Source organism: Ectothiorhodospiraceae bacterium BW-2, from assembly GCA_008375315.1.
GTDB lineage: Bacteria > Pseudomonadota > Gammaproteobacteria > Thiohalomonadales > Thiohalomonadaceae > BW-2.
The window spans coordinates 3,335,416-3,393,086 of record CP032507.1; the positions used below are offsets into that span (position 1 = coordinate 3,335,416).

Here is a 57,671-nt window from a genome sequence, read left to right on the forward strand (position 1 = left end):
GTGCATAAACGGAGTCGCCGCGCTAATAATCAGTTTCGTAATCTCCATCTCGATAGCCTCAAGCGGGCACGAGAGCGCGATCTGGCGCTACGACAGCAGTGGCGCGAACGAGGTATGATGCTACAGCTACCAGACGCTAGCTGGCAGCGGCTCTTTTATGCGCTAAAAAACCATCTACCGGTCTTCGATGATGGCAGCCACTTCTCCCCCGGTACCTTCTTCTACCATAGCCACTGGTTTCGCGATAGCAGCTTTATCGCCACCGCCTTCGACTGCCTAGGTTTAGGTGAGGTGGTAGAACCCAAATTTACCGACTACCTGCGCCGCCAGACCCCCTCCGGCTTCTTTCGCAGCCAAAATGGGGAGTGGGATAGTAATGGTCAGGCGATGGTGGCGATGGTAAACCACTGCCGCCGCTACGGAAAAACAGCCCTATTAACCCGACTACTGCCCGCGCTCCTAAAGGGTGCCCGCTGGATAGAGAGGATGCGCCTACCGCTACAGGAGGGGAGCGCTAAACCGCCCCACGCCGGACTGCTGCCGGCCGGCTTTTCGGCGGAGCACTTCGGCCCGAACGATCACTACTATTGGGATAACTTCTGGTCGCTCGCCGGATTAGAGGCAGTCGTCTGGGCGACCACAACGCTTAACCACCCGAAACGCCGCCACTATGAGCAGCTACTGAGTGAGTACCGCAGCGTGGTCGAGGCCTCCATGCAGCTCTCTCTTCAGCGAACGATGGGGGGGGTACTCCCCTGCTCCCCCTATCGGCGTATCGACTCTGCCGCCATCGGTAACCTAGTCGCCATCTCACCCTTAGGGCTCTTTCCTCCCGATAGCGATTGGGTCGGTGCCACGACCGACTATCTGTGGCAAAACAACCTCAGTCAGGGGCTGTTTTACCAAAAAATTATCCATACCGGCCTCAATGTCTATCTCTCGGTACAGCTAGCTAGAGTGATGCTGCTACGACAGGATTGGCGTTGGTTGGAGATAATGGCCGCCATTCAGAGCCACGCCTCGCCACTCTACACTTGGCCTGAAGCGATCCACCCGGCCACTGGCGGAGGCTGCATGGGCGATGGTGACCACGGCTGGGCCACGGCCGATGTGCTAATGCTGCTGCGAACGGCGCTAGTGACAGAGGAGCAGCAGCAGTTGTGGCTGGCGATCGGCGTTCCCATCGGTTGGTATGGGGAGGGGATGAGGCTCTCGCTAAACCACGCCCCGACCCAAGCCGGCTGGCTCGATTTTGCCATTGAGCAGCACGAAAAAGAGCGCGTTAAAGTGAGTTGGAAGCTAACCCCCCACCCCCTAGCCACCCCCATGCCGCTGCTCCTCCATCTACCACGATACCTTAGCGCCACCGAAGGGCTCACCCTAGGTGAGAGCTTCGATCCTAACTATCAGCGACTGCAACTGCCCTCTCCTGAAGGGAGTCTCTATTTACAGGCCGATGAGGACAAAAAGAGCCATTAACAGGCTTCACACAATATTCAATCCCATTTAATAGAGTTGTCACTCTCTGACAGCACAATAGCGCTCATCTATTTAACCCGTAGTAGTACCATGCCCCCCAGCCCCTTCTACCGACAGCTGCGTCTCGGTTACGATCAATTTCTGCTAGAGCAGTCTAACCGTTTCCCATCAGCAGAGACAGTTCGTATCGATCTCCACTGCCACGATCACAATAGCGATCGCCCCGATGAGCTCTATGGCCGCATTCTCAATCTGCCAGAGACTTGGTTAAAGACCAAAACCTTGATAAAGCGGCTCGCTAACCAGCGTTGCGATCTCTTTACCATTACCAACCACAATAACGCCCGCTCCTGCTGGAAGCTGCTCGATAAGGGGATTGATGTTCTGCCAGGGGCCGAATTTACCTGCCACTTTCCCGATCGACAGACCAGTATCCATGTTTTGACCTACGGCTTCACGCCAGAGCAGGAGAGCCACCTAAATCGGCTACGACACAATATCTACCACTTTGCCGCCTACGCCAATGAGCACTACCTGCCGACAGTCTTGCCACACCCCCTCTACTTCTACAGCCTTAAGCACCAACCGACACTTGAGCTACTAGAGCTGTTCGCCTGCCTATTTGAGCGCTTTGAGGTGTTAAATGGCCAACGAGGCTATTGGCAAAATGGTCTCACCCGCCACTGGATTGAGAGCCTGACCGAGGAGACGATTGACGCCTACGGCAAAAAGCACGGCTTAAATCCGTTCGATTTTTGTCGTCGCCCCTACCAGAAGCGGTTAACGGGGGGGTCGGATGACCATAATGGCATCTTTGCCGGTAGTTGCGGCACCTTAGTGAGAATCCCCGATCTAGAGCGGCGGTTACGACAGCAGAAGCTCTCTACGCTGGTTTTAGAGGGGTTAAGAGAGGGGGAGTTAGCCCCCTTCGGTAGCGTGGGTGAAGATGAAAAGCTTAGCGTCACCTTTCTCGACTACTTCGCCCAGGTAACGATGACGATGGATGATCCCGGGCTAATGCGGCTACTGCTATTTAATGCCCCCACAGAAGATAAGCTCTGGTGCCTAGCCATTGGTAACGCCATTTTTGAGCTGCGTCGGCATAAATATACGATGCAGTTTCTGCGAGCGTTTCACCACGCCCTGCACGGAAAAAAGCCGGGCAAATGGCTCAAGTGGAGCGTTAGTCGCGACTATAAGCCGGTTCTACTGCAGCTAGAGCAGCTAGCGAAGGCCGAACGCCAGCAACCCGAGCAGTTTCAGCTCCAGCTTCGCCAAACCCTGTTCCAAGTTCATAACGATATTTTGCAACTCATGCTGCACCGTATCGATAAAGGGGCCGCTACCCCTATCGACTTTAGCCATCTGCTCTCCCTCTCAACCGAAGAGCTAGGGGAGAGTCTGGAGCTACCGGCCCATCTGCGCCAACTCTTTACCCCCACTAAAAGCAAAAGAGGGAGTGCCGGCGAATCACAACAGCCGATGGCTAATTTCAACCCCGCAGAGCTAGTTGATCAACTCTCTTTCCCGACGCTCGCGCTGTCGCTACTACTCGGTGCCTTTTTTACCAGTAGTCGGGTAGTACACGCTAACCGCCCCTTTTTAAACTCTCTTGCAGAGCATCTACAGCAGCTACAACATCCCCAACGAATCTTATGGCTAACCGACACCTTTGACGATAAAAATGGGGTCTCTAACAGTATGCAGAGTCTGCTCAAGGCGATTCAACACCAAAACTACCCTATCGACATTTTGGTCTGCCACCCAACCCTACAGCCACAAGCGCATCTGTTAGTGGTGCGGCCGCTGACCTCAGTCACCGCGAGTCAACTCTCAGAGCAGCAGCTCCACCTGCCCAATCTGCTAGAGATTCAAAAACTATTTGAACAGCAAAACTATGATCGCCTACTCTGCTCGACCGAGCTCTTTATGGGGCCGGTAGCGCTCTATCTGCAACGCGCCTTTTCGGTACCGGCTTGGTTCTATATGCACACCGATTGGCTCGACTATCTTAAGTATAGTACTCGCCTAACACACGAGCTTAGAGATCGGTTTCGGCGCATATTGCGGCTATTCTACCGTCAGTTTGATGGCATTTTTGTACTCAACAGCGACCATAAAGCGTGGTTAGCTAGTCAAGATATGGGCCTCAAAGAGAGTCAACTCCATCTAACCGCCCACTGGCTCCACCCAAACTTTCGACAGCAGGTTGCAGCAACCCCGCTGCCGACACCCTATCGGCATGATCCACAAAGTGATCACACCCCAATCCTTATCTTTGTCGGTCGTTTGAGTGAAGAGAAGGGGGTGCTAAAAATTCCCTCAATGATGAAGCATATTTGCCGAGAGCTGCCCCAGGCTCAGATCTGGTTTGCCGGTACCGGTCCGGCCGAGGCCGCCCTACAACAGCTACTACCCGAGCCGCAGGCCCGTTTTTTTGGCTGGGTCGATAAGAGCAGGCTCATTGAGCTGCTACTTAGCGCTGATATGATGGTGATGCCCTCCAAATTTGACACCTTCGGTAATGTCATCTTAGAGGCGTTCCACTGTCACCTGCCGGTTGCCGCCTTTAACCTTAAAGGGCCGAAAGAGATTATCGGCCAAAGTGGTGGCGGAATTTTAGCCGATAGCAGCAAAGAGCTTGCCCAGCAGATCGTTGCAGTCCTACAGGATCACGACCAGCTACAGCAAATGCGCCAAGCGGCTTATCGGCGCAGCCTCGACTATAGTGAAGCACCGATTATGCAGCAGATGTTAACCGCAATGGGGGTATCCCCCCCTTTTTCTAAATCCAATCTAGTGGAGATATCATCAACATGACTCACAACACGCTCGATGAGACCGATTTTGCCAAACTGACCGAGCTCGCGCTATCGCGACGCAGCTTTCTAAAAGGGGGGCTCTATTTGGGGGCTGCCTCTTTTGTCACCGCTTCAGGGGCCTCTCTATTCGCCCCCGAAGTTCAGGCCACCACCACTCGCTGGCTCCCCTTTTCCCCCGTTGAAGCCAACAGCCATGACACCGTTACCGTGCCCAAAGGGTTTAAGTGGCAGAGTGTTGTTAGCTGGGGCGATCCGATGTGGTCAACCGGCGTCCCCTTCGACCATGCCAGCCGAGGCGATGCCGCCTCGCAAGCGCTCGCCTTTGGTGATAACTGCGATGGCATGACGCTATTCAACCACAACGGCCGCTCAATACTCGCCTGCAATAACGAATATGCTAACAACGAGATCATCTTCGGCAATCGAGCCTCTAACCGGCCAGAGAGTGTCGATGATGCCAAAAAGGGGATGCTGGCGCACGGAGTCTCTATCGTTGAGCTAAAAAATGAGGGGGGCCACTGGAAAGTAGTTAAAGATAGCTACTATAACCGCAAGATCACCCCTGAGACCCCGATGGAGATCACCGGTCCGGCGCGTGGTCATCTGCTAATGCAGACCGCCGCCGATCCAAAGGGTGAACTGACACTAGGCACTTGGAATAACTGCGGTAACGGCGAAACCCCTTGGGGCACCTATCTAACCTGTGAGGAGAATTTTCATGACTACTTCTCCAGTAGTGAGGCTGAGTTGGAGATCTCCGCTGAACTGAAGCGTTACGGAGTTAATACCAAAGATAGGGGCTACTCATGGGCGATGGTCGATGAGCGCTTTGATATCGCCAAACACCCTAACGAGCCGAATCGAGTCGGTTATGTGGTTGAAATCGACCCGTTAGATCCCTCCTCAACGCCAAAGAAACGCACCGCCTTAGGTCGCTTTAAACACGAAAATGCCGAGTTAGTTATCGCCCAGGATGGCCGTGTCGTCGTCTATATGGGAGATGATGAGCGCGGGGAGTATCTCTATAAATTTGTCTCTGCCAAACAATATAGCGAGATGGGAGATAACCGCGATCTACTCGAAGAGGGAGATCTATTTGCCGCCAAATTTAACCCCGATGGCTCTGGCGAATGGTTAGCCTTAACCCCTGAAACCACTGCTATGGCCTCACAGGCGGAGATCGCTATCTATACTCGTCAGGCCGCCTCTGCCGTTAAAGCGACCACCATGGATCGCCCCGAGTGGGTCGCCGCCCACCCTGTTAAAGCCGAGGCCTACTGCTGCCTTACCAATAACAAAAATCGTGGTATCAAACCGAATGCAGGTGGCGATCCTACCCCGGTTGGCGGCCCTAATCCGCGCCAAGATAACCGCTACGGCCAAATTGTCCGCTGGCAGGCTGCCAATGGTGATCACACCGCTGCCAAATTTAGCTGGGATCTGTTTGTGATGGCGGGCAATCCGACCGTTCACAGTGATAGCCGCAAGGGCTCGGACAATATCAATGCAGAGAATATGTTTAACTCCCCTGATGGCCTAAAGTTCGACTCCAGAGGGGGGATGTGGATTCAAACTGATGGCAACTACAGCAATCAAGAGGGGTTTGCCGGCATGGGTAATAACCAGATGCTGCTAGCGAATACTGACACTGGCGAAATTAGCCGTTTTATGGTCGGCCCTAAAGAGTGTGAAGTCACCGGTATCACTTGGAGTGCTGATCGTAAAACTCTCTTTGTCGGTATTCAGCACCCGGGGGAGAAGGGGGAGAGCCACTTCCCTGCCGGAGGAGATTCGGTACCCCGCTCAACAGTCATCGCCATTAGCCGAGAGGATGGGGGTGTGATCGGCTAGCCGCCCTCTCAAGTAGGGGCGGGTTTCAAACCCGCCCCTGGTTATGGTAGCGATATAACTACCGCTTCTGTTCGATAAACGCCACAATCGCATTGACCGACTTGAAGTTTTCGTAGTCAAGATCTTCGTTGGCGACCACAATGCCGTACTCTTTTTCAACAAATAGTACTAGCTGCATTGCAAATAACGAGTTGACCATGCCGGAAGCAAATAGATCGTGTTCGCCATCTACATCCGGATCACTCACAAACTGCCCTAAAAAATCACGAACATTGCTCTCTACTGCACCACTCACTTCTTCATCCCTCCCTGATATTGATAGAACCCTTCGCCACTTTTACGCCCTAACAGTCCCGCATCGACCATCTTCTTCAATAGCGGACAGGGGCGATATTTACTGTCGTTGTAGCTCTCCCACAACACCTCAACTGAATAGAGGATGGTATCGAGACCAATCAGATCGGCGGTCTCTAGCGGCCCCATCTTGTGGCCAAAACATTTACGGAAAATCTCATCGACCTGTTGGGCGCTCGCCACACCCTCATGGAGTAGATAGATCGCTTCGTTTACCGTTAACATTAATACCCGATTGGAGACAAAACCGGGCAGATCATTGACTACAATCCCCTCTTTACCAAAAGAGGCCAGAAAATCGAGGCCGATTTTAATCGTCTCTTCGCTGGTATGGTACCCCTTAATCACCTCAACCGTCGGCTTCATCGGGACTGGATTCATAAAGTGCATCCCGATAATTTTATCGGCTCGTTGAGTGAGTGAGGCTAACCGAGTAATCGAAAAGCAGGAGGTATCGGCTGCAACTCTCGCCTCAGCTGGGGCATATTGATCAATCAGCGGATAGACCGCCTGTTTGACCTCCCACTTCTCTGAGGCGTTTTCGACTACAAAGTAAACATCCTTTAATTGGCTGTAATCGGTGGTAAAGTCGATTCTCGCTAGGACAGTCTCGACCGGCTCCACTTTCGACTTATCTTTGGCGTAGAAGGCCGAAAAGCGGACATTATTGCTAATCTCTTGTCGAGTTTTACTCAACACCTCTTCACTAATGTCGATTAACACCACCTCATAGCCACTTTGGGCCAGATTTTGGGCAACTCCGCTACCCATGACTCCAGCGCCGACAACGCCAACTCTGTTTTGGTTCATTGATACTCCTTAAGGGTTTCATGGTTCATGGCAATTCACAGATACAACGCCGCGCATTGTACCGAACCACCGGCCACTGCGGTAGCTGTTTACGGCGATTGACTGAGGGAAGCGGCTGCGCTGCCAAAAGGATCCGTTTCAGTGGCGAATCTTAGAACTGTGCTATGATCGCCCCTTTCGGCTGTTTCACAGGGTAGGCTAACTCATGCCCCATAGTACAATTCTTAACGATATTCTCATCCTACTTAGCTGCGCTGTGGTGGCGGTGGCGCTGTTTCGGCGGCTGCAACTACCGCCCATTCTCGGCTATCTGGTGGTCGGCATCGCGACCGGCACCCATGCCCTCGGCTGGGTACCCCATGGCGAAGCGATAGAGCTTTTGGCCGAAATTGGGGTGGTGTTTCTGCTGTTTATGATTGGGCTGGAGATTTCGATCCCCCACCTAATTGCCATGCGTACAGCGGTATTGGGGCTCGGCACGGCCCAAGTCTTCATAACGATGAGTGTGGTGGCGCTTATCGCCATCGCCTTTGGCGTACCGACAGCGGCAGCTTGGATCATCGGCGGCATTATCGCCCTCTCCTCTACCGCTATTGTCGCGAAACAGCTTGTAGAGCAGCTAGAGATGCAGTCGCGCCACGGCCGTACCGTTCTCGGCATCCTGCTGTTTCAGGATCTAGCGGTGGTGCCGTTTTTGGTCACTATTCCGATCTTAGCCCAAAGCGGCGAGCAGTCGATGCTACAGCCGATGTTGTGGGCACTCCTAAAGGCGGCCATCGCCTTTGCGATCCTCTTTGCCGCCGGCCACTGGCTGCTGCGCCCCCTGTTTCACGCTGTGACCGCCGCCCGCTCAATTGAGCTCTTTACCCTCACCATTTTATTAGTGACGCTCACCGCCGCCGCCTTTACCTTTGAGTTAGGGCTGTCGCTGGCGCTAGGGGCCTTTTTAGCCGGTATGATGCTGGGCGAAACCGAATATCGTCACCAAATCGAGGCTGAAGTGCGCCCCTTTCGAGATGTACTGATGGGGCTCTTTTTTATTACCGTCGGCACTCGGCTCGATATCTCACTGGTCATCGAGGCTTGGGGGACGATTCTGTTATTAACAGTGGGGTTAATCGCCCTAAAAAGCTCGATTATTATCGCCATCGTTCGGCTCTCGGGACAGGAGCTGGGGGTAGCGGTGCGCAGCGGCGTCATTTTGGCTCAAGGGGGTGAGTTCGGCTTTGCTCTGTTAACTTTGGGGTTAAGTCAGGGACTCTTTGCCGATCAGATCACCCAGCCGATTTTGGCGGCGCTTATCTTTAGCATGATTATCGCCCCACTCATGATTCGTTTTAACGGTGCCATCGCCTACCGCCTCTGCCACGACTACCGCCACCACACTCTGACCGAAGCTCGCAATCTGGAGCAGGCGAGTGAGGAGTTACAGCAGCATGTGATCATTTGCGGCTTTGGCCGTATTGGGCAAAATCTAGCCAGTTTCCTACGCAGCGAAGGGTTTACCTATGTGGCGCTCGATCTCGATCCGAATCTGATTCGAGAGGCGTGGGAGGCGGGAGAGCAGGTCTTTTATGGCGATAGCCGTAGCCGCGATATCCTCCACGCTGCGGGTATCGATCGTGCTAGTGCGCTGGTGGTCACCTTCCACGACTACCATCTCGCCCACCATATTACGGCCACCGCCCGCCAGAGCGCCCCCCACCTAATGATTGTCGCCCGCACCTATGATGATCACCACTTTGACGAACTCATCGCCGCGGGTGCAAACGATGTCGTCCCTGAGTCACTTGAAGCGAGCCTCATGCTCGCGACCCACACCCTGCACCACTTAGGGGTAGAGCGGGAGGAAATCGACACCCTCATTGAGAGCACCCGTGACGAACAGTATCAGCGTTTAAGAACGGTCTTTCATGGTAACGAGATCGAAGATGAGATCGGTGGTGAGGAGCCACGCCTCCACTCCCTTGTCTTTCATAGCGATAGCCGCCTGTTAGGCACCGCACTTGCTGATCTTCATGCTAGCCACTACGGCGTGGAACTCATCGCACTACGGCGCCACGGGATTCATGGTGAAAACCCCTCCCCTAGCCTCACCCTTGAGGCCGACGATACGCTAGTGATTCGGGGACAACCGGCGGCGATTAACGCTTTTGAAAATAGCACACTGTAAGAGAGTCAAGCGCCATGGCAGACAAACCATTTCAGTTACAGACCGATTTTACCCCCGCAGGTGATCAACCCGAGGCGATAAACGCCCTCGTAGAGGGGTTGAGAAACGGTGAGGCGGCTAAAACCCTACTCGGCGTCACCGGCTCTGGCAAGACCTTTACCATCGCCAATGTGATTGCCGAACTCAACCGGCCGACGATGATTATGGCGCACAACAAGACCCTCGCAGCACAGCTCTATGGCGAGATGAAGGGCTTCTTCCCCCACAATGCCGTCGAATATTTTGTCTCCTACTACGACTACTACCAGCCCGAGGCCTATGTCCCCGCCAGCGATACCTTTATCGAGAAAGATGCCTCGATTAACGACCATATCGAGCAGATGCGCCTCTCGGCCACCAAAGCGCTCATGGAGCGGCGCGATGTCGTCATTGTCGCCACCGTCTCGGCCATCTACGGTCTCGGTGATCCCGACAGCTACCTAAAGATGATGCTCCACCTAGTTAAGGGCGATATTATCGACCAGCGGCAGATTTTACGCCGCCTAGCCGAGCTCCAATATAGCCGTAACGATACCGCCTTTGAACGGGCTACCTATCGGGTACGGGGGGAGGTGATCGATATCTTCCCCGCCGAAGCCGAAGCGGAAGCGATTCGCATCGAGCTATTCGATGATGAGGTCGAATCTCTCGCTTGGTTTGATCCGCTGACCGGCGAGCTGTTACGACGAGTGCCACGAGTGACTATCTACCCCAAAACCCACTATGTCACCCCGCGCGAGACAATGCTTGCAGCCGCCGAGGCGATTAAAGCGGAGCTAAAAGAGCGGCTAGAGCAGCTACGAGCGCAAGATAGACTGGTTGAGGCGCAGCGACTGGAACAGCGCACCCGCTACGATTTAGAGATGATCTATGAGTTAGGCTACTGCTCCGGTATCGAGAACTACTCCCGCCACCTCTCCGGTCGTAACCCCGGCGAGCCCCCACCGACCCTATTTGACTATCTACCCGCCGAGGCACTGCTGGTGATCGATGAGAGCCATGTCACTATCCCCCAAATTGGGGCAATGTATAAGGGAGATCGCTCTCGCAAAGAGAATTTGGTCAACTACGGCTTTCGCCTCCCCTCCGCGCTCGATAACCGCCCGCTTAAATTTGAGGAGTTTGAGCGGCTAGCGCCACAGTCGATCTATCTCTCGGCCACCCCCTCTCGCTACGAAAAGGCACACGGCGGCGAGCCGGTAGAGCAGGTAGTGCGTCCGACCGGACTTATCGATCCTGATGTGGAGATCCGACCCGCTACCACTCAAGTCGATGATCTACTCTCCGAAATCGCCCTCTCGGTCGCAAAAAAGGAGCGAGTTCTAGTCACCACCCTCACCAAAAAGATGGCGGAAGATTTGAGCGACTATCTGGCCGAACACGGTGTTAAAGTGCGCTATATGCACGCCGATATCGACACCGTCGAGCGCATGGAGATTATTCGCGATCTCCGTTTAGGCGAATTTGATGTACTCGTCGGCATCAATCTACTGCGAGAGGGGCTCGATATGCCCGAAGTGGCGCTAGTGGCGATTCTCGATGCCGATAAAGAGGGCTTTTTACGCTCCGAGACCTCACTCATTCAGACCATAGGGCGTGCGGCAAGACATCTGCGTGGCCGGGCGATTCTCTATGCCGATAAGATCACAGGCTCAATGCAACGGGCGCTGGAGGAGACTGAACGGCGTCGCCAAAAACAGCTCACCTATAATGCCGCCCACCAGATTACCCCCAAGGGGATCGAGAAGGCGGTAAAAGATATTCTCGAAAGCGGCCACTACCCCGCCGGCCACAAACCGACCAGAGAGCTTGCACAGGCGGCAGATCAGAGGGCTAGCTATACGCTAAAGAGTGAAAAAGAGCTCGAATCGGAGCTAAAACAGCTAGAGAGAGAGATGCTCGCCTGCGCTGACAATCTTGAGTTTGAAAAGGCCGCCAAGCTGCGCGATACCATTCGGGCGTTGGAGAGGGGGGCTCTGGGGTTATAAATCGTCAAAAGGCATGTATCTGGCCAAAAAACCAGCTAAAATAGCCCTCTTGAACCACTGAGGAGCCATCCATAGATGATGCGTTACGCTCTACTACCCCTTCTGCTGCTCAGCGGTTGCGCATCACTTCCGCCGCCGCAAGAGGGGATCCGTTTTATTGGCGCAGAGCACACAGAGGCGACCCTCTGTTACCACTATAGTCTGGAACAGGGACGACAGTTTGCCCGTAACGAAGTACGAAAAATGGCGCTAAAAGAGGCGATCGCAGCCTATCAGGTGACGATTCGCTCCAACTTCGTCAGCCGTACCCACTGTTTAGATAGCCAGTGTGAGCAGCAGATTGAAAACTACCTACAACAGGTGAGCGAACACGCCATTCAGAGGATGGAGACCCACTACTTTGAACCCTCTCATCGGCAGATGTGCATTGTCGCTACCATTAACTTTGCCGAATCGATGGATTCGGCCGCACGCGCGCTCGGTTTTGACGAGCCCGCCCCCTCCCCTACCTCTCCGCCGCCGAGAGAGTCGATTCGCTCCTGTGAACTTTTAGGTGCCTGCCATGATTAAACAACTACTTCCGCTACTACTCGGTTTACTTAACCTACCCACAGTCAGTGCCGATATCACTCGCCACTTTCCCGACTGCCCCGCCTTTCCGAACTACTGCATTGTGACCGGCTCCCCAGAGTACACCTACCACAAAATTGGCCAGTCACTCGCACAGATCGTCGCCGCAGATGCCGATCTTACCCTCACGGTCATGCCCGGTGGCTCGATCGAGAATATACAACGAATGCGCTACCAAAACGGGGTTAAACTAGCCATCGTCCAGTCTGATGTGATTTTGCACTATAAAAAATTGGCGCAACACAATCGCGAAGTAAACCAACTGCTAGCGCCACTACGGGTGATGTTACCGCTCTATCCGGAGGAGATCCATCTACTGGTTCGTGCCGATGCTAAGTTAGACTCCCTACGAGATATCGAACATAGCCGTATCGCCGTCGGCCCGAAAGAGAGTGGCTCAGGCTTAACCGCTGTCTCCATCTATGAGCTACTCTTTGGCCGTGCACCAGATAATATCCACTTCTTTGATAGCCACGATGAGGCCCTACGCGCAGTCACCATCGATGAAACGGCCGATGTCTGGGTGATGACGGTCGGTCAGGGAACCTCTCGGTTACAGTTCCCCGCCGAGGCGGCAGCGAGAATTAAGCTATTGCGATTTAATGCCGATGATCCTATCGAGAGTCGGGTACTGGATGGCCCCTATTTTAGGGAGACGCTCCACCAAAGCAGCTACCCTTGGTTAAGAGAGGATACTCCGGTGGTGGCAGTGAAGGCTTTTCTTATCACCCAAGCGTACCATCGCAATGAGACCCGCAATAACATTAATGCCTTAACTCGGTCGTTGTGCCGCAACTTTGCGCGGTTACAGCGCGAGATAGGATCGATTTGGCGTGACAAGCGCGGTAACCCAGTCCCGATCAAATGGCGCGATGTCCCGCTAACCGTCTCCCCGCTTCCCGGCGGATGGCAATACTCCGAGGATGTCTTAGCCGCCTTCGCAACAGCAGAGTGTGGCCTATTACCCCCCCCCGTCACAACCGACTCTAAAGCGAAGGCGGTGCGACCGGCTGCGACTCAGGGGGAAGGATGCAGTTCGGAGGAGATGCTGCTCGGTTTTTGTCCTTAGTCTGGCATCAGCCGCAGTACCGCTACAATCAGACCGCCTAAAATAGCGAAGGTATTGTTATTAGGAAAGGTGTTTCATGTTTTGGCTACCGTTTTAGAGTGTACAAAAGTATTAGGAGCATGGGCTGATTGCCCGACATTTAGCGCTGTTAATTCAATCTGACCATGCGGCTAGTTCAGTATGTTCTGATGATCGCAATATTGATGCCACATGCGCAATAGCCCCCGCTCAAAATCACGGGTAAACTGCCGAGCATCACAGAGTGGTGAATCGAGCAGCCGCTGGCGCAAATCCCGTCTTAGTTCAGATAACTGTTCCAGATGCCCACTGTACCACACTACTTTTTCGACATACGCAGCCTCCGAGTCAACCACCCAGTCCCCTAATCCCGCATTGACCAAGTGGCTGGCCGCATGACGACCAGCAAAGGTTGGTCTGGGCAGGGTCACGGTGGGCACCCCCATCCAGAGGGCTTCAATGGTTGTCAAACCACCGGAGTAGGGCCACGGATCAAGTGCAAGATCAATTTTGCCATAGGTATTCAATAGCTCTGCATGCGGTGAAAAGGTCTCAAAGATAATCCGTTCACTCGCCACCCCCTGTAGTTGAAACCACTGCCGCAGGCGCGTTTTAACAACAGAGCTACAATAAGCCTTGCCTTTAAGTAAAAGGCGGCTCTGTGGCAGTTGACGCAGAATCTTCGCCCACCATATCACCAGTTTTTGATTAATTTTGGCAGGATTATTAAAACAGCCCAAAGTCAACTGTCCGGTTTTCAGCGCCGGTAGTTCGGTCACCGGCGGCGAGATTTGTGGCGGTGAATAGCAGATATAGCTGTGTGGCATACGGTAAATCTGCTCTGTAAAACCGGCATCGCACCCCTCTGGCGTCTCAACTTCATCACTAATCAGCCAGTCCATCTGTTTAATGCCGGTGGTATTAAACAACCCGCCGACCCACTTCACCTGCACCGGTGCCGCCCGCATTACCGCTACCAGCGGTCGCCCCTGCATATGGCCTGCCATGTCAATTAAGATATCAATCTCATCACGACGAATCTGCGCGGTAATCGCCGCATCGCTTTGGTTTGATAACTCACGCCAAAGGACACAACATTGGCGCAGCCGGGCAGTCATGCGATCCGGTTTAGTGCCGAAGCTGTAGCCATAGAGCGCAAACTGTTCACGATTAAGCTGTTCAAACGCCGCTATCGATAGCCACAGTGCCGGATGGGTATGCAAAGCACCGGATAACAGACCCATCTTTAATGGCCGCTGGTCGGCTGTGGCTGTTTTAGTGATTGGTGGGTAATTGATAAAGTTATTTTCCCGCCACTGGCGAAATTGAACGGCTAGATCTGTTGCAGTGATATCCGGATGATAATGCATAGCACAGAGCAGATTACTGTGAGCCAGGGTGTAGTTACGCCTTAACTGTAATGTCTGCTGCAGCGTGGCGATAGCGGCATCAATATCCCCCCGATCAATCAGCACACTGCCCAGATTATTTCGGGCAGCCGTGTGATTGGGGTTTAACTGCAACACCCGCTCAAAGGCGGTTATCGCACCATCCATGTCACCGCTCAGTGCCAGTATATTGCCTCTGTTATAGTGAGCATCGGCATAATCGCTCTGCCCTGCAATAGCGCGGTCGTAGCAACTTAAAGCGGTCTTCATATCTCCGATCCGCTGATAGTAGTTGCCCCAGCTTAGCAGTAGTGGCGGATAGTCAGGACGCAGTGCATCGGCTCGCTCAAAAGCATCCAGCGAACTGGCGTAATCGCCTGATTCCAGCGAGAGAAGGGCATGCAGGTGGAACAGGTCAAACTGAATGACCTGCTTTTCGACCATCTCCCGGGTGATGGCCAGTGCCTGTTGCAATTCACCCTGACGGTAGTGATTTACCGCTCGGGTAAACTGCGCTGTATCAAACATTATAATAGGGGAGCAGTTAAGCGTTCAGGCTATACCAGCCCCTGTGAGGTTAAAATACCGTTGGGCATAGTTGTGAGAACAAAATCGTTGAATTTACCAGTGCTATAGGTAGTAGGTCTTAGATCTCCAACACTTATATTACCATCCCATAATTTTTCACTACTAGCATAGTTATTTCTGGCAATAGACCCAACACCCAGATATATATATAGCTGAACCGTTCGACTGTTCAAAGAATAATTAAGCTCCAATAAACCTGCACTTTTATAATAAAAAGTTACTTCTTGAGCCGGATTGGAATTATTTTTGATTACCGACCCGCTGCCAACAAATATAACTTTGTCATCAGTTCCCAAATTATTCGCACTGCTCCATGTCCCCCAGGTACCGGGTCCACTGCCTGCTGTTGAGAGTGTTGAAGAATCACTATCCATCCGGATATAGATGGTATAACTGGTATTAGCATCAAAAGTGCGGCTCGAATGGCTCGATGAGACTCCCTGAATCAGATCAAACACCACAATACTGGTATCAGGATTGACATAGCCATCACCTGTGGCAGCATTACCGTTCGAATCCCGGCTAAAGCCGGCAGTTACTGTTAGTTTATGCCCATCGCTAAATGGAGCATAATTAGGATTTGAAGTATCAAAGCCGTTAAAAAAAGATTCCAGTCCTGAGCCACAGGCATTCGCTGCGTCATCGGTAAAAGTAATTTCCAAACTGGTATCACTAACCGCCTTAACACTTAAAATATCATCGCCTGTATTATTTCCTAGATCGCCAGAACCAAAGTCGTAGCTGGTATTATTATTAAATGTCCAAACCAGCTTACTCCAGTCGAGCCGATCTTTAATATCGGTCGTTGCATCTTCACCGCTCTCCAGCATGGAGTTTATTCCGGTGCCGGTCAGGGTGAGGGTGTTGCTGGCCATATCGTAACTGACTCCGCTGTAGGTGGTTGTGGGTGGAGTCGTATCTATCGTGACACTGTTGGTCGATACAGTGCTCAGGTTGCCCGCACTGTCAGTCGTATATACCTTATAATCACCATCAACTAAACCGGCGGCAGCCAGATTGGTATCACTACTGGCGGTGCTAATAGTCACCCAATTCCAGTTATTGTCTGAGGCACCGGTAATATCGCTCAGGCTGTTGACCGTGATCGAGTCTTTAACCAAAAAGGCTGTGCCAGCTTCCGTGCTCTGAACCACCGCATTGCCGCTGCTACCGATGGTAGCCGCAGTGACGCTGGCGGTGGGTGCTGTATTATCAATAGTCAACCCATCGGTTGTAATACCTAAATTACCGGCAGCATCAACAAGATAGAGTTTGTAATCACCTGCTTCGAGTCCACTTAATGTCAAATCAGTAAATGTGTTGGCGCTGGTAATGCTGACGCTATTGATCTGGCTGTCGGTGACACCAGAAAAATCTGCTGCACTATTAATGGTGACGCTGTCTTTGATCAGATAAGCCATACCTGGGCCGTCGCTTTGTACTTGAACTGTTTTACTGTTGTTAAATACCGTCGAGGCGTCAAATTGTCTGACATAAACACTGTCATCACCGCCGCTATCATCACCACGCGAGGTGATTGCAAACTGACTGCCTATCCCTACTGCAGCAATTTCAGGATATCCTTTTGATGCAATCTCATTGTTTCCAACCTCGACTAATGTAACACTGCCGGATTTGGAACCATCAGCATTAAATTGCTGCAGATAGACCTGATCATCATTATTCGCATCATCGCCGAGCCAGGTGACGACATAGCCGCTGTTTGCCAGTGCTGTAATCTGTGGGTTTTCATCTCTGTCATCTGTCACTCCTATCGCTTCAAGTTGAACGATTGAATGATTCGTAGTACTGCCATCCGCATTGAAGTGCTGGACAAAGATACTATCATCACCATCACTGTCCTTTCCAGGCCAGGTCACCACAAATTCTCCGCTACTACCTATTGCGGCTATTTTTGCTTGCATATCAGATTGATCTGTTACACCTGTTGCTTCCAACAATACCTCTGTACCATTTTTTGTACCATCGGCATTAAAACGCTGTACAAAGACACTCCTGTCACCATCAGCATCAACACCATCCCAAACCACGACATATTCACCATTGCTACCTACAGCACTCACCTGCGGGCGTAAGTCATCTCCAGATAGTTGTCCTGTCGGCTCCAGCTTGACCTGATCTTTGCCCGTAATAGTTCCGTCGGCATTAAAATGCTGTACATAGATGCTTTCATCAGAACCATCATTACCCACCCAGGTCACCACATACTCACCGCTAATTCCGACACTGGTCACTTGAGGATCTTTGTCACCTCTATCTGTAACGCCAGTCGGTTCAAGTTTAACTTGAGCTTTGCCCGTGATTGTACCGTCAGCATTAAAATGCTGCACATAGATACTGTCATCATAATCACCAGGACCATCATTACCCACCCAGGTCACCACATACTCACCGCTAATTCCGACACTGGTCACTTGAGGAGCTTCGTCACCTCTATCTGTAACGCCAGTCGATTCAAGTTTAACTTGAGCTTTACCCGTGATTGTACCGTCAGCATTAAAATGCTGCACATAGATACTGTCATCATAATCATCAGGACCATCATTGCCCACCCAGGTCACCACATACTCACCGCTAATTCCGACACTGGTCACTTGAGGTGCACTGTCACCTCCATCTGTAACGCCAGTCGATTCAAGTTTAACTTGAGCTTTACCCGTGATTGTACCGTCAGTATTAAAATGCTGCACATAGATACTGTCATCATAATCATCAGGACCATCACCGCCTGTCCAGGTCACCACATACTCACCATTGCTGCCAATTGCAGATATTTGAGGATTTCTATCATCCATGTTTGTAACACCGCTCGCTTCCAGCGTCACAAAGGCTGTCGTCGATACAACATTGCCGTCGGGGGCGGTTGTATCAATGGTGACATCGGCGGCACCATCGGTAGAAAACTCACCAATATTGCCAAAAGCGTCGGTAATATTGGCGCGGAAGTTATAGCTGGTGCCTGCGGTCAGAGTCGGTGTGTCGATATCGACATAGCCGTTGCTGATATCGGTGCTGGTCAGGGTTACTGCCGTACCCAGTGCTGAGAAACCGTCATAGAGCTGTACTGAATCGCCACTGAGGGCGTTGGTACTATCCAGACTGACCCGGACGGTGAGTATGGTATCGTCAGAGATACCGTCATCAGCAACTGTGCCGGTGACACTCCCCTGATCGTCGGTAACAGCACTGATGGTCGGTGCATTGGGTGGCGTGTGGTCAACGGTCACGCTGGTACCTACCGTACCGATATTACCCGCCGCATCGACCAGATAGAGGGTATAGTTGCCCTCTTCCAGACCGGTCAACGGCAGATCGGTATCGGTATTGGCGCTGGTAATGGCCACTGTGTTCATCTGGCTATCAGGAGCACCGGTTAAATCTGTCACACTATTAACAGTAATCGTGTCCTTCACCAGATAGGCGGTTGCCGCTTCGCTGCTCTGCGCCCGCACCATGCCATCGATAAAGAACTGCTTGACGAAGATACTGACATCATCATCGCTGTCACGGCCATGCCAGGCAAGAACAAAGGCACCGCTATCGCCCAGTGCCAAAACTTCCGGGTACTGATCCGAACCGGTGGTATTACCGGTTGCTTCAAACTGCTGCGTCGGGCCGGCAGTGGTGCCATCAGCATTAAAGGCTTGCAGAAAGATGCTCTCGTCGCCTTCCTCATCATAATCATACCAGGTCACTAAATAGCGACCGGAATCCCCCAGCGCGGCAATTTTAGGTTTCGCTCCATTCCCGGAGTCGGGATTATTTATCGACTCCAGTTTTACCGTAGTAAATCCATCGGTGGTGCCACTGGCGTTAAACTGCTGTACAAAGATATCGTAGCTGTAATTAGAATCCATTCCTACCCAGGTAGCAACATACTGACCACTGCTGCCAACAGCGGCAATTTGTACATCTCTGTCATTACTGTGAGAATTTAGTTGCACCGGCGTATAGCCAGTAATGGTGCCATTAGCATCAAATTGCTGTACAAAGATACTGTCTCGATTGTCACTATTCTGACCTTTCCAGGCGACGACATAGCCGCCATTAAAATCAAGCGCAGTGACTTGAGAATGCTCGTCTCCACCAGTCGTATTACCCGTACCCTCTAGCTTCACCGGTGTGTCTCCGGTCCGGGTACCGTCGGCATTAAACTGCTGCACATAGATACTGTAGTCAGTATCAGGATAAATCGTTCCGTCCAAACCCGTCCAGGTTACCACATAGCCACCAGAATTCAGTGTGGTAATCTGTTGATATTGATCCCATGAACCATGAGCCTCCAGTATCACCGGTGTGTCATTTTTAACTGTGCCGTTCGCATTAAATTGTTGCACAAAAATGCTTCTATCACTGGATGTGCTACTGTTTTGGCCACGCCAAATCACCACATACTCACCACTACTACCTAATGAGGTAATTTGCGGCTCGTCATCCTCTCCGGCAGTGTATCCGGTTGCCTCCAGTTGTACTGGGTCATAGCCGGTCGTGGTGCCATCCGCATTAAACTGCTGCACGAATACACTGGTGTCGTTGTCACCACTATCGTCCAAACCGGACCAAGTCACCACATAACCGCCACTTTCGAGAGCAGTGATTTTGGGACGGTAATCATAGCTATCGGTAACCCCTATCCCGTCAAGCTGTACCGGCGAATAACCGGTTGTTGTTCCGTCCGCATTAAACTGCTGTACATAGATGCTCTTTAGAGGATAACTTCCGTATTCACCTTCCCACGCCACCACATAGCCGCCGTCGCTGCCGACTGACTCAAGGGCAACATATCTGTCCTCACCCGTTGTATAACCGGTAGCCTCCAGTTGAATCGTAGGGAAAGTAACCAGATCACTGACGCTGCCGGTGGGGCTGTTGCCATCAATACTTTCGCCCGCCAGTGTGACACTGGTGGTGGCACTGCTGGCATTGCCAGCCGCATCGGTTAAAGTGATATTGGTGGTGACACTGCCGGCATCGGCCACATCACTATCCCCCTCGACCGCGGTGTAGGTCGCACTGTAGGTGCCATCATTATTGTCGGTTATTCCGGTCAGGGTCTGGCCGTTAAAGGTGCCGGCCAGTGTCAGGCCGGTTTCATTACTGCCTGCGGTAACGGTAATTGTTATGGCATCACCAATTTTGTATGTACCATCGGCTACCGAGACACTGTTAATGGTCGGTGCGGTCTCATCAAAGCTGACGCTGCTGCTGTCGGTGGTGGCGGTAACTTGGGTCATGGCGTTACCGGCGGCATCGACCGCATCAATGGTAAAGCTCACCGCCCCTTCGGTATCACCCGCTTGCAGGGTGTAGCTGGCGGTGTAGGTGTTACCGCTGGTGTTGGTCGCTGTGACGCTGTTGCCACCAAGGGTCACTGTCGGTGTGCCACTGTGGCTGCCGTCGGTGGTGAAACTTAAGGTCACCGTATCGCCGACTTTGGCCAGGGTGGTGTCGCTGTTATCGGAGGCGATGCTGACGGCGGTTAAGGCCGGTGCGGTCTCATCAAAGCTGACGCTGCTGCTGTCGGTGGTGGCGGTAACTTGGGTCATGGCGTTACCGGCGGCATCGACCGCATCAATGCTGAAGCTCACCGCCCCTTCGGTATCACCGGCTTGCAGGGTGTAGCTGGCGGTGTAGGTGTTACCGCTGGTGTTGGTCGCTGTGACGCCGTTGCCACCAAGGGTCACTGTCGGTGTGCCACTGTGGCTGCCGTCGGTGGTAAAGCTGAGGGTCACGGTATCGCCCGTTTTGGCCAGGGCGGTGTCGCTGTTATCCGAGGCGATGCTGACGGCGGTTAAGGCCGGTGCGGTGGTGTCAAAGCTGACGCTGCTGCTGTCGGTGGTGGCGGTAACTTGGGTCATGGCGTTACCGGCGGCATCGACCGCATCAATGGTAAAGCTCACCGCCCCTTCGGTATCACCCGCTTGCAGGGTGTAGCTGGCGGTGTAGGTGTTACCGCTGGTGTTGGTCGCTGTGACGCTGTTGCCACCAAGAGTCACTGTCGGTGTGCCACTGTGGCTGCCGTCGGTGGTGAAACTTAAGGTCACGGTATCACCCACTTTGGCTAAGGTGGTGTCACTGTTATCGGAGGCGATGCTGACGGCGGTTAAGGCCGGTGCGGTCTCATCAAAGCTGACGCTGCTGCTGTCGGTGGTGGCGGTAACTTGGGTCATGGCGTTACCGGCGGCATCGACCGCATCAATGGTAAAACTGAGTGTCCCTTCGATATCACCGGCTTGCAGGGTGTAGCTGGCGGTGTAGGTGTTACCGCTGGTGTTGGTCGCTGTGACGCTGTTGCCACCAAGGGTCACTGTCGGTGTGCCACTGTGGCTGCCGTCGGTGGTGAAACTTAAGGTCACCGTATCGCCGACTTTGGCCAAGGTGGTGTCGCTGTTATCGGAGGCGATGCTGACGGCGGTTAAGGCCGGTGCGGTCTCATCAAAGCTGACGCTGCTGCTGTCGGTGGTGGCGGTAACTTGGGTCATGGCGTTACCGGCGGCATCGACCGCATCAATGGTAAAGCTCACCGCCCCTTCGGTATCACCGGCTTGCAGGGTGTAGCTGGCGGTGTAGGTGTTACCGCTGGTGTTGGTCGCTGTGACGCCGTTGCCACCAAGGGTCACTGTCGGTGTGCCACTGTGGCTGCCGTCGGTGGTGAAACTTAAGGTCACCGTATCGCCGACTTTGGCTAAGGTGGTGTCGCTGTTATCGGAGGCGATGCTGACGGCGGTTAAGGCCGGTGCGGTCTCATCAAAGCTGACGCTGCTGCTGTCGGTGGTGGCGGTAACTTGGGTCATGGCGTTACCGGCGGCATCGACCGCATCAATGGTAAAACTCACCGCCCCTTCGGTATCACCGGCTTGCAGGGTGTAGCTGGCGGTGTAGGTGTTACCGCTGGTGTTGGTCGCTGTGACGCTGTTGCCACCAAGGGTCACTGTCGGTGTGCCACTGTGGCTGCCGTCGGTGGTGAAGCTGAGGGTCACGGTATCGCCCGTTTTGGCCAGGGCGGTGTCGCTGTTATCGGAGGCGATGCTGACGGCGGTTAAGGCCGGTGCGGTCTCATCAAAGCTGACGCTGCTGCTGTCGGTGGTGGCGGTAACTTGGGTCATGGCGTTACCGGCGGCATCGACCGCATCAATGGTAAAGCTCACCGCCCCTTCGGTATCACCGGCTTGCAGGGTGTAGCTGGCGGTGTAGGTGTTACCGCTGGTGTTGGTCGCTGTGACGCCGTTGCCACCAAGGGTCACTGTCGGTGTGCCACTGTGGCTGCCGTCGGTGGTGAAGCTGAGGGTCACGGTATCGCCCGTTTTGGCCAAGGTGGTGTCGCTGTTATCGGAGGCGATGCTGACGGCGGTTAAGGCCGGTGCGGTCTCATCAAAGCTGACGCTGCTGCTGTCGGTGGTGGCGGTAACTTGGGTCATGGCGTTACCGGCGGCATCGACCGCATCAATGGTAAACTCACCGCCCCTTCGGTATCACCGGCTTGCAGGGTGTAGCTGGCGGTGTAGGTGTTACCGCTGGTGTTGGTCACTGTGACGCCGTTGCCACCAAGGGTCACTATCGGTGTGCCGCTGTGGCTGCCGTCGGTGGTGAAACTTAAGGTCACGGTATCACCCACTTTGGCTAAGGTGGTGTCGCTGTTATCGGAGGCGATGCTGACGGCGGTTAAGGCCGGTGCGGTGGTGTCAAAGCTGACGCTGCTGCTGTCGGTGGTGGCGGTAACTTGGGTCATGGCGTTACCGGCGGCATCGACCGCATCAATGGTAAAGCTCACCGCCCCTTCGGTATCACCCGCTTGCAGGGTGTAGCTGGCGGTGTAGGTGTTACCGCTGGTGTTGGTCGCTGTGACGCTGTTGCCACCAAGGTCACTGTCGGTGTGCCACTGTGGCTGCCGTCGGTGGTGAAACTTAAGGTCACCGTATCGCCGACTTTGGCTAAGGTGGTGTCGCTGTTATCGGAGGCGATGCTGACGGCGGTTAAGGCCGGTGCGGTCTCATCAAAGCTGACGCTGCTGCTGTCGGTGGTGGCGGTAACTTGGGTCATGGCGTTACCGGCGGCATCGACCGCATCAATGGTAAAGCTGAGTCGGCCCTTCGGTATCACCGGCTTGCAGGGTGTAGCTGGCGGTGTAGGTGTTACCGCTGGTGTTGGTCGCTGTGACGCTGTTGCCGCCAAGGGTCACTGTCGGTGTGCCACTGTGGCTGCCGTCGGTGGTGAAACTTAAGGTCACGGTATCGCCCGTTTTGGCCAAGGCGGTGTCGCTGTTATCGGAGGCGATGCTGACGGCGGTTAAGGCCGGTGCGGTGGTGTCAAAGCTGACGCTGCTGCTGTCGGTGGTGGCGGTAACTTGGGTCATGGCGTTACCGGCGGCATCGACCGCATCAATGGTAAAGCTCACCGCCCCTTCGGTATCACCCGCTTGCAGGGTGTAGCTGGCGGTGTAGGTGTTACCGCTGGTGTTGGTCACTGTGACGCCGTTGCCACCAAGGGTCACTGTCGGTGTGCCACTGTGGCTGCCGTCGGTGGTGAAACTTAAGGTCACCGTATCGCCGACTTTGGCCAGGGTGGTGTCGCTGTTATCGGAGGCGATGCTGACGGCGGTTAAGGCCGGTGCGGTCTCATCAAAGCTGACGCTGCTGCTGTCGGTGGTGGCGGTAACTTGGGTCATGGCGTTACCGGCGGCATCGACCGCATCAATGGTGAAGCTCACCGCCCCTTCGGTATCACCGGCTTGCAGGGTGTAGCTGGCGGTGTAGGTGTTACCGCTGGTGTTGGTCGCTGTGACGCCGTTGCCGCCAAGGGTCACTGTCGGTGTGCCACTGTGGCTGCCGTCGGTGGTAAAGCTGAGGGTCACGGTATCGCCCGTTTTGGCCAGGGCGGTGTCGCTGTTATCGGAGGCGATGCTGACGGCGGTTAAGGCCGGTGCGGTGGTGTCAAAGCTGACGCTGCTGCTGTCGGTGGTGGCGGTAACTTGGGTCATGGCGTTACCGGCGGCATCGACCGCATCAATGGTAAAGCTCACCGCCCCTTCGGTATCACCCGCTTGCAGGGTGTAGCTGGCGGTGTAGGTGTTACCGCTGGTGTTGGTCGCTGTGACGCTGTTGCCACCAAGGGTCACTGTCGGTGTGCCACTGTGGCTGCCGTCGGTGGTGAAACTTAAGGTCACCGTATCGCCGACTTTGGCTAAGGTGGTGTCGCTGTTATCGGAGGCGATGCTGACGGCGGTTAAGGCCGGTGCGGTCTCATCAAAGCTGACGCTGCTGCTGTCGGTGGTGGCGGTAACTTGGGTCATGGCGTTACCGGCGGCATCGACCGCATCAATGGTAAAACTGAGTGTCCCTTCGATATCACCGGCTTGCAGGGTGTAGCTGGCGGTGTAGGTGTTACCGCTGGTGTTGGTCGCTGTGACGCTGTTGCCACCAAGGGTCACTGTCGGTGTGCCACTGTGGCTGCCGTCGGTGGTGAAAGCTGAGGGTCACGGTATCGCCCGTTTTGGCCAGGGTGGTGTCGCTGTTATCGGAGGCGATGCTGACGGCGGTTAAGGCCGGTGCGGTCTCATCAAAGCTGACGCTGCTGCTGTCGGTGGTGGCGGTAACTTGGGTCATGGCGTTACCAGCGGCATCGACCGCATCAATGGTAAAACTCACCGCCCCTTCGGTATCACCGGCTTGCAGGGTGTAGCTGGCGGTGTAGGTGTTACCGCTGGTGTTGGTCACTGTGACGCCGTTGCCGCCAAGGGTCACTGTCGGTGTGCCACTGTGGCTGCCGTCGGTGGTAAAGCTGAGGGTCACGGTATCACCCGTTTTGGCCAAGGTGGTGTCACTGTTATCGGAGGCGATGCTGACGGCGGTTAAGGCCGGTGCGGTCTCATCAAAGCTGACGCTGCTGCTGTCGGTGGTGGCGGTAACTTGGGTCATGGCGTTACCAGCGGCATCGACCGCATCAATGGTAAAACTCACCGCCCCTTCGGTATCACCGGCTTGCAGGGTGTAGCTGGCGGTGTAGGTGTTACCGCTGGTGTTGGTCGCTGTGACGCCGTTGCCACCAAGGGTCACTGTCGGTGTGCCGCTGTGGCTGCCGTCGGTGGTGAAACTTAAGGTCACGGTATCCCCACTTTGGCTAAGGTGGTGTCGCTGTTATCGGAGGCGATGCTGACGGCGGTTAAGGCCGGTGCGGTGTCGTCAAAGCTGACGCTGCTGCTGTCGGTGGTGGCGGTAACTTGGGTCATGGCGTTACCGGCGGCATCGACCGCATCAATGGTAAAGCTCACCGCCCCTTCGGTATCACCCGCTTGCAGGGTGTAGCTGGCGGTGTAGGTGTTACCGCTGGTGTTGGTCGCTGTGACGCTGTTGCCACCAAGGGTCACTGTCGGTGTGCCACTGTGGCTGCCGTCGGTGGTGAAACTTAAGGTCACCGTATCGCCGACTTTGGCCAGGGTGGTGTCGCTGTTATCGGAGGCGATGCTGACGGCGGTTAAGGCCGGTGCGGTCTCATCAAAGCTGACGCTGCTGCTGTCGGTGGTGGCGGTAACTTGGGTCATGGCGTTACCGGCGGCATCGACCGCATCAATGGTGAAGCTCACCGCCCCTTCGGTATCACCGGCTTGCAGGGTGTAGCTGGCGGTGTAGGTGTTACCGCTGGTGTTGGTCGCTGTGACGCCGTTGCCACCAAGGGTCACTGTCGGTGTGCCACTGTGGCTGCCGTCGGTGGTAAAGCTGAGGGTCACGGTATCGCCCGTTTTGGCCAGGGCGGTGTCGCTGTTATCGGAGGCGATGCTGACGGCGGTTAAGGCCGGTGCGGTGGTGTCAAAGCTGACGCTGCTGCTGTCGGTGGTGGCGGTAACTTGGGTCATGGCGTTACCGGCGGCATCGACCGCATCAATGGTAAAGCTCACCGCCCCTTCGGTATCACCCGCTTGCAGGGTGTAGCTGGCGGTGTAGGTGTTACCGCTGGTGTTGGTCGCTGTGACGCTGTTGCCACCAAGGGTCACTGTCGGTGTGCCACTGTGGCTGCCGTCGGTGGTGAAACTTAAGGTCACCGTATCGCCGACTTTGGCTAAGGTGGTGTCGCTGTTATCGGAGGCGATGCTGACGGCGGTTAAGGCCGGTGCGGTCTCATCAAAGCTGACGCTGCTGCTGTCGGTGGTGGCGGTAACTTGGGTCATGGCGTTACCGGCGGCATCGACCGCATCAATGGTAAAACTGAGTGTCCCTTCGATATCACCCGCTTGCAGGGTGTAGCTGGCGGTGTAGGTGTTACCGCTGGTGTTGGTCGCTGTGACGCTGTTGCCGCCAAGGGTCACTGTCGGTGTGCCACTGTGGCTGCCGTCGGTGGTGAAACTTAAGGTCACGGTATCACCCGTTTTGGCCAAGGCGGTGTCGCTGTTATCGGAGGCGATGCTGACGGCGGTTAAGGCCGGTGCGGTGGTGTCAAAGCTGACGCTGCTGCTGTCGGTGGTGGCGGTAACTTGGGTCATGGCGTTACCGGCGGCATCGACCGCATCAATGGTAAAGCTCACCGCCCCTTCGGTATCACCCGCTTGCAGGGTGTAGCTGGCGGTGTAGGTGTTACCGCTGGTGTTGGTCACTGTGACGCCGTTGCCGCCAAGGGTCACTGTCGGTGTGCCACTGTGGCTGCCGTCGGTGGTGAAACTTAAGGTCACCGTATCGCCGACTTTGGCCAGGGTGGTGTCGCTGTTATCGGAGGCGATGCTGACGGCGGTTAAGGCCGGTGCGGTCTCATCAAAGCTGACGCTGCTGCTGTCGGTGGTGGCGGTAACTTGGGTCATGGCGTTACCGGCGGCATCGACCGCATCAATGCTGAAGCTCACCGCCCCTTCGGTATCACCGGCTTGCAGGGTGTAGCTGGCGGTGTAGGTGTTACCGCTGGTGTTGGTCGCTGTGACGCCGTTGCCACCAAGGGTCACTGTCGGTGTGCCACTGTGGCTGCCGTCGGTGGTAAAGCTGAGGGTCACGGTATCGCCCGTTTTGGCCAGGGCGGTGTCGCTGTTATCGAGGCGATGCTGACGGCGGTTAAGGCCGGTGCGGTGGTGTCAAAGCTGACGCTGCTGCTGTCGGTGGTGGCGGTAACTTGGGTCATGGCGTTACCGGCGGCATCGACCGCATCAATGGTAAAGCTCACCGCCCCTTCGGTATCACCCGCTTGCAGGGTGTAGCTGGCGGTGTAGGTGTTACCGCTGGTGTTGGTCGCTGTGACGCTGTTGCCACCAAGAGTCACTGTCGGTGTGCCACTGTGGCTGCCGTCGGTGGTGAAACTTAAGGTCACCGTATCGCCGACTTTGGCTAAGGTGGTGTCGCTGTTATCGGAGGCGATGCTGACGGCGGTTAAGGCCGGTGCGGTCTCATCAAAGCTGACGCTGCTGCTGTCGGTGGTGGCGGTAACTTGGGTCATGGCGTTACCGGCGGCATCGACCGCATCAATGGTAAAACTGAGTGTCCCTTCGATATCACCGGCCTGCAGGGTGTAGCTGGCGGTGTAGGTGTTACCGCTGGTGTTGGTCGCTGTGACGCTGTTGCCACCAAGGGTCACTGTCGGTGTGCCACTGTGGCTGCCGTCGGTAGTGAAGCTGAGGGTCACGGTATCGCCCGTTTTGGCCAGGGCGGTGTCGCTGTTATCGGAGGCGATGCTGACGGCGGTTAAGGCCGGTGCGGTCTCATCAAAGCTGACGCTGCTGCTGTCGGTGGTGGCGGTAACTTGGGTCATGGCGTTACCAGCGGCATCGTTCGCATCAATGGTAAAACTCACCGCCCCTTCGGTATCACCGGCTTGCAGGGTGTAGCTGGCGGTGTAGGTGTTACCGCTGGTGTTGGTCACTGTGACGCCGTTGCCACCAAGGGTCACTATCGGTGTGCCGCTGTGGCTGCCGTCGGTGGTGAAACTTAAGGTCACGGTATCGCCGACTTTGGCCTGTGTATTATTGCTGTTATTGGAGGCAATCGACATGTCAGTTAAGATCGGAGCCGTGGTATCCACCACAAGTGTTTGACTGGCGACAGCCGAGCGATTGCCAGCACTATCTGTGGCCGTGACCGATACGCTGTTATCGCCGTTGCTATTCATCGCTAAGGTACCACTGACCGCAGTGGCGGTAGCGGTATCAATACGCCAGTTACCGCTGCTGTCGGCAGTGGTGTTGTAGGTTGCACCGGCAATATCGACGGTGACTGTGCTGCCGGCTTCGGCGGTACCACTGATGGTCGGGGTGGTGATATTACTTAATGCCGCTGAGCTGATGGTCGGCATATCAGGATTGAGAGTGTCTACAGACTGAACTGATTGAATAGCAGCAACATTACTATTCCCTGCGCCATCATTAACAACACCGGCGGCTATATCAACCGTCATATCACTGACACTACTGCTATCCGGTGAAACCACCAAGGTGTATTCAGTAGCACTAATAGTCGTCAAAGTGCCTTTGGTACCCCCATTAACATTCACATCTTCAACCGTAAAGCCACTCACTGCCTCACTGAAGGTAAAGGTATAGGTAACATCACGATTAGTCGTACCGGCAGTATCATCGGTAATGATCACAGAGGGACGAATAGCGTTTAACACTACAGCTAACTCTGTGTTATTAGCGAGATCATCTGTGGTAAACATAGCAAGGATCGCATTGCCCCGGTTATCCACATCCTCAGCGGTCATATTCAATACTAAATTCGTTCTGACACTTAACGGCAATCCTTGCTGACTGGCTGCGTCAAGACTGTCGAGCAACTCTGTAACTGTGGCACTTTGCAATTGAGCAATCACTGTGGTCGGCAGGTTGCCGATAATGTCGGCACTTTTGTTCTCATCAATACTGCTAAAGTCGATGGGTAGTGCTTCAATCAGGCTGACCAGGTTGGTCTCATTAACAGTCGCCAACTCACTGCCGCTAAGACGCTCTATCGCCCCAGAGACTATCAGGCTTTGGTTGCCGGACAATGCCGTCGGGTCAAGTGTGTTCAGGTTGTTCAGCAGTTCATCGTTGCTGTACATCGCCTCAATAGCGGCTAACCGGGTCTCGGTCAGCTCAGTTTCAGTCAAGTTCTCTACCAGAGCGTTTTTATTACTCAGGGGGAGCGCGGAGCGGCTGGCAGGCTCCAGAGTATCAAGCAGGCTAGCGATAGTGTTTGGCGCTAGCTGACTGATAACAGTAGTCGGTATGTTATTTAAAACAAAACTACGCTGTTCATCGGTAAGTTCTGGACTCCCCGCAGTGATCAACCCTGCCAACACCATCGAATCGATTGTCTGTAGCTGTTCAGCCGTTAATCCTGCTAACTGTTGCCCCAGAGTAACCGAAGGAGGCTCTGTTGGAGTGGGTGTGACCGGAACAGGGGGTTCAATATTCTGATCTTGATCTGTAGTCTCACCCACATCACCTGTAGCGGGTGTTTCTGCCTGTTCTCCCTCCTCTTCACCGCCGCCGGTCGGCTCTGACCCAGTGGTACTCTCTCCGTTTGGGGTATCGGTCTGCTCCCCAGAGTTATTGATCGTATCGGCATCAGCATTATCATCGCCATCGACATCGCCCAATACTGTGCGAGCCACCTCTGATGACCGATTCAGTTCAGAACTGCTACTTTTGGCAACCACAGCTGCGGTATCACCGCTTTGAGCACTGTTTTGCACATCATTTTCAATCTCCTCTGCTACAATCTGCACTGCAGCAATCGCTTTTAAGGCATCGAGCCCGGTGGTTGCGGCACTACTCTTTTCAACAATGGTGCGATTCAGATTAACTGTCGCGGTTGCAGCAGCCGTAACCACCTGCCCAATTTGTTGTTGCTGCACCTCATCTGCCCCGGCTTTAACCGTTGCACCTTTAAACAGCGTTTCGGTTTGAGTCGTATCGGCCAGATCAATCTGAAATTCAGTATCCACCTGCAGACCGTTAACGATAATATCGGCCATGGTGTCGAGTATCGCCTCTTGCCCTGTCGACTTATCACTGGTAATACCACCACCGGTCAATAGTGACGCTCCCTGTCCTAGCGTAGTATTAAGCTGTGCGGCAATGCGTTGTGTCACTAACGCTTGCTCGACCTGTTCCGGGGTTGCATCTGCGGCTGTAGTAGTCGCTATCGGGTCGTAGTTTTTAAGCTCTATGGCTTCATCTATACTTAAAGAACGCTTAACCATTATCTCAGCGGTAGTTGCATCGACATTATTGCCCGCTTTCATCACCTTGGACACTAAGGTAGTGATCGGCCCGATAATAGTTGCCCCCTCCGGAGAGCGGTAGCTACCCTCTACTGCCTTACCGGTTGAGATGTCGATCCCGCCAATTGAGATGAGCTCCCCCCGAATCGGGCTGCCATCGGCTGTTTCAAGCAGAAAGTCACCTTTATCAACGGTTACGGTGCTTAACTCGCCCTCATCCAGCACCCCATTGCCATTTGCGTCAGCAAAGACGATTGCCTCACGCACATAACCATCAATTACTTTCCCTTCATGTCGATTGGGCAAGCTCTCATCAGGCTCGGGCTCAATCACCTCAGACGCACCACTACTGCTGCTATCACCCCCACTGCCAAGTAGCACTCCCCCCAATCCCAGCGCTCCACCCGCCCAGAGCCAGCCACTGTCAGAATCACGCTCTTCAGTCATCAAAACATCGGTTTCCTGTCTTAGCTGCCAGACAATGTCACCATCTGCTGTGGAGTCTTCGGTAGTGATGAGAGTAGTTTCTGTATCGTTTTCCGTGCCCATCAAAGTCGCTGTAGCCGCTTTTCCCGGTTCGTAGAAACTTTGTAGCAACAGGACAGGGCTACCCTCGACCTCCACAACCAAGTCATCCCCCTCTCGCTTTAACAGCAATCCTGTAGGTATCTGACCTAACGGTTCAAAGATGAGCTGATAAACCGTACCCATTTGAACGGATACCATTTGTACCTGATCGGTAATTTGAATGGCTTGACTTTTCGGACTCATTGGTTTTCTCCGGCTATAATCTGCGGTAACGCTTATTAAAAAATTGCGTTAGATAGTAACCATTTTTATTAACAGAAAAACTCACAAACCCTTGCAAACCCTTGCAAAAGCTTGCATTGAACAAAACGATGACTATTTTTATAGCAACAGAGCTCGGTTATGCTGCAACACCTGACTCAGCGTAAATCTTCAACTATCACCGCCTGACTGAATACATAACCTACTCCGCGTACTGTTTTTATCGGTGATTGCTCTACAGCCGGATGATGCTCTGCAACGGTTTGTTGTATCTTTTGGCGTAAGCGGCTGACACAGACCTCCAGCCGGCGCGGGTCAAAAGCGAGTACATTACCCGGGCTAACTACCGCAATTAGCTCATCACGGGTGATAGTTTGGCCGGCACTCTGCGCTAAACGCAACACAATCGCCGCTTCCATGCCGGTAAGGGGGATAGATGCGCCTAACGGGCTGACCAGTTCATACCCACCCTGTAGTAGCTGCCAACTACCATGGTTTGGCTTTGGCTGCGCATGGCTCACCCGCCGATAGAGCGCGGCAATTTGTGCCGATAGCCTGCGCCAGTCAACCGGCTTGGCCATAAAGATATCGGCGCCGTGTTGATAGCTTTTCAGGCAGGTCTCCACCTCATCCAGTGCAGTCAGAATAATAATGCCGATGTCCGGAAAGGTGCTGCGTAACCGCGTGGCGATAGAGAGCCCATCTTCACCCGGCAGACCGATATCGAGTAGTGCAATATCGAAGTTTCGTTGCCTGATGACCTCGTCCATCGCTTTAGCATCGCTAACCGCAGTGACCGCAATACCATCGGTTTGCAATTGAAAACCGAGATCGTCTCGCAGATCTGCGTTATCTTCGACAAACAGGAGTTGGATAGGTGTTGGCTTCATGCCGCTATTATAGAAACTATTGCGCGGTAAAAACCTCACAAAAGCTTGCAATCGGCGATTATTTACCGGGCAACCAGACGCTAAAGCGAATTTTAGCCGATGGCAGATTCTCTACCGTAACCGTTCCCTGATGTTTTTGCGCAATACCCGCAACCAGATAGAGTCCTAAGCCCATTCCCGGCTGATTATGGATCTCCGAGCCGCGTTGGTATTTGTGAAAGATAGTCGCCTGGCTCTGCTCCGGAATAGGTTCTCCGGCGTTGGTAATCTGCCAGACGATTCCCGCTCTGCTATTGTTGGATTGGTGGCTTATTGCAATATCGATTTGGCTTTTTGGGGTCGAATATTTATGGGCATTATCCAGTAGATTAATTAGGACTATTCGTATCAAGCGCTGATCAGCCCATATTGGCATAACCGGCTGTTCACAGCGTACATCCACCCGATCTAGCGCGTGTATCCGGTTCAACTCCACCACTTCATAAGTCAGCTCGACCAGATCCATTTCACCGAGTTCTAAGGGTAAGAACTCCTCCTGATGCTTCTTTTGCAGCGCCATCTCCATAACCCCATTCATCCGTTTCACCGCATTTTGAATCCGATCATAGCGTTTACTGCGATCTTCGGCGCTGTGTTCAATTTTTTCGTCCAATAACTTTAACGACGCATTGGCCGCATCGATGACTGCTATGGGGGTTTTGATCTCATGGGTCAGCATCGACAACAACTGGCTCTGCTCTTCGCGGTAGATTTTTTCGATGGCTATCTGTCGCTGCGCATTTAGAGCCTCTTCCATGGTGCGTTTGTGATCTTGTTCCAGTTTTTGATAGTGCAGCATCATCGCAAAGTGGAGGGTAAGTATATGGAACAGATGACTTAACATACCGGTGAAGGTGACCGACTCATCAAAGGGTATCAATGCCAGTACACCTAATATATTCATACTTATCAGCAGCACATAAGCCATATGCGATACCACCAGCATACGATTCCACAGATAACCTGTCTGCCACAAACGCCACATTGGCCACAAAAATGTCCCTAAGGAGAAGATAGCTGTGAATAACATTATCGGTGCAAATAGTTGATAATAGCCTAGTGGCGTTGCTATGGCGGTAATCAGGCTTACTGTGGCACCGAACTGATTCACCCGATAGATAAACGGATGATATTTTCTATACTCATATAAAACCGCAAAAAAGAGATAGGCCGATGCCGCTGACAACGAGATAGAGATGCCCAACAGCAGGTTGGCATATAACGGATTTTCCGGAAACAGATATTCCGACGCAAAGCCGTTAATCGCCATCCACTGCACACTGTTTAGTCCTAGATAGACCACATAAATAAGAAATACCGTCCGGCGCGATAGCAGATAGTTCGCTGCATTAAACAGCAATACGGTCATCATCAGACTCCAAAAGAGGCCAAACAAAAAATAGCTGTCACGGCTATAGCCGGAAAAGTCATCCGGTTGCCACAGTCGTATCGATGCCACCATCGTGCTTGAGGTTTGTAGCCGCAGGTAAAAGTGGTGTGTTCCGGGTTCGATAAGCAGCTTAAACACAGTAGCACGATAGTCGACCTCTTTGCGCGATTGGGGGACAAAATCGCCACCGGAGCGTTTGCTTAATGCGCCATGTTCATTGAGATGATATAGCTGAATACTATCGAGATAGGGCGGAATTACCTCCATCCAGACAGGTTTGTCTATTTGTTCAGGTTGTCGCAGCGAAAAGTGTAACCAGTAAACATGGGGTACATAGCCGACACTGAGATTGCCGCTCAGGGTTTGGAATTTTCCCTCTGCCTGTCGCTGTTGTATCTGTTTAAATGAGAGCTCGCTGCTGCGGTCAAGATAGGCGGAGAGCTCTCCCTGATTGAGCTCGATGCGGTTATTGTCGCTAAATTCGAGGGTAAATGGTTCGGCGGCCTGTACTGATTTGAGCAGTAAACCTAGCAAGATGACCAAAGCGATAGGGTGTTTCATGTTTTGGCTACTGTTTTAGATTGTACAAAAGCATCAAGAGCATGGGCTGATCACCCCACATTTGGCGCTGTTAATTCAATCTGACCATGCTGCTTGAACCGGGAAGCACGACCGGCTTATACCGCTTCAGTATGTACCAACTCCCAACCAACCCAGAGCAGAATCAGGCTGTGGATTTCGGCGTGTCCTGCCCGCTCTAATACCCGCTGGTCGTGGCGGTATTTTTGGAGTTGTTCTTTGGCATCGGCTATCAGTTCGGTGCGTTTTTTGGGCGTATCATCGCTTTTACTAAGATATTTCAGTTCAATCAGCCAGGCGTGTTTCATCTCGGGGTATTTGGCATAAAACGGCGTCAGATAGAGGTCGACAAAGCCGCTACCGAGCTCCTGTTCACTCAGGGCATAGAACCACGGGTTGAGATTAAGATAGGCCAGCAGAAATCCCTGCACCATCTTTTCGCCGTTAAGGTAGTCGCGCATCCCCGCATGGGCTTTAAGCTGTTCACTAAGGTGGTCAAAGAAGGCTTGCCACTCGCCATCCCAAGCGAAATCGCGTAGTTTTTCACCGAGCTTAAACAGATCAGGGCGAAACAGGCCGACATCATCTATCGCTTCACGAATATAGCCATACATCAGCTGTCTGACCGTCTGGTTAGGAATCGTCAATACCGGGTTGCCACGATCGGTCTCGGTGCTGTGGGTCAACAGGCCGAAGTAGTAGAGCAGTGAGACAAAGTTATCGGGATTGGCGAGCAGCTCCGCCGGAAAACTGGTTTTAATCGCACTGGTGATGCCGCCCTGATTGATAATTTGGTTCAACTGTTCAAAGCTGCCGTTGAGTTTACGGTCGAGCTGGATTAAGTGGCGCAGTTTGCCGTAGTCGATGCGAATATTGGTGTCGATCAGCTCTTTCGGAGGGGTGCCATTGCGGTAGAGGGCTTGCAGGTAATAGAGCGCCATATTGCTGTTGGTGATAGTCTCTTTCACCTCTTCACTAAAACGGTAGTGGTTGTACCACTGCTGCATCAGCGGTTTATGTTCGGCATAGTTTTGTCCGAAGGCGGCAAACAGTTCGGTCAGTTCCGCTTCATTAAAACCGAGCAGACCGTTAAGGCTCGGGTCGAGTGAGATATTGAGGCCGATGTTAAAGCCGCTGGTGACATCGTCGAGCGTTACCGGCGAGACGCCGGTAATAAACAGCCTTGAGAGCGCACCGCCGGTCGCACCGGTCGCCCCTTTCAGTTCAGCAAAGAAGTCACGCAGAAAGCCGCGACCGTGAGTCAGTTGTTGATAGGCATCACGCCCTTCGGTGGCCAGCAGGGTGTTGGCGAAGTTGTCATATTCGTCGATAAAGAGGTAGAGGGCATAGCCTAACCGCTTTAGATGGCGATTAATAAAACTCAGTTTGTTATCAGGTTGCTGTTCTTGGCGTAGGCCATTGATAAAAATGGGGTCTAGCCGTTGCTCATAACTGTAACAGAACTCATCCGTCGCTAAGCGGATATGGTCAGAAAACGACTGCTGTAGCGCCTCCAGATGCGACCCACTCACCTGAGAGAAGTCAAACCGTAGCACCATATATTGGTGCTTTTCATCGGTAGAGTTAGCATGAATCCAGGTGCCGCTAAACAGTTCATCAAACTGGTCTCGGCGGTTGATGTCGTAGTAGCACTCCATCACCGATTGCAGCAGGCTTTTACCAAACCTGCGCGGGCGAATCAGAAACAGGAAGTCACCCGCCTGCTCTATTAGCGGCAGGTAGTGGGTTTTATCCTGATAGTATTCGCTTTTTTGCCGTAGTTTGATGTAGTCGGCAACGCCGTAGGGGATGCGTAGTTTTTTTTCTAAATTCATAAATGGATCTCCTCCTCGCTAAATACCAACTCCCACCCAACCCAAAGCAGAATCAGGCTGTGGATTTCGGCGTGTCCTGCCCGCTCTAATACCCGCTGGTCGTGGCGGTATTTTTGGAGTTGTTCTTTGGCATCAGCTATCAGTTCGGTGCGTTTTTTAGGCGTATCATCGCTTTTACTGAGATATTTGAGTTCAATCAGCCAGGCGTGTTTCATCTCGGGGTATTTGGCATAAAACGGCGTCAGATAGAGGTCGACAAAGCCGCCACCGAGCTCCTGTTCACTCAGGGCATAGAACCACGGGTTGAGGTTAAGATAGGCCAGCAGAAACCCCTGCACCATCTTTTCGCCGTTAAGGTAGTCGCGCATCCCCGCATGGGCTTTAAGTTGTTCACTAAGGTGGTCAAAGAAGGCTTGCCACTCCGCTCGCCAGGCAAAAGCGTGGAGCTTTTCACCGAGCTTAAACAGGTCGGGACGGAATAGGCCGACATCGTCGATGGCATCGCGGATGTAGCTATACATCAGCTGTTTTACCGTCTGGTTAGGCACCACCAGATGAGGTCGTCCTTCGCGCTGTTCGGTGCTGTGGGTCAACAGGCCGAAGTAGTAGAGCAGTGAGACAAAGTTATCGGGGTTGGCGAGCAACTCCGCCGGAAAGCTAGTTTTAATCGCACTGGTGATGCCGCCCTGATTGATAATTTGGTTCAACTGTTCAAAGCTGCCGTTGAGTTTACGGTCGAGCTGGATTAAGTGGCGCAGTTTGCCGTAGTCGATGCGAATATTGGTGTCGATCAGCTCTTTCGGAGGGGTGCCATTGCGGTAGAGGGCTTGCAGGTAATAGAGCGCCATATCGCTGTTGGTGATAGTCTCTTTCACCTCTTCACTAAAACGGTAGTGGTTGTACCACTGCTGCATCAGCGGTTTATGTTCGGCATAATTTTGTCCGAAGGCGGCAAACAGTTCGTTCAGTTCCGCTTCGTTAAAACCGAGCAGACCGTTAAGGCTCGGGTCGAGTGAGATATTGAGGCCAATGTTAAAGCCGCTGGTGACATCGTCGAGCGTTACCGGCGAGACGCCGGTAATAAATAGCCTTGAGAGCGCACCGCCGGTCGCACCGGTCGCCCCTTTCAGTTCAGCAAAGAAGTCACGCAGAAAGCCGCGACCGTGAGTCAGTTGTTGATAGGCATCACGCCCTTCGGTGGTCAGCAGGGTGTTGGCGAAGTTGTCATATTCGTCGATAAAGAGGTAGAGCGCGTGGTTGTGCTGCTGCAGTTGTCGGTTTAGCTGCTCGATCTGTTTGTGGGGTTCCCGTTCGGCTAGGATCACTGCCTGCAAGGTTGGGGGAAGCTGTTGTTGGTAGTAACCAAAGAAGTGTTGCAGGGTAATGCGGATGTGATCGGCAAACGACTGTTCCAGTGCGGCAAGATTGGCGCCACTCACCTGGGAGAAGTCAAACCGTAGCACCATATATTGGTGCTTTTCGTCGGTAGGGTTAGCATGAATCCAGGTGCCGCTAAACAGCTCATCAAACTGGTCTCGGCGGTTGATGTCGTAGTAACACTCCATCACCGATTGCAGCAGGCTTTTACCAAACCTGCGCGGGCGAATCAGAAACAGGAAGTCACCCGCCTGCTCTATTAGCGGCAGGTAGTGGGTTTTATCCTGATAGTATTCGCTTTTTTGCCGTAGTTTGATGTAGTCGGCAACGCCGTAGGGGATGCGTAGTTTTTTTTCTAAATTCATAAATGGATCTCCTCCTCGCTAAATACCAACTCCCACCCAACCCAAAGCAGGATCAGGCTGTGAATCTCGGCGTGTCCTGCCCGCTCTAATACCCGCTGGTCGTGGCGGTATTTTTGGAGTTGTTCTTTGGCATCGGCTATCAGTTCGGTGCGTTTTTTGGCGTATCATCGCTTTTACTGAGATATTTGAGTTCAATCAGCCAGGCGTGTTTCATCTCGGGGTATTTGGCATAAAACGGCGTCAGATAGAGGTCGACAAAGCCGCCACCGAGCTCCTGTTCACTCAGGGCATAGAACCACGGGTTGAGGTTAAGATAGGCCAGCAGAAATCCCTGCACCATCTTTTCGCCGTTAAGGTAGTCGCGCATCCCCACATGGGCTTTAAGCTGTTCACTAAGGTGGTCAAAGAAGGCTTGCCACTCCGCTCGCCAGGCAAAAGCGTGGAGCTTTTCACCGAGCTTAAACAGGTCGGGACGGAATAGGCCGACATCGTCGATGGCATCGCGGATGTAGCTATACATCAGCTGTTTTACCGTCTGGTTAGGCACCACCAGATGAGGTCGTCCTTCGCACTGTTCGGTGCTGTGGGTCAACAGGCCGAAGTAGTAGAGCAGTGAGACAAAGTTATCGGGGTTGGCGAGCAGTTCAGCCGGAAAGCTGGTTTTAATCGCACTGGTGATGCCGCCCTGATTGATAATTTGGTTCAACTGTTCAAAGCTGCCGTTGAGTTTACGGTCGAGCTGGATTAAGTGGCGCAGTTTGCCGTAGTCGGTGCGAATATTGGTGTCGATCAGCTCTTTCGGAGGGGTGCCATTGCGGTAGAGGGCTTGCAGGTAATAGAGCGCCATATCGCTGTTGGTGATAGTCTCTTTCACCTCTTCACTAAAACGGTAGTGGTTGTACCACTGCTGCATCAGCGGTTTATGTTCGGCATAATTTTGTCCGAAGGCGGCAAACAGTTCGTTCAGTTCCGCTTCATTAAAGCCGAGCAGACCGTTAAGGCTCGGGTCGAGTGAGATATTGAGGCCAATGTTAAAGCCGCTGGTGACATCGTCGAGCGTTACCGGCGAGACGCCGGTAATAAACAGCCTTGAGAGCGCACCGCCGGTCGCACCGGTCGCCCCTTTCAGTTCAGCAAAGAAGTCACGCAGAAAGCCGCGACCGTGAGTCAGTTGTTGATAAGCGTCACGCCCTTCGGTGGTCAGCAGGGTGTTGGCGAAGTTGTCGTATTCGTCGATGAAGAGGTAGAGGGCATAGCCTAACCGCTTTAGATGGCGATTAATAAAACTCAGTTTGTTATCAGGTTGCTGTTCTTGGCGTAGGCCATTGATAAAAATGGGGTCTAGCCGTTGCTCATAACTGTAACAGAACTCATCCGTCGCTAAGCGGATATGGTCAGAAAACGACTGCTGTAGCGCCTCCAGATGCGACCCACTCACCTGAGAGAAGTCAAACCGCAGCACCATATATTGGTGCTTTTCATCGGTAGGGTTAGCATGAATCCAGGTGCCGCTAAACAGTTCATCAAACTGGTCTCGGCGGTTGATGTCGTAGTAGCACTCCATCACCGATTGCAGCAGGCTTTTACCAAACCTGCGCGGGCGAATCAGGAACAGAAAGCGCCCTGCCTGCTCTATTAGCGGCAGATAGTGGGTTTTATCCTGATAGTATTCGTTGCCTTTACGAACTTTGATGTAGTCGGCTACCCCGTAAGGGATGCGCAGTTGTTTTTCTAAAATCATCAATTTATCTCCTCCTCGCTAAATACCAACTCCCACCCAACCCAGAGCAGAATCAGGCTGTGGATTTCAGCGTGTCCTGCCCGCTCTAATACCCGCTGGTCGTGGCGGTATTTTTGGAGTTGCTCTTTGGCATCGGCTATCAGTTCGGTGCGTTTTTTAGGCGTATCATCGCTTTTACTAAGATATTTGAGTTCAATCAGCCAGGCGTGTTTCATCTCGGGGTATTTGGCATAAAACGGCGTCAGGTAGAGATCGACAAAGCCGCCACCGAGCTCCTGTTCACTCAGGGCATAGAACCACGGATTGAGGTTAAGATAGGCCAGCAGAAATCCCTGCACCATCTTTTCGCCGTTAAGGTAGTCGCGCATCCCCGCATGGGCTTTAAGCTGTTCACTAAGGTGGTCAAAGAAGGCTTGCCACTCGCCATCCCAGGCGAAATCGCGTAGTTTTTCACCGAGCTTAAACAGATCAGGGCGAAACAGGCCGACATCATCTATCGCTTCACGAAGATAGCCATACATTAGCTGTCTGACCGTCTGGTTAGGAATCGTCAATACCGGGTTGCCACGATCGGTCTCGGTGCTGTGGGTCAACAGGCCGAAGTAGTAGAGCAGTGAGACAAAGTTATCGGGGTTGGCGAGCAGCTCTGCCGGAAAGCTGGTTTTAATCGCACTGGTGATGCCGCCCTGATTGATAATTTGGTTCAACTGCTCAAAGCTGCCGTTGAGCTTACGGTCGAGCTGGATTAAGTGGCGCAGTTTGCCGTAGTCGATGCGGATATTGGTGTCGATGAGTTCATCCGGTGGTTGCTGGTTGCGATAGAGTGCCTGTAGGTAGTAGAGCGCCATGTCGGAGTTGGTGATGGTCTCTGTCGCCTGTTTGTGAAAACGGTAGTGGTTGTACCACTGCTGCATCAGCGGTTTATGTTCGGCATAGTTTTGTCCGAAGGCGGCAAACAGTTCGGTCAGTTCCGCTTCGTTAAAACCGAGCAGACCGTTAAGGCTCGGGTCGAGTGAGATATTCAGGCCAATGTTAAAGCCGCTGGTGACATCGTCGAGCGTTACCGGCGAGACGCCGGTAATAAATAGCCTTGAGAGCGCCCCACCGGTCGCGCCGGTCGCCCCTTTCAGTTCAGCAAAGAAGTCACGCAGAAAGCCGCGACCGTGAGTAAGTTGTTGATAGGCGTCACGCCCTTCGGTGGCCAGCAGGGTGTTAGCAAAGTTGTCGTATTCGTCGATGAAGAGGTAGAGGGCATAGCCTAACCGCTTTAGATGGCGATTAATAAAACTCAGTTTGTTATCAGGTTGCTGTTCTTGGCGTAGGCCATTGATAAAAATGGGGTCTAGCAGTTGCTCATAACTGTAACAGAACTCATCCGTCGCTAAGCGGATATGGTCAGAAAACGACTGCTGTAGCGCCTCCAGATGCGACCCACTCACCTGAGAGAAGTCAAACCGCAGCACCATATATTGGTGCTTTTCATCGGTAGGGTTAGCATGAATCCAGGTGCCGCTAAACAGTTCATCAAACTGGTCTCGGCGGTTGATGTCGTAGTAACACTCCATCACCGATTGCAGCAGGCTTTTACCAAACCTGCGCGGGCGAATCAGAAACAGAAAGTCACCCGCCTGCTCTATTAGCGGCAGGTAGTGGGTTTTATCCTGATAGTATTCGCTTTTTTGCCGTAGTTTGATGTAGTCGGCTACCCCGTAAGGGATGCGCAGTTGTTTTTCTAAAGTCATCAATTTATCTCCTCCTCGCTAAATACCAACTCCCACCCAACCCAGAGCAGAATCAGGCTGTGGATTTCGGCATGTCCTGCCCGCTCTAATACCCGCTGGTCGTGGCGGTATTTTTGGAGTTGTTCTTTGGCATCGGCTATCAGTTCGGTGCGTTTTTTAGGCGTATCATCGCTTTTACTAAGATATTTGAGTTCAATCAGCCAGGCGTGTTTCATCTCGGGGTATTTGGCATAAAACGGCGTCAGGTAGAGATCGACAAAGCCGCCACCGAGCTCCTGTTCACTCAGGGCATAGAACCACGGATTGAGGTTAAGATAGGCCAGCAGAAATCCCTGCACCATCTTTTCGCCGTTAAGGTAGTCGCGCATCCCCGCATGGGCTTTAAGCTGTTCACTAAGGTGGTCAAAGAAGGCTTGCCACTCGCCATCCCAGGCGAAATCGCGTAGTTTTTCACCGAGCTTAAACAGATCAGGGCGAAACAGGCCGACATCATCTATCGCTTCACGAAGATAGCCATACATCAGCTGTCTGACCGTCTGGTTAGGAATCGTCAATACCGGGTTGCCACGATCGGTCTCGGTGCTGTGGGTCAACAGGCCGAAGTAGTAGAGCAGTGAGACAAAGTTATCGGGGTTGGCGAGCAGCTCTGCCGGAAAGCTGGTTTTAATCGCACTGGTGATGCCGCCCTGATTGATAATTTGGTTCAACTGCTCAAAGCTGCCGTTGAGCTTACGGTCGAGCTGGATTAAGTGGCGCAGTTTGCCGTAGTCGATGCGGATATTGGTGTCGATGAGCTCTTTCGGAGGGGTGCCATTGCGGTAGAGGGCTTGCAGGTAATAGAGCGCCATATCGCTGTTGGTGATAGTCTCTTTCACCTCTTCACTAAAACGGTAGTGGTTGTACCACTGCTGCATCAGCGGTTTATGTTCGGCATAGTTTTGTCCGAAGGCGGCAAACAGTTCGTTCAGTTCCGCTTCGTTAAAACCGAGCAGGCCGTTAAGGCTCGGGTCGAGCGAGATATTCAGGCCAATGTTAAAGCCGCTGGTGACATCGTCGAGCGTTACCGGCGAGACGCCGGTAATAAATAGCCTTGAGAGCGCACCGCCGGTCGCGCCGGTCGCCCCTTTCAGTTCAGCAAAGAAGTCACGCAGAAAGCCGCGACCGTGAGTAAGTTGTTGATAGGCATCACGCCCTTCGGTGGCCAGCAGGGTGTTGGCAAAGTTGTCGTATTCGTCGATGAAGAGGTAGAGAGCGTGGTTGTGCTGCTGTAGTTGTCGGTTTAACTGCTCGATCTGTTTGTGGGGTTCCCGTTCGGCAAGGATCACTGCTTGCAAGGTTGGGGGAAGCTGTTGTTGGTAGTAACCCAAGAAGTGTTGCAGGGTAATGCGGATGTGATCGGCAAACGATTGTTCCAGTGCAGCAAGATTGGCGCCACTCACCTGGGAGAAGTCAAACCGCAGCACCATATATTGGTGCTTTTCATCGGTAGGGTTAGCATGAATCCAGGTGCCGCTAAACAGTTCATCAAACTGGTCTCGGCGGTTGATGTCGTAGTAACACTCCATCACCGATTGCAGCAGGCTTTTACCAAACCTGCGCGGGCGAATCAGAAACAGAAAGTCACCCGCCTGCTCTATTAGCGGCAGGTAGTGGGTTTTATCCTGATAGTATTCGCTTTTTTGCCGTAGTTTGATGTAGTCGGCTACCCCGTAAGGGATGCGCAGTTGTTTTTCTAAAGTCATCAATTTATCTCCTCCTCGCTAAATACCAACTCCCACCCAACCCAGAGCAGAATCAGGCTGTGGATTTCGGCATGTCCTGCCCGCTCTAATACCCGCTGGTCGTGGCGGTATTTTTGGAGTTGTTCTTTGGCATCGGCTATCAGTTCGGTGCGTTTTTTAGGCGTATCATCGCTTTTACTAAGATATTTGAGTTCAATCAGCCAGGCGTGTTTCATCTCGGGGTATTTGGCATAAAACGGCGTCAGGTAGAGATCGACAAAGCCGCCACCGAGCTCCTGTTCACTCAGGGCATAGAACCACGGATTGAGGTTAAGATAGGCCAGCAGAAATCCCTGCACCATCTTTTCGCCGTTAAGGTAGTCGCGCATCCCCGCATGGGCTTTAAGCTGTTCACTAAGGTGGTCAAAGAAGGCTTGCCACTCGCCATCCCAGGCGAAATCGCGTAGTTTTTCACCGAGCTTAAACAGATCAGGGCGAAACAGGCCGACATCATCTATCGCTTCACGAAGATAGCCATACATCAGCTGTCTGACCGTCTGGTTAGGAATCGTCAATACCGGGTTGCCACGATCGGTCTCGGTGCTGTGGGTCAACAGGCCGAAGTAGTAGAGCAGTGAGACAAAGTTATCGGGGTTGGCGAGCAGCTCTGCCGGAAAGCTGGTTTTAATCGCACTGGTGATGCCGCCCTGATTGATAATTTGGTTCAACTGCTCAAAGCTGCCGTTGAGCTTACGGTCGAGCTGGATTAAGTGGCGCAGTTTGCCGTAGTCGATGCGGATATTGGTGTCGATGAGTTCATCCGGTGGTTGCTGGTTGCGATAGAGTGCCTGTAGGTAGTAGAGCGCCATGTCGGAGTTGGTGATGGTCTCTGTCGCCTGTTTGTGAAAACGGTAGTGGTTGTACCACTGCTGCATCAGCGGTTTATGTTCGGCATAGTTTTGTCCGAAGGCGGCAAACAGTTCGTTCAGTTCCGCTTCGTTAAAACCGAGCAGGCCGTTAAGGCTCGGGTCGAGTGAGATATTCAGGCCAATGTTAAAGCCGCTGGTGACATCGTCGAGCGTTACCGGCGAGACGCCGGTAATAAATAGCCTTGAGAGCGCACCGCCGGTCGCGCCGGTCGCCCCTTTCAGTTCAGCAAAGAAGTCACGCAGAAAGCCGCGACCGTGAGTAAGTTGTTGATAGGCATCACGCCCTTCGGTGGCCAGCAGGGTGTTGGCAAAGTTGTCGTATTCGTCGATGAAGAGGTAGAGAGCGTGGTTGTGCTGCTGTAGTTGTCGGTTTAACTGCTCGATCTGTTTGTGGGGTTCCCGTTCGGCAAGGATCACTGCTTGCAAGGTTGGGGGAAGCTGTTGTTGGTAGTAACCCAAGAAGTGTTGCAGGGTAATGCGGATGTGATCGGCAAACGATTGTTCCAGTGCAGCAAGATTGGCGCCACTCACCTGGGAGAAGTCAAACCGCAGCACCATATATTGGTGCTTTTCATCGGTGGGGTTAGCATGAATCCAGGTGCCGCTAAACAGCTCATCAAACTGGTCTCGGCGGTTGATGTCGTAGTAGCACTCCATCACTGATTGCAGCAGGCTTTTACCAAACCTGCGCGGGCGAATCAGGAACAGAAAGCGCCCTGCCTGCTCTATTAGCGGCAGATAGTCGGTTTTATCCTGATAGTATTTGTTGCCTTTACGAACTTTGATGTAGTCGGCAACGCCGTAAGGGATGCGCAGTGATCGGGTGTTTGTAGTCATAGCGGACGGAATTGCACTTGTTGTTGCAGGGTTAAGTGCATCAAAGGGTTATATATCAATTGGGAATGGATGGTTTGGTATAGCATTGTTCGCTGCTGTTCCTAAAAACCTAAGCAAAGTTGCTCATGGCAGTTTTTCGGTAATTCGCTCTCCGTTGATAACACCCGTACGGGCGAGCAACTGGAGTCCTGGTTGAGCAGTCCCAACCGGAGGCGCTCAGTCCGCGCTTGCAAGATCGTCTTCACCTGTCGGTACGGCATGAACCGATCGATGTCAAGATCGAACAACCGTGCCAGCACGTTTCGCGCAGCGTTCTGGTCTGCCTGCAACACAACCCCGTCGAAACAGTAAAACCGATCCCCCTGGCGTTTGCCGAGTAGGCATCCGTTGCGGGAATCAATTTGCGATGTGTAGGCAGGATTGACCAGAACGACCGCAGAACCTCTGCGGCTTGAAACACTATCAAGTGCTTCGGCAATGACGCCTTTCGTCCAGCTTGCCAGCCGACGATTGACATTCTTGCCGAAGGACTTGCCCGACATCGGGGCGGTGAGGTCTTCCGCCGCAATCACGGCGGCTTTATCAACAACCTTATGAACCGACTGAAACACCACATCACGGATGCTTGCATGGGTTTTGTCCATCTGCCGGTTTAGCTTTTTGCGCCCAAGGTTAAAGCGACGAATGTGCTCGCGTTTATGCGGGTTACGGGTCGTGTTGGCGAGCGCTCGCAGTTTTGATCGGCGCTGATATTTGGCTTTTAGCTTATCGGATTGTTCGGTCAGTACTTGACCGAGCTCCTGGCCGTGGTGATCGCCGTCTGAATCCACAAGCACTTCGGAGTAGCCTTTATCAATGCCGATGGTGCGCTTGCCGCAATCCTGTTTGGTTTCGACATTAACGGTGGTGTGAACCTCAATACGGTCATCGTCTTTGATAATGACGCGCAGAGTGCCAGTTGGCGTGATCGTGGTATTGAGCAAAATGGCGATACGCTGACCTTTAACAAGGCCGGGGATCTTGATCCAGACGCACCCACCCAGGAGGAAGGTAGTGTAATTATCTGAACGGACAATAATCTGGTTATGGGTATGGTTATGGCCATGATGCCAGTGCTTACGCATGAGCCGGCGCAGATAAGAATCGCCCGTCCATTCGTTGCGCTTGAGGGCAGTGAACAGGCGTTTTTGCTCGGCTTCGTCCCGGGTGTGACGAAAGACAGATTGGCGAACCTTAACCTTGGCCGCTTCCATGCAGGCGGTGATGTTGCCCTTCGCATCGCGTAGGGTCTCTTTCCAAGCGTTGGCGGAAACCGGAAAGGCGCGACCTTCCTTCAGCCAGCCATCGCGAATCTTGCGATCCGAGAGACCCACGCCACCGACCGACCCAAACCTCTGCCAGACCTCGGTACGCACTTGGCCAAGCCGACGCGCCTGCTCGCGCAATGCGGCGACTTTGCCCTTGTTCGGGCGTTTTGCGTTCAAAACTCGCGTGACCTTCATTCGCACACATCCTTTGGTAACTGAATGGGACTATCGGGAAAATCCTCCTTGATCTGCTGCTTGTACTTGCGCATCCCATACAGTCGGAAACTGAAGGTATGCACAATCGCCAGTAAATCCTCAACCATCTCTTGCTCAGGGGAGAGAGACTCCTGGTTCACAACGACTATCTCACAGCCATTTTCTGCTGCGATATGCGCCAACAAATCGAAGCCAAAGCGCATCAACCGATCCTTGTGGGCAATCAGCAGTAGGCGCACTTCCCCACGATGAATCCGATCGACCAGAGCGAGAAAGCGCTTGCGCTTGAAGTTCATCCCGCCGCCGATTTCTTGCACCCACTCATCGACCGCAATCCCTGCGCCCAGACAGTAGGTTTCCATCGCTTTGACCTGGGAGGCAAGATCGTCTTTTTGTCCCGCACTGGAGACTCGGCAATACACCACCACATCTCGCCTCTTAGGCGCCCCGCCCAGCATCAGGCGAACATCGGACTCATCGAAATACCGATGCCCCGATGGCAGGCGCTTGGACTGCAACTTCCCCTCTCTTTCCCAACGCCGCACGGTTTGCACTGACCGCCCAATGCGCTTAGCAAACTCACCTATGCTGTATCTACTGCTCATAACACATAATTATAGACATATTCGAGTATAAATCAAGCAACTGTTAATTGCTCTCCCTAATTTTCAACTACCTTTTGCAATTTAACCACAACCCGCCGGTTACGCGCCCGCCCCTCTTCAAAATCGTTACTAGTCATCGGCCGACTTGCACCATAACCGATTGCGGTTAACAGTGCACCCTTCAGACCAAAATTGTCAATCAGATAACGCCGTACACTATCGGCACGGCGCTGTAGCGGTAAAGTAGCCTGGCCATTCGCTCGCTAAAGCATAACGCTTTAAGTGAGGCTGCCTCACGCAGCCGCTGCTGCAGTAGCAGCAGATCGGCCACCTATTTGAGTGCTGTAACAGAATCGGCCACGAGAGACTATGGCGCTACCGGTAGGCTACAGCGTACCGCTCATCCCCGGCAGCAACCCCTCTGGTGCCTCAGAGAGCTCCCCTATTACGGTAACGGTCTGGCTAACCGGATCAATTTCGCCAATCACCCAGCTAATACAGGCGGCTAACACCATCTCACCCTCATCGAGCTGTAGCGTAAACGGGGTGCCGGGTAGTATGTGGGGATCACCATCACCACCTCCAGCTCAGAGTCATCCACCAGACGCAGCGAAAACAGGGTATGGGTCACCGGACGCAGCTGCGCCCGCCCCCCCGCCTCACCATAACCGCTCAAACGCTCACTAACAGCGCGGCTACCACCGGCTGCTCTGCCATAGTCACTGTTGCAAACAGCAGCCACGACTGCAGACTAGCTTGAAACAGCCCCTTTTTGAGTCTCATCCCGGTCCCATAGCATAGAAAAAGTTCGCCATCTAAACACTACACCATTCGTAACCTTACGCCACCATAGCGTAAAAAGCCCCGAAAAATTTGTTTCACTACTCCCCTGATGAACCACAGAGGAGAACAGAGATGCCGAACCCCACCCTAGCAGCCGTATCACAGGCCTTTAAAGATTGGCGGGAGAACCCAGAAAAGAGCGCGCGAAGCCGAATTCCCGAGGCGCTGCAACAACAAGCCGTAGCGTTAATAGGCCACTACCCGGTGAGCCACATACTCAAAGCGCTGCGCATCAATTACCGTCAACTCAGTAGCTGGAAGAAGAGCCGGGAGGAGAACGACACCATCCCGGGATTCATCGCGCTTGAGCCGTCAGAGCCGACTAGCGAACCTCTTTTGGCTCTCAAGTGGACGACCGAAACCACTACCGGCCGGCCATTGAGTGTGGAGGGCGAGTTATCACCGGAACAATGGCGGCAACTGCTTCCCCTGCTCAGTCAGATGGGAGCTAACTCATGATCTACCTCACAGAACAGACTCCGGTGATGATAGCGACAGCACCGGCTGATTTTCGCCGTGGCATCGACGGCTTTGTCGCGCTGTGCCAACACCAACTCGGCCAACAGCCGCGCTCGGGCACCGTGTTTGCCTTTATTAACCGCTCTAAAACGATGATTCGCCTGCTGGTCTATGAGAACAATGGCTACTGGCTGATGACCAAACGCCTCTCCAAAGGCAAATACCGGGGTTGGCCTCGCCCGGCAGAGCCGATAAGTGCGATTAAGGCACAACAACTACGCCAACTCCTCTCAAATTTGGTAAAATAGTGCCATGACAGAGTTTAAAACATTGAGTAAAACCGAGATTGAGGAGCTGATTGAGCGTGTTGAGAGAGCCATTGCAGAAGATTTGGCCCTCTCTAAAGCCGATATGCAGCTACTGTTGGGGGTTTTGTTAATGGTCACAGAGCTACAGATCTCATTGTCTCTGAAAGATGTCACGATACACAAATTGCGTAAACTGGCTGGGATAATCAGCAGCTCAGAGAAACACTCTGCGGTTATTCCTGATGGCGATGCGTCAAACGACTCGGATGGCACCCAAAAGAGCGATGCAGCTACTTCAAAACCCGACGGTAACAGCGAGTCAACCGCATCAGGCAAGCCGAAGAAAAAGCCATCGACTCAAAAAGCAGAGCGGGTGATTCGGTTGCAGTGCCATCACAACCATGATGAGCTGAAGGCGGGACAGCTCTGCCCAGAATGCGGTCATGGCCGGCTCTACATCTATCAGCCGGTGATACGGGTACGGATTCAGGGCGAGCCCCCTTTAAGTGCGGTCGAACATATTTTCGAGCGGCTGCGCTGCAATAGCTGTGGCGCCTACTTTACCGCGACCCCTACAGACGATTTTCAGCAAGATGGCGGCATGAATCAGCTCTATGGCTACAGCGCCCGGGCTATTATCGCGCTTCACCGCCACTTTGCCGGTCTGCCGCTTCACCGGCAGCAGACGCTGCAGCAGATATTAGGGGTGCCACTGACTGCGTCGTCACTCTATGACCAGACCGAGTCTGTCGCCAATGATGGCTTCGTGGTATTTAAGGCACTCAAACAACTGGCTGCTGATGCGCCCCACTTCAATCTGGATGATACACCCAACCGGATTTTGAATCAGGGCACGATTCTGAAGCCTGACAGACGGAGCGGTCAACTTAAACCCCGCAGCGGTACTTTCACTTCCGGCTTAATCGCGACACTGGAGAGTGGCCAACAAATCGTGCTCTACCAGACCGATATTGGCCATGCCGGAGAGTTGATCGATGAGATTCTGCGTCTGCGCCATCCCGGGTTAGCCAAACCCACTATCATGTGCGATGCGCTCAGTCGCAATCTGCCTACGGTGCTGGATGAAACACAGCGACACGATACATTCTGCAACAGCCACTGTAGGCGGGGGTTTGTGGATGTGGCAGAGCTGCATCCGGATAAAGTCCCGTGGGTGTTAGAGCTCTATGGCCAGGTCTGGCACCACGATACGCACTGCAAGAAGCAGAAGTATACCCCGGCAGAGCGGCTGGCTTACCATCAGCAGCACTCGCTGCCGCTGATGGCGCAGCTCAAACAGTGGGGCGAGACGCAGATTGAGAGTGGCGATGTCGAGGAAAACAGTTCGCTGGGCAAAGCAATCCGCTATCTGCTCAACCATTACGACAAGCTGACTGCCTTTTGCCGCATTGAGGGGGCGCAAATCGATAATAACATTATGGAACGTATGCTCAAGCTGGTGATTCGGGGACGGCGTAACAGCCTCTTCTTCAGAACGCTCGGCGGAGCCGGTGTTGCCGATGTCATTCTCTCTCTGGTCGCCACTTGCTATTTGGCCGGGGTCAATCCGTTTGATTACCTGGTGGCGTTGCAGCGTTATGCCCATCAGGTTAATCGTCATCCAGAGTTGTGGTTCCCCTGGAACTATCAGCAGACGCTGGCATCGTTGTCAGCTCCTCTAAAAGCTGCGGCTTAACCGAGCCTACTCCCTCCCTCTGTTTAAGTCTATCAGGCCGGCCCCGGGGCTGTCACGCTATGGTGGCGTAAGGTTACCACCATTCCCATTGAGCCAAAGGGCTGTCACTATAACCATCTAGTATCGCAGCAAGCGAAATAAAAGATAAAATTTAGTGATATATGAATGATTAACGGTCAGATAATTAAGGATATCCCCCTCATACCACTTGAATTTCATCAGCAACACCAGTTAAAGCAGCTCCATCTGCTGCTAGTAGAGGATCAGCTCAATAGCGCTAAAGGTATTCAACAGCTATTACGACCGCTATTTGCTTCGGTTACCTTTGCCATTGGCCAACAGGTTGCCCTGACGCTGTTTCGGCAGCAGCACTTTGATCTGGTGATGACCGATATTGAACTACAAGATGGTAACGGTCTGGCTTTAATCGGGCAGTTGCGCCAAATAGAGCCGCAGCTACCGGTTATTGTCTTAACCGCCTTTAGCCGTAATGACTACCTGCTGCACGCGGCCAACTTGCAGCTTGATGGCTATATTCTGAAACCCCTTAACTTTGATAAGCTGAATCAGGCACTGGTTAAACTGCTGAACCGGCTACAACCACTCTCCCCGCTGATTCCGCTCCATCACCACTGTAGCTATGATCCGATGTTGCAGCAACTAGAGGTCGATGGCAAAAGTATCGCTTTAGGCACCAAGCAGCGCCAGCTACTGGAGCTGCTACTGCGACGCTCACCCCGTGCGGTGAGTCGTAAGGAGATGATTACCCATATTTGGCATGAGGATCACCTCAGCCCTTCGGCACTCAAAAATCTGCTGCTACAGCTACGGGAGCAAAAAACAGTTCTTGATTTTTTATTTATTTGTCATTAGAATTTTCCACCGTAGATAGGTTATCTACAAGCGCGAAAGTTTTGCGTGCCATGGTTAGAGTCGAAGTCGAATCGCAAGGTTGTTCTCTGTTCAGGATGAACGTCGAGGCAATTTTTATGGCGCAAGCTGGGTTTCGATGGCTGAAACTGCCCATGTTGCCGGTGTTGACCGGCCATCCGGTTGGGACTGCTCAACCAGGACTCCAGTTGCTCGCCCGCAAGGGTGTTATCAACGGAGAGCGAATTACCAAAAACCGCCATGAGCAACTTTGCTTAGGTTTTTAGGAACAGAAACTGAGCTACGACATTATTAAAAACGCCCCCGGTAACGGCTGGTACATAGAGCCGCTGCTTGATCAGAAGAGTAGCGACGACAGGTGATCGGTCGCTCCTTCTCTATCCTATGGCGGTTACTCTGTCTGATTGTCTCCGCTAACGCTAATGCTACTGACAAAATAGTATTACAGCTAAAGTGGCAGCATCAGTTTCAGTTTGCCGGCTACTACGCCGCAGAGCAGTTAGGCTACTATCATCAGGCAGGGCTCAATGTCGAGCTGCGCCCCGCCCGCCCCGACACTGATCCACTAGATGAAGTCAAAGCGGGACGAGCCCAATTTGGCGTCGGTAGCAATAATCTGGTCTTAGCGCACCATCAGGGTGTGCCAGTGGTAGTGCTGGCAGTGATTATGCAGCACTCACCCTACGCTATTATCGCTGCTAAAAACAGCCAGCTACGGAATAGTCATGATCTGGCCGGTAAAAAGTTTATGCTGGAGCCGATGGCGGATGAGATACTAGCCTATCTGATCCAGCAACGGATACCGCTGCAGAGTCTGGAGCTACTGCCCCACAGCCACACCCCCTACTCGCTGATACGCGGCGAAGTGGCCGCTATGTCGGCCTATATCACCGATGAGCCCTATCTGCTACAGCAGGAGGCGTTTGACTATAATCTGTTTACGCCACAATCAGCTGGGATCGACTTTTATGGCGATAACCTATTTACCTTAGCTAAAGAGATTGAGACACAGCCGCAACGCACCCGCCGCTTTTTAGAGGCCTCGCTACGCGGCTGGCGCTACGCCATGCAGCACCCCGAAGAGCTGGCCGATATCATAATCGCCCACTACGGCAGCACCAAATCGCGCCCACAGCTGCTCTATGAAGCAGAGAAGATGCAGCAACTAATGCACCCAGAGCTGATAGAAATCGGCTATATGTTACCGGGACGATGGCAGCATATTGCTAACACCTACACCTCGCTCGGTATGCTGCCGCGTGACTATACTCCTGACCCATCCTTTCTCTATATTAGTCGCACGACAAATGAAGGGAAAATCGTGACAGTGATCGCGTTGTTACTCGGCATTACCACGCTTATTACACTCATCACGCTCTATATGATTCGCCGTAACCACTATCTCGACCGGCTACTACAGCTTAAATCGTATCAGGCCAATATCGGTGAATCAGTTGAGCATATTTCGCACCAGTGGAAGCAGCCACTACATGAGCTAGCAGTGCAGCTAATGCTAATCGAACAGGCTAACGATGCCATAAAAGATAGCCAGCTACAGCAGACTATCGCCGCAGCGACGATCCATAGCCATCAGGTGATCGAGTTTATGGCGAAAACGGTCGATACCTTTCGTGCCCTACTGCACCATAAAAATCAGGATATTCCCTTTTTAGCCCATGAGCTGATTGAGCAGACGCTACTTCTGCTTGAATCGAGCATGACGCTACGCCGTATTGAAATTCATTATCAGGCGCTGAATGATAAACTAGTCCTCTACGGTAATCCGATTGAGTTTGCCCATATCCTGCTCTCTATTTTGGCTAATACGCGCCATGTGTTCAGCCAACGCCGGACTGAGCAGCCACAAATTGAGATCAAACTAGAACTCGATCAAACCGGACACTACGCCACCATTACACTGTGCGATAATGGCGGCGGTATTGCAGTAAAGCCGATAGAGAAGATATTTAAACGCGGCTACAGCGATCATCCTCATGAGGGGGGCTCCGGCTTAGGGCTCTATGTCGCCCGCAAACTGGCTAAAGAGGGTTTTAATGCCAAACTCACCGTCTATAACCGGCATGATGGTGCCTGTTTTCGCTTGACCCTGCCGCTACCTGACTCAGAGCTCATTACCGCTTGGGAGGCCAACTCCATTAACCCGCACTAACATTGCTGCTGGTAGCGATATGAGAAACACCCCCACGGGCGTGGGGAAGACCCTGAAGTTAGTGGTGTACCATTTATCGCTGTATCAACACCCCCACGGGCGTGGGGAAGACCCTCTCTCCCTGATAGACAGTCGATAAGGGTTAGAAACACCCCCACGGGCGTGGGGAAGACATTCAGGATCAATAACCTTATCGTCATACTGACAGCAACACGCTGAACGGTTCAGCCCCGCAGGCGCGGGGAACACAAGAGATCACCATCCACGATGGTAGTATTAGACGGTTCAGCCCCGCAGGCGCGGGGAACACTGCAACAACTATTAGTGCCTGATCCTGAAGCCACCCCGGTTCAGCCCCGCAGGCGCGGGGAACACGCTCCATCACAGCTAACACGCGCCATGTATGGCGGTTCAGCCCCGCAGGCGCGGGGAACACGCAAGTGCGGCGCAGGTCGTGCAACTTTACATCGGTTCAGCCCCGCAGGCGCGGGGAACACCTGCCGATCTCCTAACGCCTCCTGCAAAAAACCGGTTCAGCCCCGCAGGCGCGGGGAACACTCGCTGCCATCATCGCGGCGCCACAGGGTTAGCGGTTCAGCCCCGCAGGCGCGGGGAACACGCAAACCCAGCCCAGCCAGTTAGCATTGGCAGCGGTTCAGCCCCGCAGGCGCGGGGAACACTAGTGATAGTGCGTTGTTGTTGTATGATAGGTCGGTTCAGCCCCGCAGGCGCGGGGAACACTCCAGCATCGCCGTTATGTAGTTGCCTTCTGACGGTTCAGCCCCGCAGGCGCGGGGAACACGCCCCACGCGACCAGCGTCATCTCCAGCCGGTCGGTTCAGCCCCGCAGGCGCGGGGAACACAGAAAGTTCCAGCAGTACCCAATTTCATATATCGGTTCAGCCCCGCAGGCGCGGGGAACACCCCGCACGAGCGTAAGAACGATACTGCGACATCGGTTCAGCCCCGCAGGCGCGGGGAACACGCATCCCCGAGCGGGATAGGGGGAGCAAATTCGCGGTTCAGCCCCGCAGGCGCGGGGAACACTCTCAGAAATAACGGGAGAGTCATTAACAAAACGGTTCAGCCCCGCAGGCGCGGGGAACACGTACCGAGAGAAATCAAATCCTGTGAGCGTGGCGGTTCAGCCCCGCAGGCGCGGGGAACACCCGATAGTACCTACCTGCTATACCGATAGTACCGGTTCAGCCCCGCAGGCGCGGGGAACACTTTATTGGATTGAAAAATTCATAATCGCTTCGCGGTTCAGCCCCGCAGGCGCGGGGAACACCTTATTATCCGCCTATTGATATTGACGATGGTCGGTTCAGCCCCGCAGGCGCGGGGAACACCTATCAAGAATTGAATCGGTTTTGTTTGATTACGGTTCAGCCCCGCAGGCGCGGGGAACACTGATACACATGAGCCTGCTCGTGGCGCACAAGCGGTTCAGCCCCGCAGGCGCGGGGAACACCTTTACCCTATCATCCATTGATGAGTTAAATGCGGTTCAGCCCCGCAGGCGCGGGGAACACCACTCTCATTGAAGGGCTGCGATATCAAGTCTCGGTTCAGCCCCGCAGGCGCGGGGAACACTATCTGATAATTGACATAAAGGTTTTCGCCCTCGGTTCAGCCCCGCAGGCGCGGGGAACACCTCAGACCGTTATGGCAACATTAAGCCGGGCACGGTTCAGCCCCGCAGGCGCGGGGAACACGCGTCCATCAGAACGCTAACCTCCTCATAACTCGGTTCAGCCCCGCAGGCGCGGGGAACACACAAAATTCCTCGCAAAGAGCACTGTCGATCTCGGTTCAGCCCCGCAGGCGCGGGGAACACCTCATGGAAGCGTAAAAACTTAACCCCGTCAGCGGTTCAGCCCCGCAGGCGCGGGGAACACCCCTTAACGGTCGGGGTGGAGCAGAGTAACATCGGTTCAGCCCCGCAGGCGCGGGGAACACATTGATCCAACTACAGGTGAGGAGATGACCGGCGGTTCAGCCCCGCAGGCGCGGGGAACACTAATGTTGATCGTTCCAAAGCTGCTTCTTCTGCGGTTCAGCCCCGCAGGCGCGGGGAACACTATTTCCGAAAAAATGGCGCGATTCTGATTTGCGGTTCAGCCCCGCAGGCGCGGGGAACACTACATTGTCTGCCGACTGACAATTACCGATAGCGGTTCAGCCCCGCAGGCGCGGGGAACACATCAACGGAAACAGATATTTGCGGTCGCACTACGGTTCAGCCCCGCAGGCGCGGGGAACACTAAACTAAATCCGTTAAATCTTTTTTGTCAGACGGTTCAGCCCCGCAGGCGCGGGGAACACAGTTTATTTCTAAGGAAGAGTTTGTTAATACGCGGTTCAGCCCCGCAGGCGCGGGGAACACAGACGGATTAACCCCGCAGTAATCGGCATACGCGGTTCAGCCCCGCAGGCGCGGGGAACACATTAGATCGGTTTTGGCGCGAGTCAGTGGCGGCGGTTCAGCCCCGCAGGCGCGGGGAACACGCCCATCAGACAACTCAATAGGACTCCAGTTGCGGTTCAGCCCCGCAGGCGCGGGGAACACTTAGGCACCGCTGGCGCTCCGAGCAAGACTACCGGTTCAGCCCCGCAGGCGCGGGGAACACTGACCCTCGCCTCGATGCCGATAGCACTACTGCGGTTCAGCCCCGCAGGCGCGGGGAACACTGACCCTCGCCTCGATGCCGATAGCACTACTGCGGTTCAGCCCCGCAGGCGCGGGGAACACTACCGCGTCGCGCGGCGCAGCGACATCACGATCGGTTCAGCCCCGCAGGCGCGGGGAACACAGTGTAACCAGCGGCACAACGCTGGCCACAGACGGTTCAGCCCCGCAGGCGCGGGGAACACTAGACGGCGTCCCTCATCAGCGACACTGGTCTCGGTTCAGCCCCGCAGGCGCGGGGAACACCGCATTTAGCGCGGCCATCTCATCCGCTAACTCGGTTCAGCCCCGCAGGCGCGGGGAACACCAGCGCATCAGCAATCCCCTGATCCCGTCGCGCGGTTCAGCCCCGCAGGCGCGGGGAACACTCGTCAAGCGGGTCTGGGATTGGACGATGCGGCGGTTCAGCCCCGCAGGCGCGGGGAACACTTCAAACGCCTCTAAAATCGGCTTAAATAGCTCGGTTCAGCCCCGCAGGCGCGGGGAACACTGTGTTGCCACAGTCAATCGAAATTGACTCAACGGTTCAGCCCCGCAGGCGCGGGGAACACACCATCGTCGGTATCGGTCATGCGCTCGCTCGCGGTTCAGCCCCGCAGGCGCGGGGAACACCTGCTCTTTAGTCAGTCCGTATTGAGCGGCAACGGTTCAGCCCCGCAGGCGCGGGGAACACATAACTTGTCATCGTCTAACTCTTCCAAAAACCGGTTCAGCCCCGCAGGCGCGGGGAACACAAAACCTTGCTATTTTTTTAAGTGCCACTATACGGTTCAGCCCCGCAGGCGCGGGGAACACGCTCTACATGTAGCCGTGCAAAACACCCAAGACGGTTCAGCCCCGCAGGCGCGGGGAACACTTATAGGGACGGTTGGGGCATCGCCCGTGTAACGGTTCAGCCCCGCAGGCGCGGGGAACACGTAGGCGATGCTGTCGCCTACCACGGACAAGACGGTTCAGCCCCGCAGGCGCGGGGAACACGACTCGTTAGATGCGTTAGATGCGTTAGAGGACGGTTCAGCCCCGCAGGCGCGGGGAACACGCAGTATCAATACACCAACCACACGGAGGGCTCGGTTCAGCCCCGCAGGCGCGGGGAACACCGGAGGACCGACGCGTACTGGGGGATTGATAACGGTTCAGCCCCGCAGGCGCGGGGAACACGTTACGAGCAACGACGGCGACGGAGTAGTACGCGGTTCAGCCCCGCAGGCGCGGGGAACACGCAAAATTATCGGAAGAAATCTGAAGTAGTGGCGGTTCAGCCCCGCAGGCGCGGGGAACACCGGGTCTAGTTCGTACTCGACCCCACTGGCTTCGGTTCAGCCCCGCAGGCGCGGGGAACACTGTCGCGACCCGATAGCGCTAGCGGACAGCTGCGGTTCAGCCCCGCAGGCGCGGGGAACACGAGCGCTTCGTGTGGTTGGGGCATTGCTACTGCGGTTCAGCCCCGCAGGCGCGGGGAACACTCTTCATGTAACCTAATGAAAAATAAAAATAAAAATCAGCACTAAAAATCCACCAACTTTTTTCACCCATTTTAGTACTAAAAATACCTAATTGTTAAAGAGCCTCATCGGGAGCATTGTCAACCGGTAGAAAAGAGATCAACTTAGCACCATCGACCTCTTTAGGAATCCGCCTGTTTTTTCCCAATGTCATAAAATCAAACCCTGCCTCATTATTTGCCTTCCATGCCATCACAGCATTACCCTCTTCGTCCTCTAAACCCACCTCTACATGACGCCACAGCATCTCTCGAACCTTACGAGAGTAGTTACCTACATAAACACCCGCACGAATCTCTAACAACCACATCGCCATTCGACCCCGTAACCGAGGCGGTGCATTT

General features: G+C 53.6%; 35 protein-coding genes and 1 CRISPR repeat array (2 of these 36 only partly in view). Of the genes, 13 read left to right on the top strand and 22 right to left on the bottom strand.

Annotated features, from left to right (window positions below; translation table 11 throughout):
- The 3 genes in view from D5085_15740 to D5085_15750 are tightly spaced (at most 36 nt apart) and all read left to right on the top strand, a layout consistent with a single transcriptional unit that may run on beyond the window.
- Positions 1-1,479 carry the 3' portion of a hypothetical protein gene (locus D5085_15740; GenBank protein QEP44452.1) on the top strand. It extends 897 nt beyond the left edge of the window, so the window shows 1,479 of its 2,376 coding nt (coding positions 898-2,376); its start codon lies beyond the left edge, outside the window; it ends in the stop codon at positions 1,477-1,479.
- Positions 1,480-1,515: 36 nt separating this feature from the next.
- Positions 1,516-4,299 (top strand): glycosyltransferase, encoded by a 2,784-nt coding sequence (locus D5085_15745; protein QEP44453.1) that lies wholly within the window; start codon positions 1,516-1,518, stop codon positions 4,297-4,299.
- Positions 4,296-6,152, top strand: a complete 1,857-nt coding sequence (locus D5085_15750) for a PhoX family phosphatase (protein QEP44454.1) — start codon at positions 4,296-4,298, stop codon at positions 6,150-6,152. The genes D5085_15745 and D5085_15750 overlap by 4 nt, the downstream gene beginning before the upstream one ends.
- A 58-nt stretch (positions 6,153-6,210) precedes the next feature.
- Here D5085_15750 and D5085_15755 read toward each other — a convergent pair whose 3' ends face one another.
- A complete protein-coding gene (locus tag D5085_15755; protein QEP44455.1) occupies positions 6,211-6,447 on the bottom strand; it encodes an acyl carrier protein in 237 nt (78 codons plus the stop codon).
- Complete coding sequence (locus tag D5085_15760; GenBank protein ID QEP44456.1) at positions 6,444-7,316, bottom strand: 3-hydroxybutyryl-CoA dehydrogenase; 873 nt, start codon at positions 7,314-7,316, stop codon at positions 6,444-6,446. Before D5085_15760 ends, D5085_15755 begins: the two co-directional genes overlap by 4 nt.
- Before the next feature lie 205 nt (positions 7,317-7,521).
- Here D5085_15760 and D5085_15765 point away from each other — a divergent pair, with 205 nt between their 5' ends.
- From D5085_15765 to D5085_15780, 4 genes are all read left to right on the top strand, one after another.
- Entirely contained in the window at positions 7,522-9,489 is a 1,968-nt protein-coding gene (locus tag D5085_15765; GenBank protein QEP44457.1) for a potassium transporter KefB, read from the top strand.
- 14 nt (positions 9,490-9,503) lie between these two features.
- A complete protein-coding gene (gene uvrB, locus D5085_15770; protein ID QEP44458.1) occupies positions 9,504-11,516 on the top strand; it encodes an excinuclease ABC subunit UvrB in 2,013 nt (670 codons plus the stop codon).
- A 75-nt stretch (positions 11,517-11,591) separates the two neighbouring features.
- Positions 11,592-12,086: a hypothetical protein gene (locus D5085_15775; GenBank protein QEP44459.1), complete on the top strand. Its 495-nt coding sequence runs from the start codon at positions 11,592-11,594 to the stop codon at positions 12,084-12,086.
- The gene (locus D5085_15780; GenBank protein QEP44460.1) at positions 12,079-13,215 is read left to right on the top strand and encodes a TAXI family TRAP transporter solute-binding subunit; all 1,137 of its coding nucleotides are present in this window, start codon (positions 12,079-12,081) and stop codon (positions 13,213-13,215) included. Before D5085_15775 ends, D5085_15780 begins: the two co-directional genes overlap by 8 nt.
- 170 nt (positions 13,216-13,385) lie before the next feature.
- On the opposite strand, the gene D5085_15785 is transcribed toward D5085_15780, so the two are convergent.
- The 19 genes from D5085_15785 to D5085_15875 form a co-directional block, all read right to left on the bottom strand.
- The gene (locus tag D5085_15785; protein QEP44461.1) at positions 13,386-15,149 is read right to left on the bottom strand and encodes a tetratricopeptide repeat protein; all 1,764 of its coding nucleotides are present in this window, start codon (positions 15,147-15,149) and stop codon (positions 13,386-13,388) included.
- 29 nt (positions 15,150-15,178) lie between these two features.
- Positions 15,179-22,648, bottom strand: a complete 7,470-nt coding sequence (locus D5085_15790; protein ID QEP44462.1) for a hypothetical protein — start codon at positions 22,646-22,648, stop codon at positions 15,179-15,181.
- Positions 22,645-23,001: a hypothetical protein gene (locus tag D5085_15795; protein QEP44463.1), complete on the bottom strand. Its 357-nt coding sequence runs from the start codon at positions 22,999-23,001 to the stop codon at positions 22,645-22,647. Before D5085_15795 ends, D5085_15790 begins: the two co-directional genes overlap by 4 nt.
- Complete coding sequence (locus D5085_15800; protein ID QEP44464.1) at positions 22,998-23,330, bottom strand: hypothetical protein; 333 nt, start codon at positions 23,328-23,330, stop codon at positions 22,998-23,000. The genes D5085_15795 and D5085_15800 overlap by 4 nt, the downstream gene beginning before the upstream one ends.
- A complete protein-coding gene (locus tag D5085_15805) occupies positions 23,296-24,657 on the bottom strand; it encodes a hypothetical protein (GenBank protein ID QEP44465.1) in 1,362 nt (453 codons plus the stop codon). The genes D5085_15800 and D5085_15805 overlap by 35 nt, the downstream gene beginning before the upstream one ends.
- Entirely contained in the window at positions 24,611-25,330 is a 720-nt protein-coding gene (locus tag D5085_15810; GenBank protein ID QEP44466.1) for a hypothetical protein, read from the bottom strand. The genes D5085_15805 and D5085_15810 overlap by 47 nt, the downstream gene beginning before the upstream one ends.
- Positions 25,327-27,201, bottom strand: coding sequence for a hypothetical protein (locus tag D5085_15815; protein ID QEP44467.1), 1,875 nt, complete (start codon positions 27,199-27,201; stop codon positions 25,327-25,329). The genes D5085_15810 and D5085_15815 overlap by 4 nt, the downstream gene beginning before the upstream one ends.
- Positions 27,198-31,172, bottom strand: coding sequence for a hypothetical protein (locus D5085_15820; GenBank protein ID QEP44468.1), 3,975 nt, complete (start codon positions 31,170-31,172; stop codon positions 27,198-27,200). The genes D5085_15815 and D5085_15820 overlap by 4 nt, the downstream gene beginning before the upstream one ends.
- Before the next feature lie 176 nt (positions 31,173-31,348).
- Positions 31,349-32,131 (bottom strand): DNA-binding response regulator, encoded by a 783-nt coding sequence (locus D5085_15825; protein QEP44469.1) that lies wholly within the window; start codon positions 32,129-32,131, stop codon positions 31,349-31,351.
- Between the two features lie 7 nt (positions 32,132-32,138).
- The gene (locus D5085_15830) at positions 32,139-34,070 is read right to left on the bottom strand and encodes a hypothetical protein (protein ID QEP44470.1); all 1,932 of its coding nucleotides are present in this window, start codon (positions 34,068-34,070) and stop codon (positions 32,139-32,141) included.
- 116 nt (positions 34,071-34,186) lie between these two features.
- Entirely contained in the window at positions 34,187-35,923 is a 1,737-nt protein-coding gene (locus D5085_15835; protein QEP44471.1) for a hypothetical protein, read from the bottom strand.
- Positions 35,920-37,665 carry a hypothetical protein gene (locus D5085_15840; GenBank protein QEP44472.1) on the bottom strand — a complete coding sequence of 582 codons (1,746 nt, stop codon included), beginning with the start codon at positions 37,663-37,665 and terminating at the stop codon, positions 35,920-35,922. Before D5085_15840 ends, D5085_15835 begins: the two co-directional genes overlap by 4 nt.
- A gap of 139 nt (positions 37,666-37,804) precedes the next feature.
- The gene (locus D5085_15845) at positions 37,805-39,406 is read right to left on the bottom strand and encodes a hypothetical protein (protein QEP44473.1); all 1,602 of its coding nucleotides are present in this window, start codon (positions 39,404-39,406) and stop codon (positions 37,805-37,807) included.
- Positions 39,406-41,148: a hypothetical protein gene (locus D5085_15850; protein ID QEP44474.1), complete on the bottom strand. Its 1,743-nt coding sequence runs from the start codon at positions 41,146-41,148 to the stop codon at positions 39,406-39,408. Before D5085_15850 ends, D5085_15845 begins: the two co-directional genes overlap by 1 nt.
- Positions 41,148-42,890 carry a hypothetical protein gene (locus tag D5085_15855; protein QEP44475.1) on the bottom strand — a complete coding sequence of 581 codons (1,743 nt, stop codon included), beginning with the start codon at positions 42,888-42,890 and terminating at the stop codon, positions 41,148-41,150. Before D5085_15855 ends, D5085_15850 begins: the two co-directional genes overlap by 1 nt.
- Entirely contained in the window at positions 42,890-44,635 is a 1,746-nt protein-coding gene (locus D5085_15860; protein QEP44476.1) for a hypothetical protein, read from the bottom strand. The genes D5085_15855 and D5085_15860 overlap by 1 nt, the downstream gene beginning before the upstream one ends.
- A 101-nt stretch (positions 44,636-44,736) precedes the next feature.
- Positions 44,737-46,137: a transposase gene (locus tag D5085_15865; GenBank protein ID QEP44477.1), complete on the bottom strand. Its 1,401-nt coding sequence runs from the start codon at positions 46,135-46,137 to the stop codon at positions 44,737-44,739.
- Positions 46,134-46,763 (bottom strand): IS607 family transposase, encoded by a 630-nt coding sequence (locus tag D5085_15870; protein QEP44478.1) that lies wholly within the window; start codon positions 46,761-46,763, stop codon positions 46,134-46,136. Before D5085_15870 ends, D5085_15865 begins: the two co-directional genes overlap by 4 nt.
- A gap of 56 nt (positions 46,764-46,819) precedes the next feature.
- A complete protein-coding gene (locus D5085_15875) occupies positions 46,820-46,966 on the bottom strand; it encodes a hypothetical protein (GenBank protein ID QEP44479.1) in 147 nt (48 codons plus the stop codon).
- Positions 46,967-47,678: 712 nt separating this feature from the next.
- On the opposite strand from D5085_15875, the gene D5085_15880 reads away from it, so the two are divergent.
- The 6 genes from D5085_15880 to D5085_15905 all read left to right on the top strand — a co-directional run bounded on the left by D5085_15880 (position 47,679) and on the right by D5085_15905 (position 53,130).
- Positions 47,679-48,065, top strand: a complete 387-nt coding sequence (locus D5085_15880; GenBank protein QEP44480.1) for a hypothetical protein — start codon at positions 47,679-47,681, stop codon at positions 48,063-48,065.
- Positions 48,062-48,373, top strand: a complete 312-nt coding sequence (locus D5085_15885) for a transposase (GenBank protein ID QEP44481.1) — start codon at positions 48,062-48,064, stop codon at positions 48,371-48,373. The genes D5085_15880 and D5085_15885 overlap by 4 nt, the downstream gene beginning before the upstream one ends.
- 4 nt (positions 48,374-48,377) lie before the next feature.
- Entirely contained in the window at positions 48,378-50,069 is a 1,692-nt protein-coding gene (locus D5085_15890; protein ID QEP44482.1) for an IS66 family transposase, read from the top strand.
- A 165-nt stretch (positions 50,070-50,234) separates the two neighbouring features.
- Positions 50,235-50,942 carry a response regulator gene (locus D5085_15895; protein QEP44483.1) on the top strand — a complete coding sequence of 236 codons (708 nt, stop codon included), beginning with the start codon at positions 50,235-50,237 and terminating at the stop codon, positions 50,940-50,942.
- Between the two features lie 50 nt (positions 50,943-50,992).
- Positions 50,993-51,226 (top strand): hypothetical protein, encoded by a 234-nt coding sequence (locus tag D5085_15900; protein QEP44484.1) that lies wholly within the window; start codon positions 50,993-50,995, stop codon positions 51,224-51,226.
- A 92-nt stretch (positions 51,227-51,318) separates the two neighbouring features.
- Complete coding sequence (locus D5085_15905) at positions 51,319-53,130, top strand: hypothetical protein (protein ID QEP44485.1); 1,812 nt, start codon at positions 51,319-51,321, stop codon at positions 53,128-53,130.
- Positions 53,131-53,152: 22 nt separating this feature from the next.
- Positions 53,153-57,288: direct repeats of the CRISPR family, unit length 29 nt; unit sequence CGGTTCAGCCCCGCAGGCGCGGGGAACAC.
- Between the two features lie 94 nt (positions 57,289-57,382).
- On the opposite strand, the gene D5085_15910 is transcribed toward D5085_15905, so the two are convergent.
- On the bottom strand, positions 57,383-57,671 hold the 3' portion of the coding sequence (locus D5085_15910) for a type I-E CRISPR-associated endoribonuclease Cas2 (GenBank protein QEP44486.1). The gene runs 20 nt beyond the window's last position; the window shows 289 of its 309 coding nt (coding positions 21-309); its start codon lies beyond the right edge, outside the window; the stop codon is at positions 57,383-57,385.

Bases quoted from the DNA above. Each gene is read 5' to 3' on its own strand.
- D5085_15750 (QEP44454.1), top strand. From the start codon at position 4,296: ATGACTCACAACACGCTCGATGAGACCGATTTTGCCAAACTGACCGAG.
- D5085_15760 (QEP44456.1), bottom strand. From the start codon at position 7,316: ATGAACCAAAACAGAGTTGGCGTTGTCGGCGCTGGAGTCATGGGTAGC.
- D5085_15765 (QEP44457.1), top strand. From the start codon at position 7,522: ATGCCCCATAGTACAATTCTTAACGATATTCTCATCCTACTTAGCTGC.
- uvrB (QEP44458.1), top strand. From the start codon at position 9,504: ATGGCAGACAAACCATTTCAGTTACAGACCGATTTTACCCCCGCAGGT.
- D5085_15775 (QEP44459.1), top strand. From the start codon at position 11,592: ATGATGCGTTACGCTCTACTACCCCTTCTGCTGCTCAGCGGTTGCGCA.
- D5085_15780 (QEP44460.1), top strand. From the start codon at position 12,079: ATGATTAAACAACTACTTCCGCTACTACTCGGTTTACTTAACCTACCC.
- D5085_15785 (QEP44461.1), bottom strand. From the start codon at position 15,149: ATGTTTGATACAGCGCAGTTTACCCGAGCGGTAAATCACTACCGTCAG.
- D5085_15790 (QEP44462.1), bottom strand. From the start codon at position 22,648: ATGACCCAAGTTACCGCCACCACCGACAGCAGCAGCGTCAGCTTTGAT.
- D5085_15820 (QEP44468.1), bottom strand. From the start codon at position 31,172: ATGAGTCCGAAAAGTCAAGCCATTCAAATTACCGATCAGGTACAAATG.
- D5085_15830 (QEP44470.1), bottom strand. From the start codon at position 34,070: ATGAAACACCCTATCGCTTTGGTCATCTTGCTAGGTTTACTGCTCAAA.
- D5085_15835 (QEP44471.1), bottom strand. From the start codon at position 35,923: ATGAATTTAGAAAAAAAACTACGCATCCCCTACGGCGTTGCCGACTAC.
- D5085_15840 (QEP44472.1), bottom strand. From the start codon at position 37,665: ATGAATTTAGAAAAAAAACTACGCATCCCCTACGGCGTTGCCGACTAC.
- D5085_15845 (QEP44473.1), bottom strand. From the start codon at position 39,406: ATGATTTTAGAAAAACAACTGCGCATCCCTTACGGGGTAGCCGACTAC.
- D5085_15850 (QEP44474.1), bottom strand. From the start codon at position 41,148: ATGACTTTAGAAAAACAACTGCGCATCCCTTACGGGGTAGCCGACTAC.
- D5085_15855 (QEP44475.1), bottom strand. From the start codon at position 42,890: ATGACTTTAGAAAAACAACTGCGCATCCCTTACGGGGTAGCCGACTAC.
- D5085_15860 (QEP44476.1), bottom strand. From the start codon at position 44,635: ATGACTACAAACACCCGATCACTGCGCATCCCTTACGGCGTTGCCGAC.
- D5085_15865 (QEP44477.1), bottom strand. From the start codon at position 46,137: ATGAAGGTCACGCGAGTTTTGAACGCAAAACGCCCGAACAAGGGCAAA.
- D5085_15870 (QEP44478.1), bottom strand. From the start codon at position 46,763: ATGAGCAGTAGATACAGCATAGGTGAGTTTGCTAAGCGCATTGGGCGG.
- D5085_15880 (QEP44480.1), top strand. From the start codon at position 47,679: ATGCCGAACCCCACCCTAGCAGCCGTATCACAGGCCTTTAAAGATTGG.
- D5085_15885 (QEP44481.1), top strand. From the start codon at position 48,062: ATGATCTACCTCACAGAACAGACTCCGGTGATGATAGCGACAGCACCG.
- D5085_15890 (QEP44482.1), top strand. From the start codon at position 48,378: ATGACAGAGTTTAAAACATTGAGTAAAACCGAGATTGAGGAGCTGATT.
- D5085_15895 (QEP44483.1), top strand. From the start codon at position 50,235: ATGATTAACGGTCAGATAATTAAGGATATCCCCCTCATACCACTTGAA.
- D5085_15900 (QEP44484.1), top strand. From the start codon at position 50,993: ATGGTTAGAGTCGAAGTCGAATCGCAAGGTTGTTCTCTGTTCAGGATG.